This window comes from Streptomyces sp. NPDC001568 (genome assembly GCF_042893755.1).
In the GTDB taxonomy this organism is placed as follows: domain Bacteria; phylum Actinomycetota; class Actinomycetes; order Streptomycetales; family Streptomycetaceae; genus Streptomyces.
In genome coordinates, this window is sequence record NZ_JBIAVF010000003.1 from 55323 (window position 1) to 111949 (window position 56627).

The 56627-nt window shown below is 70.8% G+C and carries 49 protein-coding genes, 1 tRNA gene and 2 pseudogenes; 16 read left to right on the forward strand and 36 right to left on the reverse strand.

The annotated features are described in order from the left end of the window. Nucleotides 1-121: 121 nt before the first annotated feature. The 4 genes from kynU to ACFY0I_RS06060 form a co-directional block, all read right to left on the reverse strand. Nucleotides 122-1432 (reverse strand): kynureninase, encoded by a 1311-nt coding sequence (kynU, locus tag ACFY0I_RS06045; protein WP_388890836.1) that lies wholly within the window; start codon nt 1430-1432, stop codon nt 122-124. Continuing rightward, nucleotides 1425-2273: a tryptophan 2,3-dioxygenase family protein gene (locus ACFY0I_RS06050; RefSeq protein ID WP_388890839.1), complete on the reverse strand. Its 849-nt coding sequence runs from the start codon at nt 2271-2273 to the stop codon at nt 1425-1427. The genes kynU and ACFY0I_RS06050 overlap by 8 nt, the downstream gene beginning before the upstream one ends. A gap of 127 nt (nt 2274-2400) precedes the next feature. Then, the gene (locus ACFY0I_RS06055) at nt 2401-2814 is read right to left on the reverse strand and encodes a DUF3151 domain-containing protein (RefSeq protein WP_281208154.1); all 414 of its coding nucleotides are present in this window, start codon (nt 2812-2814) and stop codon (nt 2401-2403) included. 4 nt (nt 2815-2818) lie between these two features. Beyond that, nucleotides 2819-3991 (reverse strand): CE1758 family FMN-dependent luciferase-like monooxygenase, encoded by a 1173-nt coding sequence (locus ACFY0I_RS06060; RefSeq protein ID WP_388891787.1) that lies wholly within the window; start codon nt 3989-3991, stop codon nt 2819-2821. Nucleotides 3992-4324: 333 nt separating this feature from the next. Between ACFY0I_RS06060 and ACFY0I_RS06065 the strand changes: the two genes are divergently transcribed. Further along, nucleotides 4325-5683 (forward strand): IS701 family transposase, encoded by a 1359-nt coding sequence (locus ACFY0I_RS06065; RefSeq protein ID WP_388890841.1) that lies wholly within the window; start codon nt 4325-4327, stop codon nt 5681-5683. A 65-nt stretch (nt 5684-5748) separates the two neighbouring features. On the opposite strand, the gene ACFY0I_RS06070 is transcribed toward ACFY0I_RS06065, so the two are convergent. The 9 genes from ACFY0I_RS06070 to ACFY0I_RS06110 form a co-directional block, all read right to left on the reverse strand. Further along, nucleotides 5749-7680: a helix-turn-helix domain-containing protein gene (locus tag ACFY0I_RS06070; protein ID WP_388890843.1), complete on the reverse strand. Its 1932-nt coding sequence runs from the start codon at nt 7678-7680 to the stop codon at nt 5749-5751. 109 nt (nt 7681-7789) lie between these two features. After that, complete coding sequence (locus ACFY0I_RS06075) at nt 7790-8515, reverse strand: BTAD domain-containing putative transcriptional regulator (RefSeq protein ID WP_388890846.1); 726 nt, start codon at nt 8513-8515, stop codon at nt 7790-7792. Nucleotides 8516-8618: 103 nt separating this feature from the next. Then, the gene (locus ACFY0I_RS06080) at nt 8619-9329 is read right to left on the reverse strand and encodes a ScbR family autoregulator-binding transcription factor (protein ID WP_388890848.1); all 711 of its coding nucleotides are present in this window, start codon (nt 9327-9329) and stop codon (nt 8619-8621) included. Between the two features lie 344 nt (nt 9330-9673). After that, nucleotides 9674-10696: a class II fructose-bisphosphate aldolase gene (fbaA, locus tag ACFY0I_RS06085; RefSeq protein ID WP_388890850.1), complete on the reverse strand. Its 1023-nt coding sequence runs from the start codon at nt 10694-10696 to the stop codon at nt 9674-9676. A gap of 270 nt (nt 10697-10966) precedes the next feature. After that, complete coding sequence (gene pyrE, locus ACFY0I_RS06090; RefSeq protein ID WP_388890852.1) at nt 10967-11506, reverse strand: orotate phosphoribosyltransferase; 540 nt, start codon at nt 11504-11506, stop codon at nt 10967-10969. Between the two features lie 112 nt (nt 11507-11618). Beyond that, nucleotides 11619-12407 carry an aldose 1-epimerase gene (locus ACFY0I_RS06095; protein WP_388890855.1) on the reverse strand — a complete coding sequence of 263 codons (789 nt, stop codon included), beginning with the start codon at nt 12405-12407 and terminating at the stop codon, nt 11619-11621. Between the two features lie 19 nt (nt 12408-12426). Beyond that, entirely contained in the window at nt 12427-13320 is an 894-nt protein-coding gene (locus ACFY0I_RS06100; RefSeq protein ID WP_388890857.1) for an SRPBCC family protein, read from the reverse strand. 58 nt (nt 13321-13378) lie between these two features. Beyond that, nucleotides 13379-15019 carry a polyamine aminopropyltransferase gene (locus tag ACFY0I_RS06105; RefSeq protein ID WP_388890860.1) on the reverse strand — a complete coding sequence of 547 codons (1641 nt, stop codon included), beginning with the start codon at nt 15017-15019 and terminating at the stop codon, nt 13379-13381. Between the two features lie 126 nt (nt 15020-15145). Next, on the reverse strand, nt 15146-15664 hold the full coding sequence (locus tag ACFY0I_RS06110; protein WP_281208144.1) for a DUF2617 family protein: 519 nt from the start codon (nt 15662-15664) through the stop codon (nt 15146-15148). 808 nt (nt 15665-16472) lie between these two features. Here ACFY0I_RS06110 and ACFY0I_RS06115 point away from each other — a divergent pair. Then, nucleotides 16473-17657, forward strand: coding sequence for a pyridoxal phosphate-dependent aminotransferase (locus ACFY0I_RS06115; protein WP_388891789.1), 1185 nt, complete (start codon nt 16473-16475; stop codon nt 17655-17657). A 101-nt stretch (nt 17658-17758) separates the two neighbouring features. Here the strand turns inward: ACFY0I_RS06115 and ACFY0I_RS06120 are convergent, their stop codons facing one another. Both ACFY0I_RS06120 and clpB read right to left on the reverse strand, forming a co-directional pair. After that, nucleotides 17759-18304, reverse strand: a complete 546-nt coding sequence (locus ACFY0I_RS06120) for a YbjN domain-containing protein (RefSeq protein ID WP_388890863.1) — start codon at nt 18302-18304, stop codon at nt 17759-17761. 123 nt (nt 18305-18427) lie between these two features. Further along, nucleotides 18428-21028, reverse strand: coding sequence for an ATP-dependent chaperone ClpB (clpB, locus tag ACFY0I_RS06125; RefSeq protein ID WP_388890865.1), 2601 nt, complete (start codon nt 21026-21028; stop codon nt 18428-18430). A 145-nt stretch (nt 21029-21173) separates the two neighbouring features. Here clpB and ACFY0I_RS06130 point away from each other — a divergent pair, with 145 nt between their 5' ends. Continuing rightward, nucleotides 21174-21578 (forward strand): pyridoxamine 5'-phosphate oxidase family protein, encoded by a 405-nt coding sequence (locus ACFY0I_RS06130; protein ID WP_388890868.1) that lies wholly within the window; start codon nt 21174-21176, stop codon nt 21576-21578. 194 nt (nt 21579-21772) lie between these two features. Here the strand turns inward: ACFY0I_RS06130 and ACFY0I_RS06135 are convergent, their stop codons facing one another. Then, on the reverse strand, nt 21773-22087 hold the full coding sequence (locus tag ACFY0I_RS06135; protein ID WP_388890870.1) for a (2Fe-2S)-binding protein: 315 nt from the start codon (nt 22085-22087) through the stop codon (nt 21773-21775). Further along, nucleotides 22087-22404, reverse strand: coding sequence for a hypothetical protein (locus tag ACFY0I_RS06140; RefSeq protein ID WP_388890873.1), 318 nt, complete (start codon nt 22402-22404; stop codon nt 22087-22089). The genes ACFY0I_RS06135 and ACFY0I_RS06140 overlap by 1 nt, the downstream gene beginning before the upstream one ends. 102 nt (nt 22405-22506) lie before the next feature. Here ACFY0I_RS06140 and ACFY0I_RS06145 point away from each other — a divergent pair, with 102 nt between their 5' ends. Further along, on the forward strand, nt 22507-23541 hold the full coding sequence (locus ACFY0I_RS06145; RefSeq protein ID WP_281208136.1) for a helix-turn-helix transcriptional regulator: 1035 nt from the start codon (nt 22507-22509) through the stop codon (nt 23539-23541). 134 nt (nt 23542-23675) lie between these two features. Here ACFY0I_RS06145 and ACFY0I_RS06150 read toward each other — a convergent pair whose 3' ends face one another. Genes ACFY0I_RS06150 through dnaK form a run of 4 tightly spaced genes read right to left on the reverse strand, consistent with a single transcriptional unit; the run spans nt 23676 to nt 27869 of the window. Continuing rightward, nucleotides 23676-24128, reverse strand: coding sequence for a heat shock protein transcriptional repressor HspR (locus tag ACFY0I_RS06150; RefSeq protein ID WP_388890876.1), 453 nt, complete (start codon nt 24126-24128; stop codon nt 23676-23678). A gap of 1 nt (nt 24129) precedes the next feature. Further along, entirely contained in the window at nt 24130-25314 is a 1185-nt protein-coding gene (gene dnaJ, locus ACFY0I_RS06155; RefSeq protein WP_388890879.1) for a molecular chaperone DnaJ, read from the reverse strand. Between the two features lie 39 nt (nt 25315-25353). Continuing rightward, entirely contained in the window at nt 25354-26019 is a 666-nt protein-coding gene (grpE, locus tag ACFY0I_RS06160; RefSeq protein ID WP_388890882.1) for a nucleotide exchange factor GrpE, read from the reverse strand. Further along, nucleotides 26019-27869, reverse strand: coding sequence for a molecular chaperone DnaK (gene dnaK, locus ACFY0I_RS06165; RefSeq protein ID WP_388890885.1), 1851 nt, complete (start codon nt 27867-27869; stop codon nt 26019-26021). Before dnaK ends, grpE begins: the two co-directional genes overlap by 1 nt. Nucleotides 27870-28064: 195 nt before the next feature. Between dnaK and ACFY0I_RS06170 the strand changes: the two genes are divergently transcribed. Both ACFY0I_RS06170 and ACFY0I_RS06175 read left to right on the forward strand, forming a co-directional pair. After that, nucleotides 28065-28598: a sugar transferase gene (locus ACFY0I_RS06170; RefSeq protein ID WP_388890887.1), complete on the forward strand. Its 534-nt coding sequence runs from the start codon at nt 28065-28067 to the stop codon at nt 28596-28598. A gap of 110 nt (nt 28599-28708) precedes the next feature. Then, nucleotides 28709-30931 (forward strand): annotated as a pseudogene (locus ACFY0I_RS06175) ((Fe-S)-binding protein); the annotation flags it as partial. A 773-nt stretch (nt 30932-31704) separates the two neighbouring features. Here the strand turns inward: ACFY0I_RS06175 and ACFY0I_RS06180 are convergent. Continuing rightward, nucleotides 31705-32763, reverse strand: coding sequence for a hypothetical protein (locus ACFY0I_RS06180; protein ID WP_388890890.1), 1059 nt, complete (start codon nt 32761-32763; stop codon nt 31705-31707). Nucleotides 32764-32996: 233 nt separating this feature from the next. On the opposite strand from ACFY0I_RS06180, the gene ACFY0I_RS06185 reads away from it, so the two are divergent. Then, nucleotides 32997-33920 carry a Yip1 family protein gene (locus tag ACFY0I_RS06185; RefSeq protein WP_388890892.1) on the forward strand — a complete coding sequence of 308 codons (924 nt, stop codon included), beginning with the start codon at nt 32997-32999 and terminating at the stop codon, nt 33918-33920. A 96-nt stretch (nt 33921-34016) separates the two neighbouring features. On the opposite strand, the gene ACFY0I_RS06190 is transcribed toward ACFY0I_RS06185, so the two are convergent. Both ACFY0I_RS06190 and dcd read right to left on the reverse strand, forming a co-directional pair. Continuing rightward, a complete protein-coding gene (locus ACFY0I_RS06190) occupies nt 34017-34517 on the reverse strand; it encodes a phosphoribosyltransferase (protein ID WP_266935795.1) in 501 nt (166 codons plus the stop codon). Further along, on the reverse strand, nt 34514-35101 hold the full coding sequence (gene dcd / locus ACFY0I_RS06195; protein WP_362875311.1) for a dCTP deaminase: 588 nt from the start codon (nt 35099-35101) through the stop codon (nt 34514-34516). The genes ACFY0I_RS06190 and dcd overlap by 4 nt, the downstream gene beginning before the upstream one ends. A 505-nt stretch (nt 35102-35606) precedes the next feature. Between dcd and ACFY0I_RS06200 the strand changes: the two genes are divergently transcribed. The 4 genes from ACFY0I_RS06200 to ACFY0I_RS06215 all read left to right on the forward strand — a co-directional run bounded on the left by ACFY0I_RS06200 (nt 35607) and on the right by ACFY0I_RS06215 (nt 38475). Next, nucleotides 35607-35680, forward strand: a tRNA-Gly gene (locus ACFY0I_RS06200). Nucleotides 35681-36130: 450 nt separating this feature from the next. Then, nucleotides 36131-36433, forward strand: a complete 303-nt coding sequence (locus ACFY0I_RS06205; protein ID WP_388890896.1) for a hypothetical protein — start codon at nt 36131-36133, stop codon at nt 36431-36433. Between the two features lie 203 nt (nt 36434-36636). After that, on the forward strand, nt 36637-37134 hold the full coding sequence (locus ACFY0I_RS06210; RefSeq protein WP_376009221.1) for a restriction endonuclease: 498 nt from the start codon (nt 36637-36639) through the stop codon (nt 37132-37134). Nucleotides 37135-37569: 435 nt separating this feature from the next. Beyond that, the gene (locus tag ACFY0I_RS06215) at nt 37570-38475 is read left to right on the forward strand and encodes a hypothetical protein (protein ID WP_388890899.1); all 906 of its coding nucleotides are present in this window, start codon (nt 37570-37572) and stop codon (nt 38473-38475) included. Nucleotides 38476-38784: 309 nt separating this feature from the next. Here the strand turns inward: ACFY0I_RS06215 and ACFY0I_RS06220 are convergent, their stop codons facing one another. From ACFY0I_RS06220 to ACFY0I_RS06270, 11 genes and pseudogenes are all read right to left on the reverse strand, one after another. Continuing rightward, the gene (locus tag ACFY0I_RS06220; RefSeq protein ID WP_388890902.1) at nt 38785-39828 is read right to left on the reverse strand and encodes a hypothetical protein; all 1044 of its coding nucleotides are present in this window, start codon (nt 39826-39828) and stop codon (nt 38785-38787) included. A 76-nt stretch (nt 39829-39904) separates the two neighbouring features. After that, complete coding sequence (locus ACFY0I_RS06225; protein ID WP_384663756.1) at nt 39905-40177, reverse strand: DNA-binding protein; 273 nt, start codon at nt 40175-40177, stop codon at nt 39905-39907. Beyond that, nucleotides 40174-40896: a hypothetical protein gene (locus ACFY0I_RS06230; RefSeq protein ID WP_350914222.1), complete on the reverse strand. Its 723-nt coding sequence runs from the start codon at nt 40894-40896 to the stop codon at nt 40174-40176. The genes ACFY0I_RS06225 and ACFY0I_RS06230 overlap by 4 nt, the downstream gene beginning before the upstream one ends. A gap of 14 nt (nt 40897-40910) precedes the next feature. Then, on the reverse strand, nt 40911-42935 hold the full coding sequence (locus ACFY0I_RS06235) for a hypothetical protein (protein WP_388890906.1): 2025 nt from the start codon (nt 42933-42935) through the stop codon (nt 40911-40913). Next, complete coding sequence (locus ACFY0I_RS06240) at nt 42922-43167, reverse strand: S-type pyocin domain-containing protein (protein ID WP_388890909.1); 246 nt, start codon at nt 43165-43167, stop codon at nt 42922-42924. Before ACFY0I_RS06240 ends, ACFY0I_RS06235 begins: the two co-directional genes overlap by 14 nt. Nucleotides 43168-43396: 229 nt before the next feature. Further along, nucleotides 43397-44281 (reverse strand): hypothetical protein, encoded by an 885-nt coding sequence (locus ACFY0I_RS06245; protein ID WP_384649022.1) that lies wholly within the window; start codon nt 44279-44281, stop codon nt 43397-43399. Further along, complete coding sequence (locus ACFY0I_RS06250; protein ID WP_388890912.1) at nt 44278-46278, reverse strand: hypothetical protein; 2001 nt, start codon at nt 46276-46278, stop codon at nt 44278-44280. Before ACFY0I_RS06250 ends, ACFY0I_RS06245 begins: the two co-directional genes overlap by 4 nt. Nucleotides 46279-46406: 128 nt before the next feature. After that, on the reverse strand, nt 46407-47372 hold the full coding sequence (locus ACFY0I_RS06255) for a hypothetical protein (protein WP_388890914.1): 966 nt from the start codon (nt 47370-47372) through the stop codon (nt 46407-46409). 146 nt (nt 47373-47518) lie between these two features. Next, the gene (locus ACFY0I_RS06260) at nt 47519-48187 is read right to left on the reverse strand and encodes a Crp/Fnr family transcriptional regulator (protein ID WP_388890917.1); all 669 of its coding nucleotides are present in this window, start codon (nt 48185-48187) and stop codon (nt 47519-47521) included. Nucleotides 48188-48278: 91 nt separating this feature from the next. Then, nucleotides 48279-49788 (reverse strand): annotated as a pseudogene (locus ACFY0I_RS06265) (MFS transporter). 478 nt (nt 49789-50266) lie between these two features. Further along, a complete protein-coding gene (locus ACFY0I_RS06270) occupies nt 50267-51268 on the reverse strand; it encodes a hypothetical protein (protein WP_388890920.1) in 1002 nt (333 codons plus the stop codon). Nucleotides 51269-51931: 663 nt separating this feature from the next. Between ACFY0I_RS06270 and ACFY0I_RS06275 the strand changes: the two genes are divergently transcribed. From ACFY0I_RS06275 to ACFY0I_RS06290, 4 genes are all read left to right on the forward strand, one after another. Continuing rightward, the gene (locus tag ACFY0I_RS06275) at nt 51932-52135 is read left to right on the forward strand and encodes a cold-shock protein (RefSeq protein WP_388890922.1); all 204 of its coding nucleotides are present in this window, start codon (nt 51932-51934) and stop codon (nt 52133-52135) included. Between the two features lie 317 nt (nt 52136-52452). After that, nucleotides 52453-53913 carry a DEAD/DEAH box helicase gene (locus ACFY0I_RS06280; protein ID WP_388890924.1) on the forward strand — a complete coding sequence of 487 codons (1461 nt, stop codon included), beginning with the start codon at nt 52453-52455 and terminating at the stop codon, nt 53911-53913. Between the two features lie 45 nt (nt 53914-53958). Next, complete coding sequence (locus tag ACFY0I_RS06285; protein WP_388890927.1) at nt 53959-54363, forward strand: hypothetical protein; 405 nt, start codon at nt 53959-53961, stop codon at nt 54361-54363. A 53-nt stretch (nt 54364-54416) separates the two neighbouring features. Next, nucleotides 54417-54728: an SCO5918 family protein gene (locus ACFY0I_RS06290; RefSeq protein WP_388890930.1), complete on the forward strand. Its 312-nt coding sequence runs from the start codon at nt 54417-54419 to the stop codon at nt 54726-54728. Between the two features lie 113 nt (nt 54729-54841). Here ACFY0I_RS06290 and ACFY0I_RS06295 read toward each other — a convergent pair whose 3' ends face one another. After that, nucleotides 54842-55201 carry a hypothetical protein gene (locus ACFY0I_RS06295; RefSeq protein ID WP_388890933.1) on the reverse strand — a complete coding sequence of 120 codons (360 nt, stop codon included), beginning with the start codon at nt 55199-55201 and terminating at the stop codon, nt 54842-54844. Nucleotides 55202-56136: 935 nt separating this feature from the next. Between ACFY0I_RS06295 and ACFY0I_RS06300 the strand changes: the two genes are divergently transcribed. After that, complete coding sequence (locus ACFY0I_RS06300; protein WP_388890935.1) at nt 56137-56481, forward strand: MerR family transcriptional regulator; 345 nt, start codon at nt 56137-56139, stop codon at nt 56479-56481. Nucleotides 56482-56627 lie beyond the last annotated feature (146 nt).

Here is a 56627-nt window from a genome sequence, read left to right on the forward strand (position 1 = left end):
TGCGGGCTGGGGGGTACGGTGGCGGGCGCCCCCCCCCCGCGGGGGGGCGGGGGCCCGCGGGGGGGGGGGGGGGGGGGCGGGGCCCCCCCCCCCCCGACTGCTGTGACGTTTCGCTACCGCGTCACCCGAAAACGTGACCCAGTGCGGGGCCGAGCGTGTGGCCCAGGGTCCGCGCCGCCCGCTCGGCGTCGGCGAAGCCGACGTAGAGCGGGGTGAAGCCGAAGCGCAGGACGTCGGGGGTCCGGAAGTCCCCGACGACGCCCCGCGCGATGAGCTCCGCCATGACCCCGCGGGCGTTCTCCGTGCGCAGCGAGACCTGGCTGCCGCGCTCCGCGTGCCCGGCCGGGGTGACCGACTCGACGCGGCCCTCGGGGACGTACGCGGCGACGCATTCGAGGAAGAAGTCGCCCAGCGCGAGGGACTTGGCGCGGACGTCGTCGACGTCCACGCCCTCCCAGACGTCGAGGGCCGCTTCCAGCGCGAGCATCGACAGGATGTCCGGCGTGCCGACCCGCGCGCGGGTCGCGCCCGGGGCGGGCTCGTAGGCCGGGGTCATCGCGAAGGGGTCCGCGTGCCCGTTCCAGCCGGGCAGCGGGGAGTCGAAGGACTCCTGGTGGCGTGCGGCCACGTAGATGTAGGCCGGGGCGCCGGGCCCTCCGTTGAGGTACTTGTACGTGCAGCCGACCGCGAGGTCGACGGCGTGCGCGTCGAGGTCGACGGGCAGGGCGCCCGCCGAGTGGCACAGGTCCCAGACGACCAGCGCGCCCGCCGCGTGCGCGGCCGCGGTGAGGGCGGGCAGGTCGTGGAGCCGGCCGGTGCGGTAGTCGACGTGGTTGAGCAGCACCAGCGCGGTGTCGGAGGTCATCTCCGAGGCGGCCTCGGCGGGGTCCACGGCGACGACTTCGAGGCCGGTCATCCGCGCGGCGGAAGCGGCGATGTAGCCGTCCGTCGGGAAGGTCGCGGCGTCGACGAGCATCCGGGTCCGGCCGGGCGCGGCCAGTCGGGCGGCGCCGACGAGCGCCTTGAAGAGGTTGACGCTGGTGGAGTCGCCGACGGTGACCTGTCCGGGGCCGGCGCCGATCAGCGGGGCGATGCGGTCGCCAATCCGCTCCGGGGCGGTCCACCAGCCGCTCTCGTCCCAGGAGCGGATGAGGAGCTCGCCCCACTGGCGGCGTACGACGTCGCTCACGGCGTCGGGGACGCCGGCCGGGAGGGCGCCGAGGGAGTTGCCGTCGAGGTAGACGACGCCGTCGGGGAGGGCGAACCGCTCGCGGAGCTTGCCGAGCCCGTCGGCGGCGTCGAGTGCCGCGGCGCGGGCCCGGAGCCCGGCCTCGGCCGGGTGCGGCGCCGGGGCGGCGTCGACGTCGACGTGGGAGTCCGAGGCGGAGTCGGTCCCGCGCACCCCGCCGGATATCGGTCGCGTGTCAGACATGGCTGCGCGCCGTCCAGAGCTCGGGGAACACGTTCTTCGTCGCGCGCTTCTCCAGCCAGGCCACCCCGGCCGAGCCGCCCGTGCCCGTCTTCGCGCCCATCGCGCGCCGGGTCGCCACCAGGTGGTCGTTGCGCCAGCGCCAGACCAGCTCGGCGACGTCCGTCAGCACCTCGCCGAGGCGGTGCAGGTCGCCGTGCTCGCCGGCGGGCTCGGCGTACAGGGCCGTCCAGACGGCCTCGACCTCGGGCGACGGCTCGTAGCGCGCCGTCAGGTCCCGGTCCAGGACCTGCTGCGGGACCGGCAGGCCGCGGCGGGCGAGCAGGCGCAGGGTCTCGTCGTAGAGGCCGGGTTCGTGGAGGGCCTTCTCCAGTTCGCCGTGGACGCGCGGCGCGCCGCGGTGCGGGACCAGCATCGACGCGGACTTGTCGCCGAGCAGGAACTCCATCCGCCGGTACATCGCGGACTGGAAACCGGAGCCCTCGCCGAGGGCGGACCGGTACGAGTTGAACTGGCCCGGGGTGAGCTGGGCGAGGGGGCGCCAGGAGGCGTTGAGGGCCTCCAGCTCGCGGAGGGATCGTTTCAGCGCGTCCATCGCGACGGGGATGTCGTCCTCGCGCAGGGCGCGGGCCGCGGTCTCCCACTCGTGGACGATGACCGTGAACCACAGCTCCATGACCTGGGTCGTGACCAGGAAGACCATCTCGCCGGGGTCGTCCGAGCGGAGGTGCTGGAGGTGGGTGAGGACGTCCGCCTGGACGTAGTCCTCGTAGGGGGTCGTGCCGGCGAAGTCGAGGTTCGGGGTGTCCGAACCGGCTCCGGAGGCATCAAGGGCGTGCGACATTTCTGTCTCCTCGACACGTGCTTCCGGGTAGCGGTCCGCTCCTTCCGTGAGGTAAGTGGAGCCCCGGTCCCCTGCCTCGCATCATAAACAGGGGATCCGGAACCCCTCTAGGGCACTCGGCGCGCAGTTATGCGAGCGTGTCCGCGGCGGTCTCCGAGGAATCCCGCAGGAAGGTCGAGCAGCGCTCGTACTCCTCCTTCTCGCCGATCGCGCCGGCGGCCCGGGCCAGGGCGTTCAGGGCGCGCAGGAACCCGCGGTTCGGCTCGTGCTCCCACGGCACCGGGCCGTGGCCCTTCCAGCCCGCGCGGCGCAGGGAGTCCAGCCCGCGGTGGTAGCCCGTACGGGCGTACGCGTAGGACTCGACCGTGTTTCCGGCGGCGAAGGCCCGGTCGGCGAGGGTGGCCCAGGCGAGGGAGGACGTGGGGTACGCGGCGGCCACCTCGGCCGGGTCGGTGCCGGCGGCGAGGGCCTCTCGCGGCGCGGGCTCGTCGGGCAGGTGGGTGGGGGCGGGGCCCCCGAGCAGGTTCTGGTGAATCGACATGGGATCAGTGTGGCCGATGGCCCGCCGCGACGGGCCGGCCGTGCCCGACCGGCGGCGCCCCGGGGCCCGCCATCGCCATCGCCCGCGTACCCGTGCCCGTACCGGTGCCCGCGCCTCCAGCGACCGCGGGGTGGCGCGGCCCCGGCAGCCAGGTCGGGGGCCGGACCGAGGCCAGCTCCCGGCGCAGGACCGGGACGATCCGTTCCCCCAGCAGGTCGATCTGCTCCAGCACCGTCTCCCGCGGCAGCCCGGCGTGGTCCACGAGGAAGAGCTGGCGCTGGTAGTCCCCGTACGCCTCCCGGAAGGTGAGGATCTTCTCGATGACCTCGTCCGGGCTCCCGACCGCCAGCGGGGTCCGCGCCGCGCACTCCTCCAGGGACTCCCGGGCACCACGCGCGGGCGAGCCGTCGAAGTACGGGCGGAACTCGCGCACCGCGTCCTGCGACCGGGCCCGTACGAAGACCTGCCCGCCGAGGCCGACGACGGCCTGCTCGGCGGCGCCGTGCCCGTGCTCGGCGTACCGGGCGCGGTACAGCTCCACCAGCCGCGCGTAGTGCCCGACGGGGGCGCGGAGGTTGTCGACGAAGAACCCGTCCCCGTAGGACGCGGCCTGCTCCGCGCCCTCCGGCGAGCGCACCGACGCGTGCCACACGAAGGGCGGTACGCCGTCCAGCGGGCGGGGAACGGAGGTGAAGCCGTCGAGGCGGGCGCGGGAACGGCCCCTCCAGTCGATGTCCTCCTCCCGCCACAGCCGGTGCAGCAGGGCGTAGTTCTCGCGGGCGAGCGCGACGCCCTGGCGGAGGTCCTGGCCGAACCACGGGTAGACGTTGGGGACGTTGCCGCGCCCCAGCGTCAGGTCCACGCGGCCGTCCGCCAGGTGCTGGAGCAGCGCGAACTCCTCCGCGATGCGGACGGGGTCGTTGGTGGTGACGAGCGTGGTGGCGGTGGAGAGGAGCAGCCGCTCGGTGCGGGCGGCGACGTACGCGAGCAGCGTCGGCGGCGAGGACGGCACGTGGGGCGGGTTGTGGTGCTCGCCGGTGGCGAAGACGTCGAGGCCGGCCTGCTCGGCCCGGACGGCGATGGTCGTCATCGTCTTGATCCGCTCGTGCTCGGTGGGCGTGCGGCCGGTGAGCGGGTCGGGCGCGACATCGCCGATGGAGTACACGCCGAACTGCACCACCCCGCCGCCCACCCTCCCCGTGATCGCGCCGCGCACGCGCTCGCGCCGCCGCCGCCGGGCGCGGGTGCGGTGCCGGGGGGCAGGCCCCGGCACCGCGGTGCGTGGGGCCGGACCAGGACCCCTCGTACAGGACCGTGCCGGATGCTCCGGCGAGCCACCACGTCCGTTCCGGCAGTCCGTCAAGTCGTGCGGCGAGGAGGAGCGGGTGGTGGGGCCCCCACCACGTTCCGGTCAAGTGCGGTGCCCGGCGCACCTCCCCGCGCACGGGGTCCGCGACGGACGGTGGGGGTGCAGTCAATGCACGCTAGGGGGCATGTCGTGAAAGCGATCATGAGTAGGACCGCCGTGGCGCCGGGAACCGGCCCGGCCACGGTGACGGGCCGGACCACGGGAACGGGAACGGGGACAGGAACGGGGACAGGAACGGGAACGGGAACGGGAACGAGGACAGGAACAGGCACGACGACGGGCACGACAACGCGAACGGGCACGGCCACCGCCGCCACCAGCACCAGCACCAGCACCAGCACCAGCACCACCCTGATCCCCGTACGCCGGGACCCCGTCCACGAGGCGGCCGAGGACCTCTGTTCCGTCGTCCTGGCCTCGCTGCGCCGCAAGGACCAGCGGGAGAAGGGACGGCAGTACGTCCGGGGGCTGCTCGCCCTGCGGGGCCGCAAGTCGATGCGCGGCATCGCCGGGCAGGTCGGGGGCCCTGCCGCGGAACAGAGCATGCACCACTTCATCTCCAGTTCCACCTGGGACTGGGAGCCCCTGCGCGCCTCCCTCTCGGGCTTTCTGGAGGCGACGACCCCGCTGACCGCTTGGGTGGCCCAGCCGATGGCCATCCCGAAGGGCGGCGACCGTTCGGTGGGCGCGGCGCACCGGTTCGACCCCCACCAGGGGCAGATGTTTCGCGGGCAGCAGGCCTTCGGCACCTGGTTCGCGTCGGCCGGCCTGGTGACGCCGGTCGGCTGGCGGATGTTCCTGCCCGACGCCGAGGGACCACAGGGCGCCCTCGACGAGCACGCCGCGCAAGCCGCGTACGAGCAGTGCGCCGCGACGGCCGTCATCGAGGCGGTGCGGCGCAGCGGGAGCGGCCCCCGCCCGGTGGTGCTCGACATCCGTCAGATCGGCACCCGCTCGACGATGAACCGCTTCGCCGAGGCGGGGCTCCCGGTCATCGCGCGGGCGGCGGCGTCGACGCCGCTGCTCGTCACGGATCCGACCCTGCCGGGGTACGGGGCCGGGGTGCGCAGCGCGCGCGAGATCCTGCAGTCGGTGAAGGGGCTGTCCACCCCGGTGGAGTGGACCGATCCCGATCCGGGGCATCCGGGCGGCCGGCACCGCGGCACGCTGGCCGTCGCGGTGCGGGTGATGATGCCCGACCCGTCGCCGGCCCGACGCCGGCACCTGCTGCTGGTCGGCGAGTGGACCGATCCACGGCGCGCTCCGGCGCAGGTGTGGGTGACCGACCTCGTACGGCTCCCCGTGGGCCCGCTGCTGCGGCTGACCAAGCAGGGCCTGCGCGTGGGCTTCGCCGCCGAGCACGGTGGCCAGGAGGTGGGCCTGCGCGACTTCGCCGGGCGGGCCCTGCCCGGCTGGCACCGGCACGTCACGCTGGCGTCGGTCGCCCACGCGGCCCGCGCGCTGTCGGGGACGGGAACGGAGCACGGCCCGACGCCGTGAGGACCCTCCGGCCCCCGGCGCCCCGCCCGTCACCGACGGCCGGGGCGCCGGGAGGCCCGGGTTCGCTACTCCGGCCGGGCGCCCGCCGTGCGGCGGTCGTGCAGGACCGTACGGGCCTTGCGCAGGCGCAGGGCCATCTGGATCTCCAGCGCCCGGCCGGGCTTATGCCATTGCGGGCCGAGGAGTTCGGCGATGCGTTCCAGCCGCCGGGACACCGTGTTGGGGTGCACGTGCAGCGCCTCGGCCGCGTGCGTGGGGCTGCCGCCGGAGGCGAAGTACGCGTCGAGGGTGCCGGTGAGGCACGTCATGCGGTCGGTGTCGTACTCCAGGACGGGCCCGATCGTCGACGCGATGAAGGACTCCACGTCGTGGTCGGCGGACAGCAGCAGCCCGAGGAAGCCGAGTTCGCGCAGCGAGGCGGTGCCGCCCGCCCCGTCGAGGGCGGTCAGCGCGTCCAGACAGCGCACGGCCTCCGCGTACACCCGGGCCACCTCGCCCGGCCCCCCGGTGGGGCCGGCCGCACCGGTGGACACGGCGTGCCCGAGGAGCGGTGACAGTTCGCCCGAAGCCCGGTGCGCGGCGGCTGAGGCGTCGTCGCCCGGCAGGACGAGCACGATGCAGCCCCGGCGCACGCCCTTGAGCCCGCCCATCCGGTAGGCGTACGAGGACGCCCAGGCGACGGCCTTGCCGAGTTCCCCGCCCTCGGGCCGGGCCACGACGACGACGTGGGGCCGGTCGAGGTCGATGCCGAGCCGGCGGGTGCGCTCCAGCAGGTGCAGGTCGACGGAGTGCGGCCGTTCCAGCAGGTCGGCGAGCAGTTCGTCGTGGACGGGCCCCTCGGCGGCGGCCGTGCCCCGCTGGATCAGCATCAGCGAGGCCACCGACTGCGCGGCCAGTTGGAGCAGCCGTACGTCCTCCTCGGCGAGCGGCGCCGACGCGCTCAGCAGCAGCACCCCGAGGTCCTCGGCGCCCGCGAGGACGGGGGCGAGCCACAGCTCGCCCGGCAACCGGACGGGCCGCCGGTCGATCTGCGCCTGGAGGGCGCCCTTGGCCACCGACTCCTCGTCCAGGTCCGGCAGTTCGCCGGTGGCCGTCAACGGCCTGCCACCGGGGTCCCGTACCTGGAGCACCCCGTCGAGCGCGTCGGCGGTGGCCCGGGCGAGGGTGGCCAGGCCGGCCCCGTCCAGCACCAGCCCGGCCAGCCGGGCGTGACACTCCCACAGGTGCCGGACCCGGGTGAGGGCGGTGTTGGTGCGCGAGCCGAACGCCTCCAGCTCGGTGACCTCGTCGCGGGTCTGCTCCAGCAGCCGGGCCTTCTCGATGGCGACGGCGGCCAGGTCCGCGAGGGAGAGCAGCACGCCGATCTCGTCGGGGGTGAACTGCCGTACGGCGCGGTCGGATCCGTAGAGCGCGCCCAGCGTGGAGCTCCCGCGCCGCAGGGGGACGGCGATGATGGCGCGCAGCCCCTCCGCCTCCACGGCGGAGTCGATGCCGGGGGCGTGCACGATGGCGGGATCGGCCAGGTAGTCGGCGGTCCACACCGGCGACCGGCGGTCCTGGGCGATGCTGCCCAGCCCGTGCCCGGTGCCCAGTTCGAGCCCCACGTTCAGGGCGGTGGTCTCGCCCTCGGAGGTGCGCACGTACGCCGATCCGTCCGGGCGCGACAGCGACAGCCAGGCCATGTCGAAGCCGAGGAGCCGCCGGGCCCGACGGGTGATCAGGCGCAGCAGCCCGTCGAGGTCGTACGGGGAGGTCAGGTCGTGCGCGGTGTCCACGAGGGCGGTGAGGGCGGCCTCGCGCTGCTTGGCGCGGATCGCGTCCGCACGTACGGAACGGGCCAGCTCCACCGCCCTGGCGAGGCCGGCGAGGTGTTCCGCCCCGGCGTCGGCGCAGCGGGCGTCCTCCAGCAGGGCCTCGTACCGGCCCTCCGGGGCGTCCGCCGCGAGCAGTTCCAGTACGGCCAGCGCCCCTGGTGCCCCGCCGTCGTCCCCGCGCATCCGTCGCCCCCGTCCGACCAGCCCGTATGTCCCGCGCTCCGAACCTAGGTTCCGTGCGACGAGGGGTCAAGCAGGGCGCGGTCGACGCCCGTCGGGGCGCGACGGCGCGTCAGCACCGGACGGCGCCCGCCAGGGTCAGTCGGGGCGTCGTGCAGGCCGCACGGATCGCCTCGACGCGTTCCTCCGCGATGCGCAGCGCCTCCAGGTAGGGGCAGTCGGGGTGCGGGGCCGTCCTGCCGCCCGGGCCGGCTCGACCGCGCAGACCGGCGAGCTCCAGGCGCAGTTCGCGGTACCGGCCGAGGGCGAGTTCCGCTTCGACCCACTGGCCGAGCACGGCGAGCCGGTCGGCGTCGAGGACCTCGATGCGGGCGCCGAGCCAGGTCCCGGCGTCGATGCCGTCCAGGGCGGGGCCGGTCCACAGGGCGAGGGCGCGGCGCAACCGCAGGGCCGCCTGTTCGAAGTCGCCGCGCCCCATGGCGCGGTAGCCGGCGCCGGATTCGCGGGCGAACTCCCGGACGTCGGAGCGACCGCCACCGGTGTCGAGAAGATACCCGCCGGGCCGGGTGGAGAGCACCGACTCGGGAGTACGTACCGAACCGGCCCCGAGCGACCGCGCGAAGCGCTCGCGCAGGCGGCGTACGGCGGTGTGCAGGACAGCGCGGGCGTGCTCGGGGCGGGTGTGGACGGCCAGCTCGTCCGCGAGGACGGCGGCGGGCACGACACGGTCGGGCCAAGCGGCGAGAACCGCCAGCACGTGCCGGGACTCCGGCGTGGGGGCCGTGACGGGCACACCGTTCTCGATGACCCGCGGCTCTCCGAGTACCTCAATGTCCACAGTGTTCTCCCTGGGCAGGCGAGCAGAAAAAATAATACCCGGAAGGATCTTTCAGGGAAGGGCTATGCGGGAACCAGCAGAGGTATGCGCCCACGGGCCGCTGCTAGGCGGGGACCCGCTCCCCCGCCACCCCTGCCGGTTCCACCGTTTCCGACGGCTCCGCCGGCAGACCGCCCGGGCAACCGTGACCGCACGCGTGCACCCCCTGGGGACCGTAGAGCGCCCGCGCGCCCCGGCGGGGAGCGGTGTCCAGCCGGATCGCCACGGCGGGCACCACGATGCTGGGCATCACGTACGTGTAGAGCTCGGAGACCTGCTCCTCCAGGTCCAGGCCCAGGGTGTGCGACATGGTGTTCAGTCCCGCGAACGAGCCCACGATCATCCGCGAGGGCACCAACGGGTCGACGTTCGGCAGCAGCTCGCCGCGCCGCTTCGCCTCCTCCAGCACGCGGACGTGCTGGTCGATCCAGGCGTAGTAGGGGGCCGCCTTGTCGAGGTTGCGGCCCGCCGCCTGGTCCAGGGTGAGCCGCGCGCTCGCGCGCATCAACACCTCGTGCCGCAGCCGGTGGGAGAACACCATGCCCACGTCCAGGAACTCCTGGGCCTTGTACTCCTGCGGAAGGACCGTCGGCCGCTGCTCGTTCTGCGCGTCGATGACGGCCTGGGCCAGGCCTTCCTTGGAGTCGAAGTGGAAGTACAGCGCGCCCTTGGTGACCCGGGCGATGTTGACGATGTCCGACAACTTGGCCGCGTCGTAGCCCTGCTCGTCGAAGACCACGGCCGCCGCCTCCAGGATCGCCTGACGCGTGCGCACCGCCCGATCCTGCTTCACCTGGGGTCGCTCTGTCCTCATATGTCGTGTCGCCTCTCCTGCCCCGATGGATTTACATAACCACGGGTACGTTTCTCTGAGTAGATTTCACACCATCACGGGGCCGCCGTCCACCGCCGTAGCGACCTCGCGGCCCCCGGGCCCGCAGGAAGGCTCCCCCGCGCCCCCGCGGCCCGCCCCGACCGCACGCACGCCGGCCCGCCCGAGGACCACGCACGCACGCACTCAGGCACGACCGCACGACCGCACGACCGCACGACCGCACGCGAAAGGGTCCGCCGGTCCGAGACGGACCGGCGGACCCCTTCAGGTCTCAGGTGCTGCTACTACTTCAGCTTCGTACCGGTGGAGCGCAGGTCGGCGCAGGCCGCGGTGACGCGCTTGGCCATACCGGCCTCGGCCAGCTTGCCCCAGGTGCGCGGGTCGTAGGTCGACTTGGTGCCGACCTCGCCGTCGACCTTCAGCACACCGTCGTAGTTGCGGAACATGTGGTCGGCGACCGGCCGGGTGAACGCGTACTGGGTGTCGGTGTCGAGGTTCATCTTCACGACGCCGTTCTCCAGCGCGGTGGCGATCTCCTCGGCCGTGGAGCCCGAACCGCCGTGGAAGACGAAGTCGAACGGCGAGGGCTTGCCGTACTTCTCGCCGACACCGGCCTGGAGGTCCTTGAGGAGCTCGGGGTGCAGGACGACGTTGCCCGGCTTGTAGACGCCGTGCACGTTGCCGAAGGACGCGGCCAGCAGGTAGCGGCCCTTCTCGCCCAGACCCAGGGCCTCGGCGGTGCGCAGCGCGTCATCGACGGTGGTGTACAGCTCGTCGTTGATCTCGTGGCTGACGCCGTCCTCCTCGCCGCCGGTCGGGGTGATCTCGACCTCAAGGATGATCTTCGCGGCGGCGGCCTTGGCGAGCAGCTCCTGGCCGATGGCCAGGTTGTCGGCCAGGGTCTCGGCGGAGCCGTCCCACATGTGCGACTGGAAGAGCGGGTTGAGGCCGCGGGCCACGCGCTCGGCGGAGACCTCCAGGAGCGGACGTACGTAGCCGTCCAGCTTGTCCTTCGGGCAGTGGTCGGTGTGCAGCGCCACCGTGATGTCGTACTTGGCGGCGACGACGTGCGCGAACTCCGCCAGGGCGACGGCGCCCGTGACCATGTCCTTGTTGTACTGGCCACCCAGGAACTCCGCACCACCGGTGGAGATCTGGATGATGCCGTCGCTCTCGGCCTCCGCGAAGCCGCGCAGGGCAGCGTGCAGGGTCTGGGTCGAGGTGACATTGATGGCCGGGTAGGCGAACTTGCCTGCCTTCGCCCGGTCGAGCATCTCGTTGTAGACCTCGGGGGTTGCGATGGGCATCTGTCCGCTCCTTGGATGTGCGGGGAGTGTGCTTATTGCGGGCCCTGACCTGGGGGCGACGTCATCGTCGCGCCTATCTTTCCAGACTCGGCGCGACACTCCACCCCTCCGGTCACCCCGGGAGGGGTGAGCCTGACGCGGTGTTTCACGTGAAACACCGCGTCATTTCACAAAACAGCAGGTCAGGACCGGAACCGGGACTTCCGAGGACCTTCGTCACCAGTTGTTCCGAGCCGGTCCCGACCACGATGCGAGATGCCCGGGGGCGGCTCAGCCGAGGCCGAGGTCCCCGAGGCGGTAACCGGTGAGGTAGGCCAGGCCCGCCTCGGCGATGGCGTCCGCGGCACCGCGATCCACGATGGTGGCGACGGCGACGACCTCACCGCCGGCCTCGCGGACGGCCTCGACGGCGGTCAGCGGGGACCCGCCGGTGGTCGAGGTGTCCTCGACCACCAGGCAGCGCCGGCCCTTGACGTCGGTGCCCTCGATGCGACGCTGCATGCCGTGGGCCTTCTGCGCCTTGCGGACGACGAAGGCGTCCAGGCGCTGTCCGCGCGCGGCGGAGGCGTGCAACATCGAGGTCGCCACCGGGTCGGCGCCCAGGGTCAGACCGCCGACGCAGTCGAAGTCGAGCTCGGCGGTGAGGTCGAGCATGACCTGCCCGACCAGCGGGGCCGCCTGGCCGTCGAGGGTGATCCGGCGGAGGTCGATGTAGTAGTCGGCCTCCTTGCCGGAGGAGAGGGTCACCTTGCCGTGCACGACGGCCTTGTCCTTGATCTGCTGCAGAAGCGCATCGCGTACGTCAGTCATGCCCCGAGCTTAATTGCGCCCCGGGCGCCCCCCGCACGACCGGCCCGCACCGGCCCGCGACCGGCCCCCGCGACCGGCCCGCGACCGCCCCGCACGCCGCGGCCCGTACGGGCTATGCCAGGCGCCGCCACGTCCAGGTGCTGGACACCTCCAGCGGGTCGACGGGCGTGACCAGGTGCGGAAGCGTGTTCAGCCCGTTCGGCGGGCCGGACTGGGGCTCGACGCAGACGGCCTCGGGCTGCTCGTCGTAGACGACCACCCATTCGGCCCGACTGGCGACCTTGAGCTCCAGCTGCCCGGGCCAGGTCAGGGTGACGTCCACGCCGTGGGGCATGCCGAAGCAGTCGTCCCAGGGACCGGGGAGGGGGTCGATGCGGCGGCCGGTGGGGAGGTGGTCCTCGCCGCGCTCCTCCTGCCAGGCCGGGTCGAAGGCGATCTGCGCCTCGGGGCCGCCGGCGGTCAGGGTCCGGTTGAACCAGGGGTGCCAGCCGGCCTGCGCCGGGAAGGAGTTCTCGTAGGTCTCCACGCCCAGGGTCAGGGTCAGGGCGTCCTCGGACAGCTCGAAGATCTGGGTCACCCGGCCGGCGTACGGCCAGGGGTCGACGAGGTCGAAGGCGAACGCGGCGCGGGTGTCGGACACCCCGGCCGGACGCCAGGAGGTGTCACGGCCGAGGCCGTGGATGGCGTGCGGCGGGTGGTTCAGGGGCAGCTGGTGGACGGTCGCGCCGTCCCGGAACCGTCCGTCCGCGGTGCGCCCGCACCAGGGGACCATCGGGAAGGCGCCGAAGTGCGGCCCCTGCCGCAGGAGCTCCGTCCCGTCGACGCGCAGACTGCTGATCCGGCAGCCGTTCTCCTGATCGATGGTGATGTCGGCGCCGCCGGCGCTCAGTTGCGTGCTCATACGGCGACCCTACGGCGAGTCAGCGACGACGGCGCAACGCCCTTCCGACCACGACGGCCGAGGCGATGGCGAGGGCGGCGGCCGGGGCGACCCAGCGCAGGCCGCCGGCCGCGGCGACGGTGGAGGGCGCCGGGACCGGGGCGTACCGGCCGCGCGGCGGCGCGTGGTCCACCTCCTCGGCACTCCGGCCGATCATCGTGCGACGGGCGTGGGCGGCTTCGGCCGGCGGGCGGGCGGCCGCGGCGGAGCCGGTCGCCTCGGCGAAGTCGCCCTCCAGGAAGGGGTCGACGGACGGCGCCGGCACCTCGGAGTCGAACAGCGAGGCGCTGACCGCGTCGGCCGGCCCGGCGTCGGAGGCGTCACCCGCGCCCCCGGCCCCCGCGGCGTCGGCGGCCTCCTCCGCCTCGGCGACGGGATCGTGCGGGTCGACGTCGGGGGCCGCGTCGCCCGCCGCGGCGCCCACCCCGACGGCCTCGGCCTCGGCGACGGCCTCCGCCGCCAGGTTCGCGCCCGCCCGGTCCAGCAGGCGCCGGCCGGCGACCGCGGTGGCTTCCGGTGCGAAGGCGGCGGCCCGCCCGTCGGCGGTGGCCCCGCCGGTGAACTCCAGGCGGGTCCCGCCCCCGTCCGGGACCAGCGTCAGCCCGAGCGAGAGGGTGACGGTGCCGTGGCCCCGTACCTCGGTGCCCGCACCCTCGACGGTGAACCGGTCCGGTCCGCCCTCGGCGACGATCAGGGCGCCCCGGTAGGTCACGGTGTGCCCGCCGACCCGCACCTTGAGCCGCCCGGCCGTCGGCCCGGCGGCGGCGTCGGCGTCCTGCTGGAGCCCGGGCACGCAGCGCGCCACGCGGGCCGGATCGCGCAGCACGGCACGGAGGTCTTCCGCGGGGACCGGAACGAACACCTGATGCTCCATGCGGCCGAGCCTACCGAGGAGAGCCGCCGGTGCACACGGACACGACAGTCGCCGCAGCTCAGGAGTAGCGCGGGGAGGGCAGCGTGGAGGGCGGCAGGCCGTGGATCCGGGTCCGGGCGGCGTCCCGGGCCGCGTCCTGCAGGGCACGCGTGGACACCGCGCGCAGCGCTGGCGTGTCCCGGTCGACCCGCAGCTCGGGCGTCCGTTCGCGGGAGGCGAGGACGAAGCCCCAGTCCTGCGGCGGCGCCCCGCTGCCGCCGAGCGTCCGGTCGGGTCCGGCGGCGAACCCGGAGAGCCGGCCGCCGGTGCTGTAGGGGGTGGTGTGCAGTCCGGCGGCGCGCAGGGTGGTGTCGACGGTCCAGTACGTACGGGCCCGGGCGGTGAGGGCCCCCGCGTGGACGGAGATCCGCCCGCCGGGGTTCAGGGCCCGCGCGGCGAGCCCGTAGAACTCCTGCGAGTACAGCTTCGTGCTCGGGGTGATGCCGGGGTCGGGCAGGTCGGAGACGATGACGTCGAACCGGTCCCGGGCGGCGGGACCCCGCAGCCAGCGGAAGGCGTCCTGCGTGACGACACCGAGGCGGGGGTCCTCGAAGGCCCGCTCGTTGAGCGCGGAGAGCATCGGGTCGGTGCGGGCCAGCCGGACGACCCCGGGGTCGAGCTCGACGACGGTGACGGAGGCGACGTCCGGGTAGCGCAGCACCTCGCGGGCGGCCAGCCCGTCGCCGCCGCCGAGGACCAGGACGCGGGCGTGCGGGCCGGTCATCGCGGGGTGGACCAGGGCTTCGTGATAGCGGTACTCGTCGTAGCCGCTGACCCGCAGCCGGCCGTCGAGGTACAGGTCGAGGGAGCGCGGGGATCCGCCGGCCGGGCCCGTCAGCACCAGTTCCTGCACCTCGGTCCGGACGGCGACCCGGACCTCGCCGCCGTAGACGGCGCGGCGGGCGAGCCGTTCGAAGTCGTCGGCGAGCAGGGTCGCGGAGCCGAGCGCGGCGAGGACGACCGCGTTGGTGGCGATCAGCAGCCAGCGGCAGCGGGGGCTGAGGTCCCGGCGGAACAACCACAGGACGAGCCCGCCGCCGGCGAGGGCGTTGACGGTGCCGGTGAGCATGACGCCGTTGAGCTGGCCGAGCATCGGCAGCAGCAGGAACGGGAAGGCGAGTCCGCCGACGAGGGCGCCCACGTAGTCGGCGGCGAACAGGTCGGCGACCGCTCCGCCCGCGTCCTGCCGGCGGATCCGCTGGATCAGCACCATCAGCAGCGGGATCTCCGCGCCGATGAGGACGCCGATGGCGAAGGAGAAGCCGACGAGCGCGGTCCGGGATTCGCCCAGCCAGGCGAAACTCGCGTACAGGGCCATGGCGGAGAACCCGCCGAGCAGGGCGAGCGCGGCCTCGATGGCCGCGAAGCCGAGGGCGGGCCGGCCGCGCAGCCGTTTCGCGAGGAGGGAGCCGACGCCCATGGCGAAGACCATGACGGACAGCACCACGGAGGCCTGGGTGACCGAGTCACCGATCAGGTAGGAGCCGAGGGCGAGCAGCTCCAGTTCGTACACGAGCCCGCAGGCGGCGCAGACGAAGACGGTGGCCAGGACGAGGAGACGGCCGGTCCGTGGCTGTACGGGCAGGGCGGCCGGGGCGCTCTGCGCTCCCCGGGGCTCCGGCGCCGGGAGCACCCCGCGGGGGGCGGATCGGTCGATCATGAAGCGAACCGTACGTTACCGCCCACCCACACCCTGTCACCCACATGGGTGTAAGTACCGCCTCAATCCCGCCAGTTGGCGTAACCACGGCCCGATCCGCGCCCCAATCCGCCCCCGGAGCACGCCCTAGACGGGCGCGCCCATGCGCACGCCCACCCGGGTGCGCGTGGCGACGAGCTGCCCTTCCTGGGGATAGGCGTGCCAGGTCCGCCACCGGACCTGGCCCTCGTAGCGCTGGGCCAGCATGGCGGTGAAGGCGTGGGGGCTGCCGGGGAAGGTGCCGGCCAGCCCGTTCGGGTGATCGGCGACGAGGGCGAGCAGCTCCTGGGCGCGGCCCGCGAAGGAGCCCCGCGAGAGGTTCTCGACGCGTGCGGCGAACTCGTACTCCCAGTCGCCGACGCGCTTGGCCACGCCGAGCGGAAGCGGCGTACTGCTCCCGGGCATGCAGGCGACGGTCTCCGAACAGAGCACCTCCCCCTCCTCCAGGAGCACCTGGTGAGAGGCCCCGAGCAGGCGGAGTTCCACTTTCGCGTCCGCGAGCTGGAGGTTCAGTACGGCCAGGGCGGGCAGCCGGTCCCGCCCCAGGGCCCAGGCGAGATCGGCGGCACGCGTGTCGGTATAGGTGGTCTGGAGGGTCGTGAGCATGAGTCGGCTCCGCAAACGCGCGAGGGAGATGGGCCGGAGCCCGCCAGCGGTAGTCAACGGGTGGGGGGACACCGGCACGGTCCACAGGAAGTCCAGGGAGGTCCGAGGACCGGTCTACACAACCGAGGGAATCATGAATGGCACGGCACTCACAGCGGTTTTACCCAACTTGACGGGGTTTACATCCCCCCGGGGGCTACTCAGTTCACGTGTTCACCAGCATGCCGCCCGTACGCCGTAACGCCGGGCCGAACAAGTAGACGCCCGAGGGAAGTTGTCCCCCACGGGCGCCCGCTTCAACACTCGTCGGCGGGCCTTCCCGAAGGATCAGCTGGAGCCGCAGCCGCCCCCGCCACCGCAGGAGGACGACGATCCGCCACACGAGGACGACGACGAGGAGGACGACCCGCACGAGGACGTCGAGGTCCCGCAGGAGGGACCCGAGTCGGACGAGGACCCGCCGCACGAGGAAACCACGCCCGTGCCGCCGGAGGCGGCCCACCAGCTGTCGGACCGGTTGCCGGCCGACCGGCCGTACGAGGAGGACCGCGAGGACGACCGCACGGAGCGCCGGCGGTACGCCGATGCCCGCTTCGCCTTCGAGACCATGATCCCCACGACGGCACAGACCGCCACCACGAACACCACCACCAGGACAAAGACCAGGACCACGGTCCTCGCCTCCTCTCGGAAGCCCGGTTCCCCGGGGTGCGGGATCCCCTCGTCCCGCGTGACGGGGGGATGCCCCCCGGCCGATCACGCCAAAGCACACTTGAGCAACTCCAGAGCTTCCCCGCAGGATGGCGCCATGACCGCATCCGCGAGCAGCAGCAGCCGCCCCTTCCTCAACCGGCGCCTGGCGTCCTTCGGCACCACGATCTTCGCGGAGATGTCGGCGCTGGCCGCCCGCACCGGGTCGATCAACCTGGGCCAGGGCTTCCCCGACACCGACGGCCCCGCCGAGATCGCCGAGGCGGCGGTACGGGCCGTCCGCGACGGCCGGGGCAACCAGTACCCGCCCGGCCCGGGCGTCCCGGAGCTCCGTACGGCCGTCGCGGAGCACCAGCGGCGCTTCTACGGGACGGCGTACGACCCGGACACCGAGGTGCTGGTCACGGCGGGTGCCACGGAAGCCATCGCGGCGTCCCTCCTGGCCCTCCTGGAGCCGGGTGACGAGGTCATCGCGCTCGAACCGTTCTACGATTCGTACGCGGCCTGCATCGCGATGGCCGGGGCGGTCCGCGTCCCGCTCACCCTGCGCGCCCCGCACTTCCGCCCCGACCTCGACGCCCTGCGGGACGCGATCACCCCGCGCACCCGGCTGCTCCTGCTGAACACCCCGCACAACCCGACGGGCACGGTCCTCACCCGCGAGGAGCTGACCGTGATCGCGGAGCTCGCCGTGGAGCGGGACCTCCTCGTCGTCACCGACGAGGTCTACGAGCACCTGGTCTTCGAGGGCTCGCACATCCCCCTGGCCTCGCTGCCCGGCATGCGCGAGCGCACGGTGACGATCTCCTCCGCCGGCAAGACGTTCTCCTTCACCGGCTGGAAGGTCGGCTGGCTCACCGCCCCGCCGGCCCTGGTCTCGGCGGTGCGGTCGGCGAAGCAGTTCCTGACGTACGTCTCGTCGGGGCCGTTCCAGTACGCGATCGCGGAGGCCCTGGCCCTGCCGGACTCGTACTACGACACCTTCCGCGCGGACCTCGCGGCCAAGCGCGACCTCCTCGCGGACGGCCTGGCGGCGGCCGGCTTCGAGGTCTTCCGCCCGCAGGGCACGTACTTCATCACCACGGACGTCTCCCCGCTGGGCGAGAAGGACGGCCTGGCCTTCTGCCGCGCCCTGCCGGACCGCTGCGGCGTGGTCGCCATCCCGAACCAGGTCTTCTACGACGACACCGCGGCGGGCGCCACCCAGGTCCGCTGGGCCTTCTGCAAGAAGGCGGAGGTCCTCCAGGAGGCCGTGCACCGCCTGGGCCGGCTGACGGGCTGACGCCGGCGCGGGCGGCGGCGGACGGGGCCGGGCGCGCGACCGGCCACGCACCGGGTCGTGGGTGACCTGGTGCGTGGCCGGGGTGGTTCGGCGTCGGACGACTAGTTGTCGTCGCCCTCGTCCTTCTTCTCGTCGCCCTCGGCGGAGTCGACTTCCTTCTCCAGGCCGAGCTGCTCGATGAGCCACTTGTCGAACTCGATGGAGGCGCGGACCCAGCTGACCGTGGAGGACACGAAGTGCTCCAGGTTCACGCCGGTGCCGATCAGCATCTGCGCCTCACCGATCAGGCGGACCGAGCCGTCGTCGTGGGTGTGGCTGTAGACCTTCGGCCACAGGGTGCGGCGGTTCCAGTCGTCGATGGACTCCAGCAGCTGCGGCTTGTCCTCGATCGCGTGGGGGCGGTCGTAGAAGGTCCGCACGGAGAAGACCTGCTGCTCGTCCTCGCCGCGGAACATGAAGTACGTGCGGAAGTCCTCCCACGGCGCCGCGAGGTCACCCTCGTCGTCGACGACGTACTTGAGCTCCATCTGCTCCAGGAGCTGCTTGACCAGGTCCTGGTCGGGGACGACGGGGCCCGCCGGTCCAGTGGCCTGCGGATCGGGCTGCTGCCCTCCGAAGTTCGGAATCGAGGCCGGGTCGATGCTCACCGTGTACTTCCCTTCGTGCGGATACCGCCATCCTCCACCATCGCGCCCACCCCGTGTCCACCCCTGCACCCGCGATCCGCTCCGGGCGGACAGGAGTAGGACCGGGGTAAGCGCCTGCGCCCCTTACAGGGCCCGTCCGACCAGCAGGTCTTCCCCGGCGACGTCGACGCGTACGGTGTCCCCCTCCCGGACCTCGCCGGACAGGATCTCCTTGGCCAGCCGGTCCCCGATCGCGGTCTGGATCAGGCGGCGCAGCGGCCTGGCGCCGTACGCGGGGTCGTTGCCCTTGTCCGCGAGCCAGGCCAGGGCCTGCGGCGTGATGTCGAGGGTCAGGCGGCGGTCGGCGAGCCGCTGGGCGAGGCGGCCGATCTGGAGCTCGGCGATGTGGGCCAGCTCGTCCCTGCCGAGGGCGGAGAAGACCACCAGGTCGTCGAGCCGGTTCAGGAACTCCGGCTTGAAGGAGGCGCGGACCACGTCCAGGACGCGGGCCTTCTTGTCCTCCGCCGAGGTCGCCGGGTCCGTCAGGAACTGGCTGCCCAGGTTCGAGGTGAGGATCAAGATGGTGTTGCGGAAGTCCACGGTGCGGCCCTGGCCGTCCGTGAGGCGGCCGTCGTCCAGCACCTGGAGCAGGACGTCGAACACCTCCGGGTGCGCCTTCTCGACCTCGTCGAGCAGGACGACGCTGTACGGGCGGCGGCGGACGGCCTCGGTGAGCTGGCCGCCCTCCTCGTAGCCGACGTAGCCGGGCGGGGCGCCGACGAGGCGGGCCACGCTGTGCTTCTCGCCGTACTCCGACATGTCGATGCGGATCATGGCCCGCTCGTCGTCGAAGAGGAAGTCGGCGAGGGCCTTGGCCAACTCCGTCTTGCCGACGCCGGTCGGGCCGAGGAAGAGGAACGAGCCGGTCGGGCGGTCCGGGTCGGCGATGCCGGCGCGGGTGCGGCGCACGGCGTCGGAGACGGCCCGTACGGCCTCCTGCTGGCCGATCAGGCGGCGGCCCAGCTCGTCCTCCATGCGGAGCAGCTTCTGGGTCTCGCCCTCCAGCAGCCGCCCGGCGGGGATGCCGGTCCAGGCGCCGACCACGTCGGCGATGTCGTCCGGGCCGACCTCGTCCTTGACCATGCTGTCCTTGGCGGCGTCGCCGCCCTTGGACGCGGCCTCCTCCTCGGTGGCCTCGGCCAGCTCGCGCTCCAGCGCGGGGATCTCCCCGTAGAGCAGCTGGGAGGCGGAGTCGAAGTCCCCGTCGCGCTGGGCGCGCTCGGCCTGGCCGCGCAGGTCGTCCAGGCGTTCCTTGAGTTCGCCGACCCGGTTGAGGGACTGCTTCTCCTTCTCCCAGCGGGCGGTGAGGCCCCGCAGGTCCTCCTCCTTGTCGGCCAGGTCCTTGCGCAGCCGCTCCAGGCGTTCGCGGGAGGCGGCGTCGGACTCGTTCTTCAGCGCCAGCTCCTCCATGCGGAGCCGGTCCACGGAGCGCTGGAGCTCGTCGATCTCGACGGGCGAGGAGTCGATCTCCATGCGGAGCCGGGACGCGGCCTCGTCGACGAGGTCGATGGCCTTGTCGGGGAGGAAGCGGGAGGTGATGTACCGGTCGGAGAGGGTGGCCGCGGCGACGAGGGCGCTGTCGTTGATGACGACCTTGTGGTGGGCCTCGTAGCGACCCTTGAGCCCGCGCAGGATCGCGATGGTGTCCTCGACGCTGGGCTCGGCGACCAGCACCTGCTGGAAGCGGCGCTCCAGCGCCGGGTCCTTCTCGATGCGCTCGCGGTACTCGTCCAGCGTGGTCGCGCCGACCATGCGCAGTTCGCCGCGGGCCAGCATCGGCTTGAGCATGTTGCCCGCGTCCATGGCGGAGTCGCCGCCGGCGCCCGCGCCGACGACGGTGTGCAGCTCGTCGATGAAGGTGATGATCTGACCGTCGCTCGACTTGATCTCCGCGAGCACGGTCTTGAGGCGCTCCTCGAACTCGCCGCGGTACTTGGCGCCGGCGACCATCGCGCCCAGGTCGAGGGAGACCAGGCGCTTGTTCTTCAGGGATTCGGGGACGTCGCCCTTGACGATGCGCTGGGCGAGGCCCTCGACGACGGCGGTCTTGCCGACGCCGGGCTCGCCGATGAGCACCGGGTTGTTCTTCGTACGGCGCGACAGGACCTGGACGACGCGCCGGATCTCGTGGTCGCGGCCGATGACCGGGTCGAGCTTGCCCTCGCGGGCCGCGGCCGTGAAGTCCGTACCGAACTTCTCCAAGGCCTTGTACTGACCCTCGGGGTCGGGGCTGGTCACCCGCCGTCCTCCTCGTGCGTTCTCGAAGGCGGACAGCAGCTTCTTCGCGGTCGCGCCCTGGGCGGAAAGGACCTCACCGGCCGGTCCGCCCTTGGCGGCGACGGCGATGAGGAGGTGTTCGGTGGAGAGGTACTCGTCCCCGAGCCGGCCGGCCTCGGCGTCGGCCTCGGCGAGTACGGCGAGCAGGTCGCGGCTGGGCTGCGGGGGCGCGACCGTGGAGCCCGTGACGCTGGGCAGGGCGGCGAGCAGGCGGTCCGCACCCGCGCGGACCGCGGCCTGGTCGGCCTCGGTCGCGGCGAGCAGGTCGGTGACGTTCTCGTTGTCCTCGCCGGCGAGCAGCGCCAGCAGCAGGTGGGCGGGGGTCAGGTCGGCGTGGCCGTCCTTGACGGCCCTGCTGGTGGCTGCGTTCAGGGCGGCACGGCTCTTGTTGGTCAGCTCTGCGTCCACGTGCGGCTTCTCCTCTCCGACGGGAATGACGGTGCGTGGTCCGGGGCGTGACCCGGTACGTGACTCTGACAGATTCAGCGTCTGCAAAGTTGAGTCTATTCCACTCAAGGCTGAGCGCGGCACGCTTCGCACGTACTCTCGGCCCATGTCCCATGACGTACTCAACCCGACGTCCGAGTACCTCGCCTTCTGGCGGGAGCGGCACGTCTGCACCCTGACCACCCCCCGCCCCGACGGGACGCCGCACGTGGTGCCGGTGGGCGTGACGTACGACCCGGCGGCGGGGCTGGCCCGGGTGATCAGCAACCGGCACAGCAAGAAGGTGCGCAACATCCTGGCGTCGCCCGACGGGGCCGCGAGGGTGGCGGTGTGCCAGATGGAGGGGCGGCGCTGGGCCACCCTGGAGGGCCGGGCGGTGATCCGCGCCGACGAGGCGTCGGTGGCCGACGCCGTGGCGCGCTACGCGGAGCGCTACGGGAGGACGCCCTCACCCAACCCCGACCGGGTCGTCATGGAGATCACCCTCGACCGGGCCATGGGCCGTGCCTGAGCCGGGCCCCGGGCGGGCCCGGCATCACGAAGGGCCGGGCCCGGGCCACGAGGACGAACTTCCACGGGGCGAACTGATTGTCCGGTTCAACCACTGGACGCGGACATCACAACGGCGCCATCGTGGTCAGGTCCACGATGGCGCCGTTGTGTGGGGGAAGCGCCTGGGCGATCTGCAACGACGGGGGGATCGCGTCAGGCACTGCGGGGGGTGGCGGCGGTGATGTCGGGTTCGAAGAGCTGGTGGTCGCGCTGATCGAGATTGACGAAGACCATGCCGTACCGAACTTCGCAGCGAACGGGCTGCGGTGCGCCCCGGGGGCGGCGCAGGCAGCGGTAGGCACGGACGTCCTCGTCCTCCTCGCGCACGACGACGATCGGCTGGCCGAACAGGGTGACCATCAACGAATCGCCGGAGTGGGGAATGGCGGTGGCGAGATCGATGAACTGCCATCCGGACCGGTAGGCGGAGGCCATCTCGCGGCGGAAGTCGCGGTCGTCGGGGGTCATCAGAGCGCCTTCACGGGCGCGATGTTCCAGCCGCTGTCCGGCTCTCCGGCGGGCCGGGTGTTCCAGCCGCTGTCGGGTTCGCCGGCGGGTGTGTCGTTCCAGCCGCTGTCGGGTTCACCTGCGGGAGCGGCGTTCCAGCCGCTGTCGGCCGGCGCGACGTTCCAACCGCTGTCCGACTTACCCTTCGGCACGATATTCCAGCCGCTGTCACTGGCCAGTGCGTTCCCCGCATCGCCATTGACGGCGCTGACTGCCCCAAATACCGCAACAGCGGAGAAAACAACGGCAAGCGCCGAGCGAAGCATTCTCTTGTACATGGTCGGCTTCGTCCTCACTTGATGGAATCCTCTCCCCCGCACGTCAGACCATGGCTCATTCAGGCACGTTACGGCCACAGGGACGATGCATCATGTTCTTGCATGTTCAGGACCCTGGGGGGTGGAGATTTGCCCATAAACGACACAAACCCGACACATCCCCACCCCGTCACATCCATGTGCGACGAGGGGGCTCGACTTTACGCGGCGGCTCTGAGCACCGGCCGGGTACCTCGTAGCGAGGTGGAAAACATCCCCTGCCTGCTCGAATTCGCTCTGCTGCGCCCCGACCCGGATGACGCGAACCAGCTCCGCGCGGTTCCCCCGGCGGTCGCCCTCGCCCAGCGCCTGCATCCTCTCGAACGGGAGATCCAGGACCGTCGGCGCAGCGCGATCGACCTCACCGATGCATTCGAGCCGTTCCTCACCATCAGTGCGCAGAACCCCGCCAACACGCACGCCATCACCGTGCTGGAGGGCTTCGACCAGATCAACGCCGCCCTCGACCTGGCGACGGCCGAGTGCCACACGGAGATGCTGACGGTCCAGCCCGGCGGTGCCCGGCCGTCCTACGCCCTCACCGAGGCCCTGGAACGGGACGCCCCGCTCATCGACCGCGGCGTCAGCATCCGGACCCTCTACCAGCACACCGCCCGGCACAGCCAGGGCACGCTCGCCTACGTGGACCGCATCTCCACGGGCAAGGTCGAGATCCGCACCCTCGAGGAACTCATCGAGCGGCTGATCGTGTTCGACCGCACCGTGGCGTTCATCCCCGTCAGCGACGACCGTCGGGTCGCACTGGAGCTGCGCCACCCCGGGTTGGTCGACTACCTCATCAAGGTCTTCGAGCAGTTGTGGCGGCGCGCCGTGCCGCTCAGCCAGGAAGTTACATACACCCACCGGCCCGACGGCATCTCGGGCGTGCAGCGCTCCATCGCCCAGCTGCTGGTCGAGGGGCACGTGGACGAGGCCATCGCCCGGCGCCTGGGGATGAACGTACGGACCTGCCGCGCGCACATCGCCAAGTTGGCCACCGCCCTGGGCAGCGGCAGCCGCGCCCAGCTGGGCTTCCTCATCGCCCGGTCGGGCATCCTGCGCGACTCGGCGGGACCGCCGCCGCTGCCGGAGCCCTGAGCGGCCCGGGGAGGGGCTCCCGGCCCGAGAGGGGCCGACGGGCCCGGCATATGCCCCGCAGTGCGCGGAAGGCCCCTCCCGGAGCGTTCCGGGAGGGGCCCTCCGCGCACTGCGGGCCGGGCGGCGCCCGGTGGTCAGTCCAGGGGGCGCTTGGGGCCGGGCCGCCAGACGACCAGGGCACTGCCCGGCTGCGGAGCCTGGTACGGGACCAGGTCGCGCCGGTACGAGGCGTGCACCTGGGCCTCGCGGGCCTGGAGGGCGGCGGCCGCCCCGTCCACGGCCGAGGACAGTTCGGCGACGCGCTGCTGGAGCGCGGCCACCTGGTTCTCCAGTTCGATGATCCGCTTGATCCCGGCGAGATTGATGCCCTCGTCCTGGGACAGCGCCTGCACGGTGCGCAGGAGCTCGATGTCCCGGGCCGAGTAGCGCCGGCCGCGGCCGGCCGTACGGTCCGGGGAGACCAGGCCGAGACGGTCGTACTGGCGGAGGGTCTGCGGATGCAGGCCCGAGAGCTGGGCGGCCACCGAGATCACGTAGACCGGGGTGTCGTCGGTCAGCTGGTAATGGATCCTGCGGCGGCCGTCCATCTCATGCTCCCTTCACCGACTCGAACAGCGCGGCGCGCGGGTCCTCGGGATCCGTCGCGTCGCGATACATCTCCAGGGCCTCGCGGGCCTTGTCGGACAGCTCCGTCGGGACCGTGACCTCCACCGTGACGAGGAGGTCGCCACGGGTGCCGTCCTTGCGGACCGCGCCCTTGCCGCGAGCCCGCATCGTACGACCGCCGGGCGTGCCCGGGGGGAGTTTCAGGGTGACCGCCGGACCGTTCAGGGTCGGCACCTTGATCTCGGCACCGAGGGCGGCCTCCGCGAAGGTCACCGGGACGGTCACCGTGAGGTTGTCGTCCTTGCGGCCGAACACCGGGTGCCCGTCGACGTGGACCACCACGTAGAGGTCGCCCGCCGGACCGCCGCGCTCGCCCGGGGCGCCCTTGCCGCGCAGCCGGATCCGCTGGCCGTCGAAGACGCCCGCCGGGATCCGGACCTGCATGGTCCGCGAACTGCGGGCGCGCCCGCTGCCCTTGCAGACGTCGCAGGGGGTCTCCGCGATGAGGCCGCGGCCCTTGCAGTCCGCGCAGGGGTCGGTCAGCGAGAACCCGCCGCCGCTGCCCCGCGAGACCTGGCCGGTGCCAACGCACGTCGGGCACACCCGGGGGGTGCCGTTCTTGTCGCCGGTTCCGGAACACGCCTTGCAGGGCGACTGCGAGGACATCCGCAGCGGAACGGTCGCGCCGTCCACGGCCTCCGTGAAGGAGAGCGTGACCTCGGACTCGATGTCCTGGCCGCGGCGCGGCTGGGTACGGGTGCCCGGACCCGGGCCGGTGCCGCGGTTGAACAGGCCGCCGAAGACGTCGCCCAGGCCGCCGCCGAAGCCGCCGCCCGGACCGCCCTGTGGCTGCTGACCTCCGAAGAGGTCACCGAGGTCGAAGTTGAACGAGCCGCCGGCGCCGCCGGGACCGGGGCGGAAGCCACCGTTCCCGAACAGCGCGCGGGCCTCGTCGTACTCCTTGCGCTTCTTGGCGTCGCCGAGGATGTCGTTCGCCTCGGAAATCTCCTTGAAGCGCTCCTCGGCCGAGGCGTCGCCCTTGTTGGCGTCCGGGTGGAACTCGCGTGCGAGCTTCCGGTACGCCTTCTTGATCTCGGCCTCGGTCGCGTCCTTCGGGACACCGAGGACCTTGTAGTAGTCCTTCTCGACGAAGTCCTTCGTGCTCATCCCCGGTGGCCCTCCTCTCGGTTCCCTACATGGTGGACGTCAGCCCTTGTCGGGGGCATCCGTGTCCTTGTCGGACGGCGTGTCGCCGTCTGCGGACTCGGACTTGCCCGCTGCCGCGCCCGGCTGGGGCTCGGCCACCGCGACCCGCGCGGGGCGGATCGTCCGCTCGCCGATCCGGTAGCCCGGCTGCAGGATCGCCACGCAGGTGTCCTCGGTGACATCCGGCGCGTACGAGTGCATCAGGGCCTCGTGGATCGTCGGGTCGAAGGGCTCGCCCTCCTTGCCGAACTGCTGCAGCCCCATCTTGGCGGCGGCACTCTCCAGCGATTCGGACACCGACTTGAAGCCGCCGACCAGTTCGCCATGCTCCCGTGCCCGGCCGATGTCGTCCAGGGTCGGGAGGAGCTCCGTCAGGAGGGACGCGACCGCGATCTCCTTGACGGCGATCCGGTCCCGCTCCACGCGACGGCGGTAGTTCTGGTACTCGGCCTGGAGCCGCTGGAGGTCCGCGGTGCGCTCGGAGAGCGCCGTACGGGCCTGGTCCAGCTGCGCCAGCAGGGCCACGTCAGCCGCTGCGGATTCCCCGGCCGGGGCCGCGGCCTCCTCCTCGGAGGAAGCTGCGGCCTTCGACTCGGCGGCGTCGTCGGGCGTGCCGTCGGCGGGGACTTCGGGCTTCTCGTCGAATCCCGGGGTCTCCTCCGGCATCAGGCAGCGCCACCCTTCGGCTTCTCGTCGTCGACGATCTCGGCGTCGACGACGTCGTCGTCGGCCTTGGCCTGGCCGGCGTCACCTGCGGCGGCGCCACCGGCGGCCTGGGAGGCCTGGGCGTCGGCGTAGATGGCCTGGCCGAGCTTCTGGCTGACGGCGCCGAGCTTCTCGGTCGCCGTGCGGATCTCGGCGGCGTCCTCACCCTTGAGCTTGTCCTTCAGCTCGGTGACGGCCGTCTCGACCTCGGTCTTGACGTCGGCCGGGACCTTCTCCGCGTTGTCCGCGAGGAACTTCTCCGTCTGGTAGACGAGCTGCTCGCCCTGGTTGCGGGACTCGGCCGCCTCCTTGCGACGGGAGTCCTCGTCCGCGTACTGCTCCGCCTCCTGGCGCATGCGGTCGACCTCGTCCTTGGCGAGCGAGGAGCCGCCGGTGACGGTCATCTTCTGCTCCTTGCCCGTGCCGAGGTCCTTGGCCGTGACGTGCATGATGCCGTTCGCGTCGATGTCGAAGGAGACCTCGATCTGCGGGATGCCACGGGGCGCCGGCGGCAGGCCGGTCAGCTCGAACATGCCGAGCTTCTTGTTGTACGCCGCGATCTCGCGCTCGCCCTGGTAGACCTGGATCTGCACCGACGGCTGGTTGTCCTCGGCCGTCGTGAAGATCTCGGACCGCTTGGTCGGGATCGTGGTGTTGCGCTCGATGAGCTTGGTCATGATGCCGCCCTTGGTTTCGATACCGAGGGACAGCGGGGTCACGTCGAGGAGCAGGACGTCCTTGACCTCACCCTTGAGGACACCGGCCTGGAGGGTCGCGCCGAGGGCGACGACCTCGTCCGGGTTGACGCCCTTGTTCGCGTCCTGACCGCCGGTGAGCTCCTTGACGAGCTCGGCGACGGCCGGCATGCGGGTGGAGCCGCCGACCAGGACCACGTGGTCGATCTCGGACAGCTGGATGCCGGCGTCCTTGATGACGTTGTGGAACGGGTTCTTGCAGCGGTCCAGGAGGTCCGCGGTGAGCTGCTGGAACTGGGCGCGCGTGAGCTTCTCGTCCAGGTGCAGCGGGCCCTCGGCGGAAGCCGTGATGTAGGGCAGGTTGATCGAGGTCTCCGTGGAGGAGGACAGCTCGATCTTCGCCTTCTCGGCGGCCTCGCGCAGACGCTGGAGCGCCATCTTGTCCTTGGACAGGTCGACGCCGTGACCGTTGGCGAACTGCTTCACCAGGTAGTCGACGACGCGCTGGTCCCAGTCGTCACCACCGAGGTGGTTGTCACCGTTGGTGGCCTTCACCTCGACGACGCCGTCACCGATCTCCAGGAGCGACACGTCGAAGGTGCCGCCACCGAGGTCGAAGACGAGAATGGTCTGGTCGTCCTTGTCGAGGCCGTAGGCCAAGGCGGCGGCGGTCGGCTCGTTGACGATGCGCAGGACGTTCAGACCCGCGATCTCACCGGCCTCCTTCGTCGCCTGACGCTCGGAGTCGTTGAAGTAGGCCGGGACGGTGATGACCGCGTCCGTGACCTTCTCACCCAGGTAGGCCTCGGCGTCGCGCTTCAGCTTCTGCAGGATGAAGGCGCTCATCTGCTGCGGGTTGAAGTCCTTGCCATCCAGGTTGATCTTCCAGTCAGTGCCCATGTGGCGCTTGACGGAGCGGATGGTCCGGTCCACGTTCGTGACCGCCTGGCGCTTGGCCACCTCGCCGACGAGGACCTCGCCGTTCTTGGCGAAGGCGACGACGGACGGCGTGGTCCTGGCGCCCTCGGCGTTGGTGATGACGGTGGGCTCGCCGCCTTCGAGAACGCTGACGACGGAGTTAGTGGTGCCCAGGTCGATGCCGACCGCACGTGCCATTTTGATTCCTCCAGCTGACTTGAGTGGAACAGGCTCAAGAATGCCCCACCTTCGTCCGCCCGTCAACAGAGCTGAGCCGAGGGGGCTCAACCTTTAGGCCTTCCTTACGCGCAACCCAGCGGACTCAGGGCCGTGCGGGGGACCGCCGCCGCGCGGCGCGCCGGGCGCGCGCGGACCGTCCGGCACCGTGCTGGCATGCCTCTGCAGCTCACGCTCCCGGCCCGGTGGACCCTGCCCGCCGGGCCGCCCGCCAAGCGGGTGCTCGACCTCGCAGGCGCGACGGCACTGCTGACCCTGACCGCCGTCCCGCTCCTGCTGACCGCCGCCCTGCTGTACGCGGCCGGCCGCGCGGGCGTCCTCGTACGCACTCCGGCCGTCGGCCTCGGCGGCCGACCGTTCCACACCTGGCGGCTGCGCGCCGAGGGCGCCGGGCCGATCGGCGCGGCGGTCCGGCGGTGCGCGCTGGACGGACTGCCGCAGCTGCTCAACGTGGTGCGGGGCGAGATGTCACTGGTCGGACCGCGTCCGCAATCCGATACGGACCGACCGGAGCGACTCCTGGTACGCCCGGGTATGACCGGATTGTGGCAGGTCAGCGCGCGCTCCGACCTCCCCTGGGAGGAGATGGCCCTGCTCGACCGGCACTATGTGGAGAGCCATTGGCTGGGGATGGATCTCGCGATCCTCGCGCAGACCCCTCGGGCGGCCTACCGACAGAGGCATGCCTGAGCGACACAGATCACCGCACGCTCACCTACATTGCGGCGCGGGGAATGGGTAACCTCAAGCCTTGACTCAATAAGTTACCGCTTAGTAAGTCCCGCCCGAGGAGCCCTCCCATGCAACTCGCCGCGATCATCGTGTCGCTGGTTCTGACCGTGGTCGGCGTCGCGCTGCTCGCCCGAGCCGTGGCGCAGATCTACCGCTTCGTGAAGCTCGGCCAGCCCGTGCCGGCGGGCAGCCGCACGGACCGCCCGAAGGATCGAACGCTCACCCTGGTCAGGGAGTTCCTCGGCCACAGCCGGATGAACCGCTGGGGCATCGTCGGCTTCGCGCACTGGTTCGTCGCGATCGGCTTCCTGACGCTGCCGCCGACCCTCGCCCAGGCGTACGGCCAGCTCTTCCAGGCCGACTGGACGCTGCCGATCATCGGCGGCTTCCTGCCGTTCGAGATGTACATCGAGTTCATCGGTCTGATGACCGTCGTCGGCATCCTCGTCCTGATCGCGATCCGACTGCTCAGCCTGCCCTCGCGGGCCGGTCGCAAGTCGCGCTTCGCCGGCTCGAAGGCCTGGCAGGCGTACTTCGTCGAGTACATCATCCTCACGATCGGCCTCGCGATCCTCGCGCTGCGCGGCCTCGAGGGCGCGATCCACCACGTGGACTCGTACGACCCGGCGTACTTCGTCTCGTACCCGCTCGTGCTGGCCTTCAAGGGGCTCTCGCTCGGCACGCTGCAGAACGCCATCTACTTCACCGCGATGATCAAGATCGGCACCTCGCTGATCTGGATGATCGTCGTCTCGCTCAACACCAACATGGGTGTCGCCTGGCACCGCTTCCTCGGCTTCCCGAACATCTGGTTCAAGCGGAACGCCGACGGGGCCGTCGCGCTGGGCGCGCTCCAGCCGATGACCAGCGGTGGCAAGGAGATCGACTTCGAGGACCCGGGCGAGGACGACTCCTTCGGCGTCTCCCAGGTCGAGCAGTTCTCCTGGAAGGGCATCCTCGACTTCTCCACCTGCACCGAGTGCGGCCGCTGCCAGTCGCAGTGCCCCGCCTGGAACACCGGCAAGCCGCTCTCCCCGAAGCTCCTGATCATGTCGCTGCGCGACCACGCGCACGCCAAGGCCCCGTACCTGCTCGCGGGCGGCGGCAAGGACATGGAGGGCAACGAGAAGGCCACGGCCGAGCAGCTCGCCGGCGTGCCGGCCGCCGCCCTCGCGGAGGCCGAGCGTCCGCTGATCGGCACCGCCGAGGAGAACGGCGTCATCGACCCGGACGTGCTGTGGTCCTGCACGACCTGCGGTGCGTGCGTCGAGCAGTGCCCCGTGGACATCGAGCACATCGACCACATCGTCGACATGCGCCGCTACCAGGTGATGATCGAGAGCGCGTTCCCGTCGGAGGCGGGCACGATGCTCAAGAACCTGGAGAAGAAGGGCAACCCCTGGGGTCTCGCCAAGAAGCAGCGCGTCGAGTGGACGAAGGAGGTCGACTTCGAGGTCCCGATCATCGGGAAGGACGCGGAGGACCTCTCCGAGTTCGACTACCTGTACTGGGTCGGCTGCGCGGGCGCTCTGGAGGACCGGGCGAAGAAGACCACGAAGGCCTTCGCGGAGCTCCTGAACATCGCGGGCGTCAAGTTCGCGATCATGGGCGGCGACGAGAAGTGCACCGGTGACTCGCCCCGCCGCCTGGGCAACGAGCCGCTGTTCCAGCAGCTCGGCCAGGAGAACGTCGCGATGCTGAACATGGCGTTCGGCGAGGACGACGACGACCCGTCGACGAAGAAGCCGAAGTCGGCGAAGCGGATCGTCTCGACCTGCCCGCACTGCTTCAACACCATCGCGAACGAGTACCCGCAGCTCGGCGGCGAGTACGAGGTCATCCACCACACGCAGCTGCTCCAGCACCTGATCGACGAGGGCCGGCTCATCCCGGTGACCCCGGTCGACGGCCTGGTCACGTACCACGACCCCTGCTACCTGGGCCGCCACAACAAGGTCTACACGCCGCCGCGCGAGATCATGTCGTCGGTGCCGGGCCTGCGGCAGCAGGAGATGCACCGCCACAAGGAGCGGGGCTTCTGCTGCGGCGCCGGTGGCGCGCGCATGTGGATGGAGGAGCGGATCGGCAAGCGCATCAACAACGAGCGCGTCGACGAGGCCCTGTCCCTGAACCCGGACATCGTCTCCACCGCCTGCCCGTTCTGCCTCGTGATGCTGACCGACTCGGTCAACGGCAAGAAGAACGACGGCCAGGCCAAGGAATCCGTCCAGGTCGTCGACGTGGCACAGCTGCTGCTGGAGTCGGTGAAGGCCCCGGAGCCGACGGCGGAGGAACTCGCCGAGGCGCTGGCCGCGCGGGAGGCGGAGGAGGCGGCTGCGGCTGCGGCTGCGGCTGCTGAGAAGGCCGAGACGGAGGCGAAGGCTGCTGCGGAGGCGAAGGCCGAGGCGGAGGCGGAGGCGGAGGCGGAAGCTGCGGCGAAGGCTGCGGCGGAGGCGGAAGCTGCGGCGACGACCGGAGCCGCTGCCGAGCCGGAAGCTGCGGCGGAGTCCGCTGCGGCGGCCGAGCCCGAAACCGCGGCGGCTCCCGCCGGCGAGGCGAAGGCCGAGGCCGTGCCGGAGACCGGGGCCGTGCCGGAGACCGGGGCCGACGCCGTGGGCGGGACGAAGGCGAACGTCGCGCCCGCCGCAGAACCGGAAGCCACGGACAAGGTCGAGGCCGAGGCCGAGGCCAAGGCCGCCGACAAGGACACGGCCGTGACCGCGCCCGTGGCCGTGACCGTGGACGCCAAGGACGAGGCCGAGCCCGCCACGAAGGTGGAGGCACCGGCGAAGGCCGAGGCCACCGCCGAGGCGGAAGCCAGGACCGAAGCCAAGGCCGAGGACGAGGCGGAGGCCACGACCACGGACGAGGCCAAGCGCGCCGACCAGGCGGAAGCCAAGGCCGAGGACGACGCCAAGGGCGACGAGGTCATGGGCGAGGCGGGGACCAAGGGCGGCAAGTAGGCCCCGGCGCGACGGCGCAGGACACATGAGAGCGGCCGGCCCCATCAAGGGGCCGGCCGCTCTCATGTGTCGTCGTGCGGGGCGGGGTGGGACGCGACGGGTCAGCCGCGGCCGCGGCGCAGCATGGCGAAGCCGAGGCCGGCCGCGCCCACCGCGGCCATGCCGCCGCCGGCGGCCACCAGCGCCGGGGTGTCGCCCTTGTGGGCGACTCCCTCCGCGCCGGCCTGCACGCCGCCCTTGGGCGCGATCCGCTCGGAGGGCGTCGTCCCGGCGGGCGTCGTCCCGGCCGGCTTCACCGGCGGCGCCGTGGTCGGCGTCGGGGCCGGGGCGGTGGACGGCTTCGCCTTCTCCACCGTGTACGTCTCGATCAACTTGCCGGTGGTGAAGTCGTAGACCCAGCTGTTGCCGCCGCTCCGACCGTCGATGGCGACGAACTTGAGCCGCTTGCCGTCCTGGACCAGCTTGTACGTCCAGCCGTCGTGCAGCGCGGTCGGGTGCTTGAGGTCGATCGTGCCCAACGGGCGCCCGTGCGGCGTGAAGAGCTCCACGCGCTTGCCCTGGGGGCCGTACGCGTGGCCGTGGCCGTCGACGAGCTTCGCGATCCGCCCGTCGGGCAGGGTGACGCGGACCCGGGTCTCGTTCTTGACGTCCGGCTTCGGCTTCACGACCGGCTTCTGGACCGGCTTCTGGACCGGCTTGCCGCCCTCGACCCACGAGGTCACCCGGCCGTTGCCGTACAGGGTGACGTGGAGGCCGTTGTGCGTGGCGTTCGTCGACTGGCCGTTCGCGCCGACCAGGGTGCCCACCTTCCGGTCACCGGCGAATATGTCGGCCTCGAAGCGGTCGTCTCCGACCCGGTAGACCTTCGCGACGGAACCGTCGGCCAGCTTCACCGTGGTGACGTAGCCGCGCGTCTGGACCGGCGGCGTCGTCGGCTTCGCGACGGGCGGGGTGACCGGCGTGGTGACGGGCGGCGCGGTCGGCGGGACGGTCGGCGGCGCCGTCGGGTCCACGGCCGGCTGCTCGATCCCGGGCAGCACCTCGGGCCCCGGACCCGTCGAGGAGTCCGCGAAGGCGGATCCGACGGGCACCGCCAGCACGGCGGCGGCTCCCGTGAGGACGGCGGCGGTACGAAGGGTGCTGCGGCGGGTGCTGCGCATGGTGCGGGCTCTTTCCTGCTCGTTCGTGACTCCGTGGCGACGACACCGACGAAGCTACGGGCCCGATACGTAGGCATTCCGTCGGGAATGTAACGAACCCCCGCAGACTTGCGCGCAGCCGGGTAAAACACCCACCCGGGCGTCCCCTAGGGGATGTCACAGCTCAGCCGCAAAGGCCACGTGTTCGGGCGGCCCGGCCACCGAGGGCCCGCCGAGCAGGTACTTTCGATCACGTGGCTGGATTCAGGATCGGACGCGGCCGGGACAACAACCGCACCCCGCAACAACCCCCGCAACCCCCGCGGCAGCAGCCGTACGGTCAGCAGCAGCAGCGCCAAGCGCCGCAGGCACCGTACGGTCAGCAGCCCTACCCTCCCGCCGGTCCACCCCCGCAGCAGCACTGGCCCCAACAGGGCGGCGCCGGGGGTCATCACGGCGAACCGGAGTACTTCGACCCGTACGGCCAGCAGCAGCAGCCGCAGGCCCCGTACGCGGCTCCGCACGAGCCCTCGTACGCGAACAACCCGGGACACACCCAGGCCTTCGTGTACGGCGAGGACCCGTACAGCCAGAGCCCGACCTACCAGGCGGGTTCGGCGCCGGCCGGGCCCGTGGGGCCCCGGCTGCACTGGAAGGAGCTCCTGCGCGGCATCGTGATGCGGCCGGGCCCGACCTTCTTCCAGATGCGTGACTACGCCGTCTGGGGCCCGGCGCTGGTCGTCACCTTCCTCTACGGAATGCTCGCGGTCTTCGGCTTCGACAAGGCCCGCGAGGACGCCATCAAGGCGACCCTCACGCAGGCGATCCCGATCGTCCTCACCACCGGGCTGGCCTTCGTCATCTGCGGCCTCATCCTGGGCGCGGTCACCCACACGCTGGCCCGCCAGCTGGGCGGCGACGGGGCCTGGCAGCCGACGGTCGGCCTGTCGATGCTGGTGATGACGATCACGGACGCACCGCGCCTGCTGGTCGCGGTGTTCCTGGGCGGCGACAACATGTTCGTCCAAGTGCTGGGGTGGGTCACCTGGCTCGCGGCCGGCGCGCTCTTCACCTCGCTGATCAGCAAGTCGCACGACCTGCCGTGGCAGAAGGCGCTCGGCGCCTCCGCCATCCAACTGGTCGCCCTGCTGTCGATCATCAAGCTGGGCACGCTCTGACCCGCTGACCCGCACGCATGACGAGGGGCCCGCCGCGCTGGTCGCGCGGCGGGCCCCTCGTCGTACGTCACTTCGTCACGTCACCGCGCACGCCTCTCAGGCGTCGAGGACCTGGCCCTCGCGCTTGACCACGGGCGGCTCGACCGACCAGGGGAAGTTGATCCACTCGTCGGTCTTCTTCCACACGTACTCGCACTTCACGAGGGAGTGGGACTTCTCGTAGATCACGGCCGACCGGACCTCGGCGACGTGGCCGAGGCAGAAGTCGTGGACCAGCTTGAGCGTCTTGCCGGTGTCGGCGACGTCGTCGGCGATCAGGACCTTCTTGTCCGTGAAGTCGATCGCCTCGGGCACGGGCGCCAGCATGACCGGCATCTCCAGCGTGGTGCCGACGCCGGTGTAGAACTCCACGTTCACGAGGTGGATGTTCTTGCAGTCGAGCGCGTACGCCAGACCACCCGCGACGAAGACCCCGCCGCGGGCGATGCTCAGGATGATGTCGGGCTCGTAGCCGTCGTCGGCGATGGTCTGCGCGAGCTCGCGCACGGCGCGTCCGAACCCCTCGTAGTCGAGGTTCTCGCGTACTCCGTCAGTCATGCGTCGTGCCTCACCTGGGTGCGGTGGAAGTTCTGGAAGGAGCGCGAAGCGGTCGGACCGCGCTGCCCCTGGTAACGGGACCCGTACCGCTCACTGCCGTACGGGAACTCCGCCGGCGAGCTGAGACGGAACAGGCACAGCTGCCCGATCTTCATGCCCGGCCACAGCTTGATCGGCAGGGTGGCGAGGTTCGACAGCTCGAGGGTGACGTGACCCGAGAACCCGGGGTCGATGAACCCGGCGGTCGAATGCGTCACCAGGCCCAGCCGGCCGAGGCTCGACTTCCCCTCCAACCGCGAGGCGATGTCCTCGGGCAGCGAGATGACCTCGTACGTCGACGCGAGCACGAACTCGCCCGGGTGGAGGATGAACGCCTCGTCCCCCTCCGGCTCGACCATGCGGGTCAGGTCGGGCTGCTCGACGGCGGGGTCGATGTGGGCGTAACGGTGGTTCTCGAAGACCCGGAAGAACCGGTCGAGACGCACATCGATGCTGGAGGGCTGCACCATCGACTCGTCGAAGGGGTCAATGCGAACCCGTCCGCTGTCGATCTCGGCCCGGATGTCTTTGTCGGAGAGAAGCACGTCCCGAGGATACGCAGAGCGCCCGGGCCACCCCCAATCGAGAGTGGACCCGCGCGCCCCGCCCGAGCTCCCGGCCCGGACTCCCCGGCCGGCGCTCGGCGCGTCAGCGCTTGGCGCCGCCCACGGGCACGGCATGCCTCAGCCGCGCGCACCGCGGGCACCTCAGCAGCCGCCCGGGCCCGATCCGGCCGGCACCGAGGTGCTGGAGCGGAAACGAGGCGGTACTGAAAACGTGCCCTTCGGCACAGCGGACGACGGTGTGCTCCATCGAGTCCCTTTCCCCAACGAGCCGTACTGCGATGAATCGCCACATTAGGGGATGTTCGGGACTCGCTCCAGCCGCCACTCCAGCCGCCGCACTCCACCCCAGGCTACGCCCCAACTCCCGCACCCACGCGCCTGGATGTCCTCACCGGCGCAACACCGCCCACGCGGGCGAATTCACCGCGGGTCGATCATGAGGTACAGTGTGCAACGGTACGGATCCAGGCAACTGGTCCATATTGCGGATGTAGTTTAATGGTAGAACATGAGCTTCCCAAGCTTATAGCGCGGGTTCGATTCCCGTCATCCGCTCCACAGCAAAGCCCCAGGTCAGCGACCTGGGGCTTGTTTGTTATCTAGACCCCTTAGGCCCTTCCGTGCCTTCCGCGTGCCCCAACTCGCAGGAATGCCCTGCTCCGGGGGCCTTTCGCGCACCACCTGCACCACTCGGACGCGGAACCGCCTCGGATCGCGAGACACATTTCATGTGACCCGCGCCACACAAGCGTCCAGATTCGCCCGTTCGCAACCCTGAAGGCAGCCCTCAACCACGCCGCCCGCACGGCCGAGTTGGCGACCGCGCAACGCTCCCCCTACACCTCCGAATGTCGCCGAAGGTACTGCCCGCCGAAGCGCAGGCAGGCTCGCCCCGACTCGGCAGATGATCACGAGTGGTGACAAGCAGGTGACGCATTGTCAGTGGCGAGTGCTTTCATGGATCCGGTGCGCAGGGAGGCGCATCGCGACTGGTGGGGGGATACAGCTGTGCCCTGGATCAATGACTACTTCCGAGCAGACGGCACTCGGGTCAAAGGCCACGTCCGGCTACCTGCCGGGGCCCGGCGGGAGACCGCGACGCTCGGCCTGATCGTCGCCGGAGTGATCGTCTTCGGGAACGGAACAACCTCCACGGGGGCCGGAACAGGCTCGGGTCAGGAGTTACCCAGGCCGCAGTCGACGGTGGTCTACCCGATCAAGTGGCCGGCCTGGGAGAACCAGCAGGTGCCGCTGCCGCAGCCGACGGTCTCGTATCCGATTGTCTTCCCCAGCGCAGGGAGCGACCGGTGACTCGCCGTCCCGCTCGACGTCGACCAAACCGAGGCAGTCGGCCACGTAGGCAGCAGGGTTCCGACTTCCAGTTCTTCTTAGTGCTCGGCCTGGTCGGTGTTTGGGCATCCGGCTTCCTCTTGGCGGTGCAGGCCTGGTTGGCCGATCACCTCTGGGTCCTCGCACTCCCGGTCGCAGCTCTAGCGAGCGCGATTGCCGTGGGGATGTACCTGCAGAAGGAGCGTGCCCGTAGGGAGGCCGCTCGAGCCCAGGGGCTCCGGTATGTAGTGGAGCACTTGGACGGCCTTCACTACACCCAGTTTGAATACGCCGTGCGAGACCTGCTGCGCCGGGACGGGTGTCAGGACGCGCAGCAGGTTGGCAGGGGTGGCGACAAGGGGGCAGACGTGAAGGCCACCGACCCCCAAGGCAGGCGCTGGGTCATCCAGTGCAAGCACCGGAAGGACGGCTGGTCCGGATCCGCGGTTGGTGCACCCGACCTCTACGTCCTGAACGGCACCGGCCGCCAGGTGCACAACGGTGACGTGCTGGTCATGCTCACCAACGGCCGCTTCTCCCGGCCCGCCCTCGACTTCGCCAAGTCCCAGCGCCTCCACCTCGTCGACCGCCACCTCCTCGCCCAATGGGCCAGCGGCTCGCGGCCCCTGTGGGAACTCCTCCGCGCCGTCCCACCACCACGGAAGCCGAGTTCGCTCGCGTGATGCGCCCGAACCACCACGCGGGAGGCTCCGGCCCATGCCCGAGGTAGGCCAGACAGCTCCCTGCAACACCGCCTCAGCCAGTCCGGCACGGCAAGGTGCGCAGCGCGTCGTCACGGTCGTTCGAACGTTCCTTGGCGAACGGAACCGGCGGCTCAGACGCTGGCGTGCCCTGAGTGCCCCCGAGAGAGGACCACGACCTTGACCGTGCCGACTGTAACCGCGGCCCCACAGACGCTTCCGTTACCGCCGGCAACCGCAACCCGGCCCGGTTACCGTGACCGCGTTCGTGCCCGCTACACCGCAGCCGCCCAAGAACGCATCGACAGAGGACGGAACGCTGCCACCGAGCTTGGGTGCAGCGATTCCGTGCCGTGGGATGACATTCAGGCGGTCTACATCCGGCCACTCCGTTCGCCCTGGAAGTCATTTACGACCGTGATCGGCAGCATCGTGAGTGGGGCGATCGTGGCAGCGGTCGTTATCGGATACGTGGGGATCGTGCTGGTGGCTGCCCTGCTGTACTTCGGCAAGGAGAATCGGGCCGAGGCCGCGAAGACCACCCCCACAGCGCAGGAGGCTGCAGCGGTTGCGGCCACGGACGATGGATTCACGCGCGAGGAGAAGAAGCAGCTCGAGTTCTTCGGCGTTGGTGTTGTGTGTGTGGTCTTCGTGGCTGCGAGCCTGCGCGGCTCCAGAGACCGCTGGGACATGATGTCGAAGGGGTACGTCAGAGAAGGCGAAGAGGTCGTGACGGAAGCACTCGAAGTGTTGCCTGCACTTGCCGCCGTCGTGGGAGCTCCGGCCGGGAGGCAGCGATCCGAGGCCCTTGCCTCCGCCCACGAAAAGACCTCCGCACTCATGACGGCTGTGACGGACAGCTCCAAGTCGGCGGCCGGAATCCCCGGGTACGCAGGGGACCGGAGCCGTCTCAAGGAGCATGGTCAGAAGGTCCGGACGGCGTTCGCGGACAAGCTTGACGGCCTGGTCGAAGACCGGGAGGCTACGGCACGTGCCCTCGGTGCGATGGCGTTGAGCGTAGCCGTGCGGCAGGCCCAGTCTGCGTACGGAGCATTGCTGGACGCAGAAGCACTGCCAGCAGAGCCGGGACCGGAGGTGCCGGACCTCCGCGGGGTACGGAAGGTCTTCGTCGGCGCCGGCCTTGCTGCACTTGGGGTGTTTATGACCGGGACCCTGGGTGGAGCGGATCTCATGGCCGCCATCCCCCTCGCCCTCGCAGTCTTCGGACTCGGCTCATTTCTCGGAGCTCTGTTTACCGGAAAGCTCCACGCGATCGGCCAGGCTTACGCGGCCTTCAGGCAGCACGGCAGCGGAGCCCCATAGCCACGAGCCCGCCCCAAAGCACGCAGCCGCCCCCAGAGCCACCTGGCGAATGCCGTCTGTCGGAACGCGAGTCACAGAGGCCCGACTGGGCGGGGGAGGCGGAGACCAGGGTCTCCGCCTCCCCCGTTGCGGCTCAAGGTGCCGAAGACCGTTACCCAGGGTCGACAGGGCGAGCGAACCCACCACCTGCCGCATGGTGTTGAGCAGGAGGGGGGAAGCGCACCCGACCCTTTCGGTTCGACGTCGGACAGCGCCGTGATGGTTGGCGAGTTCGACAACTCCAGGGGCCCCGCCGCGGCGGGGCACTATTCAGGAGCGGCGCAACTCCACTGCCTTGGACTGCAGTTCCTTCATCATGGCGATGCTGTGGAGCATTTTCCGGAAGGCCGACGTGATCCTGCGTACAGGGCGGCGCATGAGGCGACTGGCGGCACCGATCATGTTGATCATGGCCATGCCCTCCTGGACAGAAGCCGATTCGATCTCGGCGCCCCAGTCCGTCAGGGCGATTTGCTCCAGCACTCCCTCCGCGTCCTCCGACCATTCGGCGCGAGGAGTGGTGGCCAGCCAGTCCAGGAACACCTGGAAGCCGGTGCAGGAGGTGCGCATGCGTTCGGCAAAGCGGTCCGCCGCAGCCTCCAGTTCTCCGGTCGGTCCCTCGATGGCCTTGGCCAGGCGGTTCACCACGGCCATCATCTTGTTCGCCGTGGCCCCGGAGTGGTTGACCCGGGTCATTTCCTCCCCGAGGAGCATCATGAGCTCAGCGAGGTCCGACATGGCCGCTTCCACGTCGGCCATGTCGTCGGCGAGCGCCTCCATCTGGGCCTCGGCCTCCACGATCAGATCGAACAGGCCCGGGAGGTTGTCGTCGGGGCCGCTTTCCGCTCCGGTCGCGGAGCCCGTCTCGATCGCGCCGTCCTCTGTCCGCACCGGGTCCGCCGCCAGCACATCCAGCAGTTGCTTCCGGGCAGTCGCTGTGCCGTCCGGATGGGACAGGAAGGCCAGGCGGAGCACCGTCCGGGGGGAGGGACGGCACTCGGCGTCCTGGGTGACGTGGACGGTGCGCCGGCCGAGGGCGTGGCGCGCGCCGAGGGCAAAGGCCAGGTCCGGGTCGGAACCGCCGAGGTCCGCGACGACGACGTCCGCCTCAGTGAGCAGGTGCAGCAGCTGGTCCAGGGGCAGGCCGGCCTCGGCGAGGCTGCCCGCCCTCAACAGGGTGAGGCCGAGCTGTTCGCACACCGGGCGCACGATCTCCTCGTGGAGGACGGCGGACCGGTGCCGCTCCTCCGGGAGCCAGGGGGTGGCGGAGTAGGCGGTGGTCGCGGTCCCGTCGATGACGAGGCAGGTGGGCATGGTGGTTTCCTTTCGGTGGCGGTCCGGGAGTGGGGCCCTGCCGGCGGCCTCGACCGCCGGCAGGGCGGGAGAGGAATCAGTCGAAGAGCGTGAGTGCCACGCCGTCGGCGACCTCGTCGGCGAAGACGGGACGCTCCTCGATGCCCAGCGCGGCCAGCAGCTCCACGGTCCGCACCCGGTGGCGGCGGCCGACGGACACCGTGGGACAGGGGAACTCGTCTCGGGCGACCAACCGGTAGGCGGTGCCCATGCATATACCGAACGCCCGGGCCGCCGTGCGCAGGTCGACGCTCACCGGCAGGTCGAAGATCTCGCGGAAGGTGAGGGGTGTGTCGTGGCAGCCGCTCATCCCTCCCTCCCGACCCGGCGCAGAGAGAGGGCGGCGACCTGGCGGCCCCGTCCGGAGTACCCGACGCTCGTGGCCGTACCGGCCACGCCCCATGCACTGGCGAGAGCGCCGATCCGTACGCCTTCGACACGGTGCGCGGGTACGGAGATCCGCAGGCTCGCGGAGAGCCCCGAACGGCGCGGGGCCGGGTCGTAGTCCGCCCGCCAGACGTCGTCCCTGCCCGCGCCGGGGGGAGTACCGCCCGCGCGTTCCACGTCCTCCACCGCGTTCTCGCGGTGCGTGTCGCGCCAGACCTCCCAGGCGCGGGAGCAGGCCGACCGCAGCACCGCACTCCCGGGTTCCGGGTCCCGCGGGTCCAGCTTCGCCAGTTCTTCGAGGTAGCAGGTGACGAGCTCCGCCTCGACGTCCTCGCGGTCGGCACGGCGGGACCGGGTGATCCGGGATGCGTTGCCGCGCAGCCCCGGGAGCCCCAGCCACACCACCGCCTCCCGCCAGTCGGGCCCTCCGGTCCGGAAGCGCTCCGCGACTTGGTGCCACAGGGAAGCCCGTGCCAGGGAGCACGCGGTGCGGTCGTAGAGCAATACACGGGCCCGGTCCAGGGAAAGGGGTACGCCCGCCGGTTCTGTGCCGTCGAACAAACGCAGCGGGGGCGTCGGTTCGTTTCCGGCGCACCGGCGCTCGACGGTGGTGAGGATGCCGGGGCGAGAGAAGAAAGTCATGGGTCGCCTCCTGTTCAACCGGCCTGCAAGGCCGGGGTGTTGTCTCGCCAGGTCTTCAGCGCGCGGGCGGCGGGTGCCTTGCCGGGCATCGCGTCCGGGCCTCTTTCCACGGCCAGGAGCCAGCGGAGGACGCCGGGCTCCCGAGCGGTCACCAGCCCGTCGAGGAGCCGGGCGACCGCCCGGGACCGGCCCTTGGCGCCGACCGCCCCGGCGCACCAGGTGAGCAGGGCATCTCCCATGCCGGAGAAGGCGACCGACTCGTTCAGGGAGTGTCCGACGAGGTGGACGGCGACCGCCGCCGAGCCGGCGCGGGCCAGAGCCCGTCCGCTCCACCACAGGGAGTCGGTGCGGGCCATGACGGGAAAGGCACAGGCGGTCAGCAGGCCGGCCGTGCCGTCGGTCCGCGCCCAGTCCCGCATCCGGTGCAGGACGGTCACCCTGGTGGTGTGGTCGCCTCTTTCGAAGCGTCGTACGAGTGCCCCCTTGGCAGCCTCGAAGACGGAGAGGTCGTCCGGCCCGGCGCCCAGGGTCTCGACGAGCTGTTCCAGCAGTCGCAACGCCTGCTCGTCCCCGAGCCCCTCGGGCTCCTGGCAGGCGTACGCCACAGCGTGCTTCAAGGAGGCTTCGGGCGTGACGCTCCACAGGTCCAGCAGGTCGGCCGCCGTCTGTGCCACCTCCCGGTCCCGGAAACGTGTCGCCAGGCATCGCCCAGCCACCCGCGGGGCGGGGAAGACCGGAGTGGAGGCCAGCGCGGGCAGCAGTTCCAGGGACTTGCCGCTCGTGGCCTCCGCCAGAGCGGCGACGGCCCGGCCGGCCCGCTCGATCTGGTCCTCCTCCGGGCCGGGGTCGGCGAGCCAGGCGTGTACCACCGGCACGAGGTCCGCACGGTCCCGGCACAGGCCGTCCCACACGGCCCCGCTCACGGCGGGCCAGAAGAAGGACACCCTGTCGGTGGCCTCGTCATCGGCGCGGCTCACACGATGGGCTCCGAGGATCCGCAGGACTTCGGCTGGCGACCTCGTCGGAGGCTCCTCGCCCGGATGACCGTAGGAGCCGGGACCCCGCATCCTGTCCGGGCCCGCCAGCCGCAGCAGTTCTCGCGCCCGTTCCATCATCACGGCACGGTGCAGTCCTCCGTAGACGCCGAGGGAGAGCAGACAGGCCAGGAGGGCGGGATCGCGCTGGGCCCGGGCCAGGATCTCGGGACCCTCGGCGCCGGCCAGGATGCGCATGAGCTCCCCCGGGGCCGGGCCGCCCGCCGCCCCCAGGCGCCGCAGGGTGGCCGCGGCCTGTGCGGCGTGGCGTGGCGGCAGGCCGTCGGGCAACAGCTCGTCGAGATCGCCGGGTTCCAGGGCACGCAGCAACCGGGCGTGTACTGCCTCGTCGGGGCAGCCGTCCGCGAGGTGGGTGGTGAAGACCTTCCGGGGATCCGGCGGCCGGTGGCGCAGGACCGGCACGCCGAGCTGGTCCTCCAGTGCGCCCACCAGGCCGGGGGCCTCCACCAGGACGATGACGAGGCGGGCGCCCGCCTCGGTCAGGAGCCCTTCGAGGCGGGCCAGGTCCCACGCCCGGAGCGCGAAGGGATCCGCGAGCTCCGTCACCAGGTATCCGTCCACTCCCTGGGCGCGCGGCGACCACCGGGAGAGGTTGGCCGTTCCGTCGACCTGGACAAGCACGGGGGCCTCGTGGCCGTGCGCGAGCAGGTTGAGCGCGTGTGTCTCCCGCCCCGTCCCGGCCTCGCCGACGAGCACCACGATGCCGGATTCGCGCACCGCGAGGGCTTCCTCGAAGCCGGGCGGCGCCACGAAGCACCGCCGCGCCGCCTGCACGTGTTTCGTCCGTACGGGGCCTTGCCGCATCGGCCCCGGAACCGCGCCGCCCTCCACCGAAGGTGCGAGCCGCTGGTGCTGGCCGCCGGTCAGCAATCCGGTGTTGATGACGCCGTTGGGGGCCCAGATCGCCGGCCCCCGGCCCGCCACAGCCATCGCGAACTCGGCGAAGTCGGGCTCGGTCTCGCCGGGGAGATCAGCTGTCGCCATCGGTTCCTCCGCCGGTGTGGCCGGAGAATTCGACGGTGGTGACGTGCTGACCGCCGTGGACGGTGCCGGTGTTGATGATGCCGCGCTCGGCGTTCAGCACCGTCGCGGGGGAGGTCGCCGCCCGGGAAGCGGCGCCCGGGGCCGCCTCGGGCTCGGGTGCCGGGCCTGCGGCTTCCCGTCGCCGGCGGAACGCGAGGACATTGTCCGGGGTCTGAAGTTCTTCTGCTCGCATGTCGCCCTTTCCTTCCGTGGACGCCCGGGAATCGTGCGGACGTCCTCCTTTCGACACGTCGAGATTCCCGCGGATTCATCCCCGGAGCTGCTCCGGAGGACCAGGAATCAAGTAACCCCAGTCACACACGGAAAGGGTTTACGGAACGGCATGAACAAGAAGAGCGGGTGCGTCACCGAAAGCGACACACCCGCCCATAAATTCGATATTCGAATACATCTCCACAGAGTCAGATGTACTCGCGAGGAACCGGCCTCCCGAGCGCCCCGATCCGGTCACGCAGCAGGCCGGAGAGCTCCTTGCGTTCCTGTTCGGTCAACGTGCCCAGCAGGGAGGCCAGCTCCTCCTGCCAGTCGGAACGCGGCGGAGTCAGCAGATCCTGGTGGTCGACCGCCCAGTCCAGCACCTGCCGCACCTCTTCGGGGTGACGAAGCAGCCATAGTGCCGCCAGCGACACCGGTCCGGCATGGAGTGCCTGGAGACAGAACTCGTACTCGCCCCGACGGCTGGCCGTCCAGGAGTAACGGACCCCGTCGCTTTCCCGCCGGCCGAGAAGCAGTTCCTCATCATTCTCCCGGAGTCGCACGTCGAACACCCGGTAGCTCAGACCGTGCTCCTCCAGGCGCTGCGGCAGGCCCAGATGCTGCATGATCTCCGGCGCCCCCAGCCCGTTGTCGGAGGCGGCCTGGGCCTCCGACAAGTAACGGAGGACAGAGGCGAGATGGGTCCGTACCAGGTGCCAGCCGTGCAGACTTCTTGCACGGACGACGCGTACGGGGTCGTGGACCCACCAGGAGACCCAGAGATCGACCGACTCTGTGCCGTAGACCGTGGGGAGGCCGACCGCCCGCGTGTCCACGTGCTCCGTCGTGTCCACCCGGAAGACGTCGCTGTACTTTCCGTTCAGGTGGGGAGCGGGGGCCTCGTCCACCAGGGGCGGATAGGCGCCGGAACCCTCCGGGTTCCCTCGCCGGCCGAGGAAGGAGTACTCCCCCGCCTCGTCCCTGAGCACCAGTGCCCAGTCCTTCGGCGCGGACCAGCGATGGCCGAGGATCTCCCGCCAGGGCGCCCTGTCCAGCCGGTGAAAGAGACGGTCGGTGGTGTCGTCGTTCATGCTGTCTCCCTGTGCGCGCCGGTCCGCCACCGATGGAGTGCGTCGCGGGCGGTGACGAGGCCGGGCCAGCCGTTCGCGCCCGCCTGGTCCATTTCTACGAACAATCGGAATTCACCGGAGCGCATGGACTGGGCCATGGCCGCGAACAGGTTCTCGACGGCCCGGAACTGTTCGTCGTCCCACTGGCCCGACTCCGCCCAGCGCAGCAACGTCCAGCACGTCGTTTCGAAGGAACTTTCCGTGTTCAGGGCGCGGCCCGTGAGGTCGGCCAGCGCCTGCCCCTGCGGCGTCCACAGGGCGAGGTTCCTCATGAACCACTGGGGAGACCAGAGCATCCGGCTGAAGAGCGAGAGCACCTGCTCCTGGTCGTACTCCTCGTCGTCCAGCCACTTCCGGAGCAAGTCGAATACCTTCGTCTCGTTGCCGGCCTGGAACAGCCGCAGGATCGCCGCTTCCACCGCCACCTTCACCTGGTACTCCTCTCCCTCCCGGACCTGTGCCGCGTGGAAGAGACTTTGAAGGAGCCGCAGGGCCAGGTCGGGGCGGGCCAGGCCGAATTCCTCGCCGCACGCGTGCGCCACCGTCGTCCTGAGACGGAAGTCGGTCGCCGTGCTCCAGCGATGCAATCGGTAACGAATCTCGGCGACGAGCACGGGGTCCTCGGCCGCGACGCCCAGCGCGTTCGCCACGACGAGCCGACTGGTCGCACGATCCGACCGGGCAAGTTCCAGAAGGTGCACCAGGGCGTTGCGCCCGCCGCCCCAGCTCGCCACCCGTCCCATGGCCCGGCCCGCCGGTTCGGCGAGCCCGCCGGACCGGGGTACGTCCCGCAACCACTCGACGAGCAGTTCTGACAACTGCCCATACTCACGCCACACATGTCTGAGAACGGCCTCGGCCTGGCGATGCCTGATGAACGCCACAGCCTCCACACTGTGCGAGTAGGCTCCCTCCGCCCGGATCTCGCGGTTCTGACGGACCGCACGCACGGCGTGCAGCAGTTCTGTCAGGGAGTGCCGGAAGACGAACTTCGGATTGGGCCGGTCCTGTTTCGCGGCCCCGTCGGCATCTGTGCCGGGCAGCACCGCCGTCAGTCGATCGCCCGCCAGCTTGGTCAACCGGTCGGCCTCGTTCCTGACGATCTGCTGGTCCAGCCCCTCGTAGACCGAAGCGGCCAGCAGGAAGGCCAGTGATTCCGGCTCGTCGCACAAGCTCTTGATGAGCTCCGGGACCTCCCGCTCGGCCCGGTAGCTCAGCCGGAGCCCCAGGTCGCCGAGAGCCTCCGGATCGCCGTCGGCCTCGACGAGGGCCGTCACCAGCTCCACCACTTCGGCGGGTACCAGCTCCGGCACCAGAAGTTCGCCCAGGTCATGACGGCTGGCAAGCGCGGATAGCAGCCGGTCCCGCTCCCACCGGTCCGGCACCACCGCCTCGAAGCGGCTGCCGAACACCAGGGAAGGTGACGGCGGGGAGCACACGGTGGGGCTGATGTGGAGGTCCCGTTCAAGGCGGTGCAGCAGGGCCGTGTCGTCGGGCAGGACGATCACCATGCACGCTTGAGCCTTCTTGAGCAGCTCCCGCACGTTTCTCAGCATGACCGGGGAAAGAGGGCGGGAGGGGAACAGGCCGTCTATGAGATAGCCCCGAGCCGATGTGTCGGTGGGCTTCCAGCGGTCCAGTTCGGTGACGCCGTCCAGTGCCCGCAGTGGCGCACCAGCCCCGCAGCTCTCCCGCAGCAGGTTGAGCGCCGTGGTACGACGGCCTGTTCCTGGTCGGCCGACCAGGAACAGGGGCCCCTGCTTCAGCTTCGCGAGGGCTGCTTCGAACCAGTCGGGGCGTGCGAAACCGAGCGCGGCGGCCTCTCTCTCCATGTCCGGGATCGGGCCCTCGCGTACTCTGCTTTCCCGTAGCCGCCCTTCCGGCCTGGAGCCGTTGCGTACGCCCTGCCCGCCGTACACGGAACCGTTGTTGATGTTCCCTCCGGGGGCGTAGATCACGGACGCCCACTCCTTGGCCCCGCCGACCAACTCGGTGATGTCGTAGTCCGCTTCGGATCGCGGAGCCCCTTCCTCGGGCAGGGGTCCGGGGCCGGGCAGCCCGGCCGCCCCCACCCTCCCGTCCCCCGTCACTTGCGCCCCTGGCGCTTGTCGCCGCGGACCTGGTCGCCCTGGAAGCGGCGGATCTTGCCGATCTTGTGGCCCTCCACGTAATCACCGGCGATCCGGTCGCCCGCCACATGGTCACCGGCCACGTGATGGTTGCTCACGCTCTGACCGCCGTGGACGGTGCCGGTGTTGATGTTGCCGCGGGGGGCGGCGATGGCATCCGTGCCGCGGGCCGTCGTGTCGTCGCCGGACAAGTCGGCGGACTGCGGGGAGGGCTCCTGCACGGGCTCCGGAGCGGCGCCCTCGACGAGGGTCCCCTCGTAGAGAGGGCCGGAGGCCTGGGGGACGTAGAGCCATGCCCGTCGGGAGAACGACTTGCCCTCGACCGTCGCGGCCACCTCCACGAAGTGGTCGGGGTGGCGCCCGGTGTACCCGCCGGCGACCGCGTCCTCGTAGCACCGCTCGGAGAGGATGGCCGCGACGTGGGTGATGTTCTCGTTGTGGGAGGTGAGCACGGCCTTGACGGGGCGCGAGTCGAGCAGCCGGTGGGTGTCGTTGCGCGCTGTGCCGTTGCCGCCGAACTCGTCCCCGGTCTCCGGCAGCGGGCCGACGTGCAGACTGACGCGGAGCCTGATCGGCACCGCCCCGTGGGAGAGGACGTTGAAGTCGGTCAGGACCTCCTGGAGGGCGAGCAGCAGGGGGTGGATGACGAAGGGCATGCGTGCCGGGTCGAACCCGAAGACATAGCCGTCCCCGGTGGTGGCCGGGAACGTACGGTCCTCCCACAGGTCTCCGAGGTCGGTCCTGTGGAGCGCGGTCTTCAGGAGTTCGGGGACGACCCGGCTGACGGCCTCGTGCTCGATCGCCGGGCGGCCCGTGAAGTCCTTCGCGTCGACGGCCAGAATGCCCCGGTAGGGAGGCAGCGGCCTGCTGTGGGTGTACGGGGCGGTGATCCGCTGGGGCAGGGCGCTGCTGAACTCGGGCATGTCACTCCTCCGTGAAGCCCGCCCGGCCGCTCTCGGGCCGGGCGGGAACGCTGTCGCGTGACGTCGAGCTTCACAGCGGGCGGGGAGCCGTTCCGTTCCGCAGGACCCGATAGGGAGTGATGAGGACCACATCCCCGACGGGGGTGTCAGCCGGCCGCGTGGCCGCCGGCCACCTTGCGCAGGCCCTCCACGCTGACAACCTCGATCCGGCGGTTTCCCACGCTCACGCAGTCGGGGCCGAGCCGCTCCAGCGCCTTGCTGACGGCTTTGCGGCCCACATCGATGTGCTGGGCCAGCTCCTCCCTGGTGAGGGAGAAGCAGTGCTTCCCTTGCTTCCCTTCACCGGCTGCCGTGACCAGGCGGAGCAGGGCCAGGGCGAGACGTTCATGAACAGCCCCCTCGCACAGCTCGGCCTGTTCGCGCATACGATTCCAGGCTAATTCAAAAATAGGGCGGGCGAGCTTGGCCTCTTGGACGAAGCGATGGAAATCCTGTGCGGGCACAATGCATGCCCTGCTTTTCCTCAGCGCCCACACATCGGCCATCCGGACACTTTCGGGCTGAAGAGCCATCTCTCCCAGGATCTCGCCCCGCCCCCGGAAACCGAGCAGTCGCTGCCGCCCGTCGGGCTCGGTCCTGACGACCTTCACCAGCCCGTCCACCAGAGCAAGCACATGCGTCCCCCGGTCCCCCTGCCGCAACAGGGCGCGGCCCGCGAGGTAGGTCTGCTCCGGATACCGCGTCAGTCGTGCCCACTCCTCGTCCGGCACCAGAGCACACAGAGGAGCTGACGGAAGGGAATCATCTTCGCTCATGCGGTCAAGCTAGAGGAGAAAAACTTCGGATAGACATGGGATTCACAATTCGGCGCGCGCGTCACAAATAGAACGGCCGAATTTTTTCTGTTTAGCCGCCCGGCATCATCCCGCCACCCCTGAGCCGTTCCATGTCGGAGGGGCGGACCTGGATGGCGAAGAGGGCGACCAGAAAGACGATCACGGCGAGGCGGCGGAGACGATGAAGCCAGCCGAGACGCCGGAGGTGAGGATCTGGTTGCCACAGGCGGGCGGGAGCCCGTCGGTGCGGGCGAAGAGGGCCTTCTCGGCCGGGCCCGCCCGGGCGAGGAAGGCCGGGATCTCCTGGTCGACCTCGTTGCGACTGGCGGTACCGAAGACGGTCACCAGGATGGAGAGGCCCAGCGAGCCGCCGACCTGCTGGGTGGCGTCGAGGAGGACGGGCCGCGCCGGACTCGGCGGGCCGCACGTCGGCGAGAGGGCCAGCGAGACGAACATCATGCCCGTACCCGCGCTGAACACCAGCATCGGGCCGAGGGTCGAGCCCGCGTAGGTGGAGTGGACGTCCGCCAGGGCCAGGCAGAGTGAGCCCAGGACCATGAAGGGCTTCGGGCCCTACTTCGGCAGGAGTTGGGAGGTAAGGCCGACCACCACTGCGATCACCGCACTGACCGGCAGGAAGGCGAGGCCCGCCTCCAGTGGGCTGAAGCCCAGCATCTGCTGCACGAAGAGCGTCAGGAAGAAGAACCTGCCGAAGATCGCCGCCGCCAGGCAGAGCATGATGCCGTACATGCCCGCCCTGTTCCGGTCGGCAGGCATGTGGAGGGGGTGATCGGCTGTCGGGAGCGGCGTTCCACCAGGACGTACGTGGCCAGCAGGACGACCGCAGCGCAGAACGAGGCGATCGTGTACGGATCGCTCCATCCCTCCTGCGCCGCGCGGATGAAGCCGTACACCAGCGCCACCATGCCGAGGGTCGACATGAGCGCGCCCGCCAGGTCGAAGTGGCCGGGGTGACGTTCCGAATTCTTGACATGGCGGAAGTTAGGGGCGGGATCATCAGGGCGATCGGCACGTTCACGAAGAGGATCCAGCGCCAGTCGAGCCATTCGAAGAGCACTCCGCCCGCCAGCAGGCCGATCGCCCCGCCGTCCGCCGACGCTCCCGCGAACACGCCGAAGGCCTGGTTGCGTTCGGGCCCCTCCTCGAAGATGGTGGTGATCAGGGGGAGCGCGGTCGGCGAGGAGATCACGCTGTCGGCGTCCTGGAGGGCGCGGACCGCTAGGAGTTGCCAGAACGCCTGCACGAACCCGCAAAGCGGCAAGGCGAGTCCGAAGAGCAGCACGCCGAAGATGAGAACCCGGCTCCTGCCGAGGATGTCGCCCGCCCGGCCGCCGAGGAGCAGCAGGCCGCCGAAGGCCAGCGTGTAGGCGTTGACCACCCAGGACAGGGCTGGTGGTGGAGAAGTCGAGGGCACTCTGGATGTGCGGAAGCGCGATGTTGACGATGGTGTTGTCGAGGACGACCATCAACTTGCAAGAGGCGATGACGAACAGGGCGATGCCCTTGCCGCCGCCCACGCCGACGGGGGTGGGGCCCACCGGCTTGAGCAGCCGGCTCATCAGTACCCATCGCCGCGACTACCGGCCCAGAGGCCGTGCCACAACGTGCCAGTAGCGGCGGTAAACAGCGGTCAGCAAGGTGTCTGACAAAACAGTCAAGGCCGGACCCTCCATGGAGGTTTCCACAGGTCAGAGGCCATCCGAGCGCCCAAGTGCCGAGTGATTCCCAAGCTTATGGCGCGGGTTCGATTCCCGTCATCCGCTCTTGCAAGAAGGCCCAGGTCATCGACCTGGGCCTTCTTCGTTGTCCGGGCCCCTCCCGGCCCGCGTGCCCTTCGCGTGCCATAACTGCCCTGATGGCGGTCCGGATTGCTCGCCGAGTCGCTGCGGGCTTCGCGGGGGAGGGCGTCCGCGCGTCGAGCGGCATGTCCTGAACAGCCTCCACCGGGAGGGCGGCACCGATGGCGCCCACCCCGACGTTGTTCCGGCGGGCCGGAGGCCGGCTCGGGGAGCGGCCGGGGCACGACCGCACCGGCACCTAGCTCGCGAGCGCCTTGAACAGGCCGCGGATCTCGTCCTCGTCCGCGATCACCGGCAGGGTGTCGAAGTAGAGCTCCCACTCGCCCTTCGGGCCGATGCGCTCGACGATCCCGAAGGGGATGTCGGTGCGCTTGGGGTCGGTGGCGTTGGGGTCGGTCATCGTGCCGTGCCACTCGATGTAGGTGGTGGTGCGGCCGAAGGCGACCTGGCCCGCCTTGAACCGGACGTCGGCGTTCTCGAACAGCCGCTGCAGGTAGGCGGTCTTGCCCCCCTGGGTGGTCAGCGACCGGTCCAGGCCGGGCCCGGCCAGCTTGGCGTTGCCGGTACGGGCGGCCAGCGCGGCGGCGTCCCCGCTGTTCCAGGCGGCGAGGCGGGCGGGGATCTCCTGGGCGTGGAACCGGTCGGGGGCCGCTCCGCGCGGGCCGGGGCCGGCCGGGTCGGCGATGCCGGCGAAGAGGGGGCGGGGCCGCTGGGACTCGGGCAGGACCTGGAACAGCTCGTAGCGGTCGTAGTAGCGGCGGGCCTGGATGGTCTTGCCGTCATCGCCGAGGACGTTGCGGGCGATCTGCGGGTAGCTGACCTTGTGGCCCTTGAGGGTGACCGTGTTCTGCTGGCCGAACATCATCACGGCGCCGTCGGCGACCACGTTCGTGCCGCGGTAGCGGAGGTCCGGCACGAGGCGGAGTGAGTTGCTGATCGAGGCGCCGATCACTTCGTGGCCGCGCTGGGGCTTGCCGCCGGCCTCCCAGAGGCTGGCCTCCTCGTCGAAGATGTCCAGGTAGGTCCGGAGGCTGGGGGCCTCGCCGAAGACGATCTGCCGCTTCATGAAGGCGCAGGCGTTCGGGGTGATCCGCCCTTCGAGCCGGTCCACCTTCTCGCGGACCTCGGCGCACTCGCCGCCCTCGGCGGTGGCGGTGGCCGGCGCGGCACCGACGGTGAGGCCTGCGAGGAGAGTGGCCGCCGCGAACACTCCGGTGCGCGTGTACCTCCGCATGTTCATGTCGTTCCCCGTTCGTGATCGCTTGATCGCTTGATCGCTTCGATGGATCAAGCTTCTTCAAGGGCGCCGGCGAAAACGATTACCTCAGGGGTAATGACGGGCAGTTGACGGTGCGGATGACGACCGACCACGGATGACAGGCACTGGCGCGGACCAGGTTCCGGCAGGTGCGTCCGGGCCGGGCCGACCCGCCGGGCGACCCGGCCCGCTCCTGGCCACCATCAGGGGAAAGTGCCCCCACCGTGCCCCCACCGTGCCCCCAGGAGCGGTCAACAGCGGTCAGAACCGGAGCGGGCAGGGGCTCCGGAAGACGCTCGGCGGGGATGATTCACACAGGTCAGCCTACGGACGCACTGTTATCGAAACGCTGCGCTCGGGGGGAATCAATATCTGTCACCGCGGTCGGAGAGTTCAATGGGCCCCGCGCGGAGAGTTTTTACCGCACCGCACTCGGCCGGGTATTTCGCCCGCAAAAACCGCCCCACCATGCTAGTGTCGATCTCGGTTGCAGTTTTGGTACCCAAAAACTTAAAGCGCTCCTGTCGGCCTTCGCGCCACAATTCGAGCGCTTCATATTTCCGGTCACTTCCGGCGGGGCATCATCGCGGCGACACGGTGTCCGCACAGTGCGGATGCCGGTCCACTGCCCCAAAGGAGATCGACATGGCATCCGGCACCGTCAAGTGGTTCAACGCGGCAAAGGGTTTCGGCTTCATCGAGCAGGAGGGCGGCGGGGACGACGTCTTCGCCCACTTCTCGAACATCGCCGCCCAAGGATTCCGCGAGCTGCAAGAGGGCCAGAAGGTCACCTTCGACATCGCGCAGGGCCAGAAGGGCCAGACGGCCGAGAACATCGTTCCCGCCTGACGCTGACGCACATTCCGTAGCTGGGGCCCGCATCCCTCGGGGTGCGGGCCCCAGCTGCACACATTTCCCGCAGTGATGTCGCCTGCGGGACTCGGCATTCGGGGTCGTACCCACCGGGTCTGCGCCCGCTCGGTTTGTTTTGATTCGCGTCCACATGACGCCCCCCATCTCATCGCCTGCGCCTGAACCCGCCCCGCACGGAATCCCTGCGGGCCGGAGACGCTTCGGCATTCCATTCGGCCCGTTCTCGTGATTCCCTGCGCTGCGCTTTCGCTGCGGGAATTCCTTGATACGCGCCACATCAAGGAAGGTTCTGAATGAACCGCACCCGTACGAACAACCGCTCCGTCCCGTCGACCCCGGGTCGTTCCGGAGGTCCGAGCCGTACCGCAGGTCCGAGCCGTTCCGGTGGCTACGGTCGTCGGCCCGCCGCGGTTCAGGGCGAGTTCGCCCTGCCGAGGACGATGACCCCCGCGCTGCCCGCCGTGGAGGCGTTCGCCGATCTCGACGTGCCGGCCGAGCTGCTGGCCGCCCTCGGCGCGCAGGGCGTGGCCGTGCCCTTCCCGATCCAGGGCGCCACCCTGCCGAACACCCTCGCCGGCCGTGACGTGCTCGGCCGCGGGCGCACCGGCTCCGGCAAGACGCTCGCCTTCGGTCTCGCGCTGCTGGCCCGTACCGCCGGCCTGCGCGCCGAGCCGCACCAGCCGCTCGCGCTGGTCCTCGTACCGACCCGCGAACTCGCCCAGCAGGTCACCGACGCCCTCACGCCGTACGCCCGCGCCGTGAAGCTGCGCCTGACCACGGTCGTCGGCGGCATGCCGATCGGCCGGCAGGCCGGAGCGCTGCGCGCGGGCGCGGAGGTCGTCGTGGCCACGCCCGGCCGGTTGCAGGACCTCATCGACCGGGGCGACTGCCGTCTGGACCAGGTAGCGATCACCGTCCTCGACGAGGCCGACCAGATGGCCGACATGGGCTTCATGCCGCAGGTCACCGCCCTCCTGGACCAGGTGCGTCCCGAGGGGCAGCGGATGCTGTTCTCCGCCACCCTCGACCGCAACGTCGACCTGTTGGTCCGCCGCTACCTGACCGATCCGGTCGTGCACTCGGTGGACCCCTCGGCCGGTGCGGTGACGACGATGGAACACCACGTGTTGCACGTCCACGGCGCCGACAAGCACCGGACGACGACGGAGATCGCGGCGCGCGAGGGCCGGGTGATCATGTTCCTGGACACCAAGCACGCCGTCGACCGGCTGACCCAGGAGCTGCTGAACAGCGGTGTCCGCGCCGCCGCGCTGCACGGAGGGAAGTCGCAGCCGCAGCGCACCCGTACCCTCGCCCGGTTCAAGACCGGCCACGTGAGCGTGCTGGTCGCGACGAACGTGGCGGCGCGCGGCATCCACGTCGACCACCTGGACCTCGTCGTGAACGTCGACCCGCCGACCGACCCCAAGGACTATCTCCACCGCGGCGGTCGCACCGCCCGCGCCGGCGAGTCCGGCAGCGTCGTCACCCTCGTCACCCCCCACCAGCGCCGCGACATGACGCGCCTCATGCAGGCCGCCGGCATCACCCCGCAGACCACCCAGGTCCGCTCCGGGGAAGAGGCACTGAACCGGATCACCGGCGCCCAGGCACCCTCCGGCATCCCCGTCACCATCACCGCGCCGGTCTCCGAGCGGCCCGAGCGCGGCGCGTCCTCCCGTGGTCGGCGCAGGCCCGCTTCGGCGGGCCGGCGGGCGGGCGTGCGGCGGTCCGCCTTCGATGCGGCGGCCTGAACACAGGTGATCCGGAAACTGACCCATCTCTGCAGGAGGCACGTTTTGACGCTGGTCCGGATGCAGCCCCGTTCCGCGCACGCCGACCTCACGCCCCGGACGGCGGACGACGCGGTGGAAGCGGCCGGCCCGCAGGTCTGCGACGACATGACGGTCGAGGTGGCCCTGGCCGTCCTGGCCGGCGCCCGCTCCGACCACCTGCTGGTCTGCGACGAGGACGGCCTGTGCACCGGGCTGATCACCCGGGACCGGCTCACCGCCGTCCGCGACGGCGCCGCGTACACCGACCGGGTCCGGCTGCGCGACGTCCTCGGCGAGCGCGTTCCGGTCACCCCGCCCGTGACCACGACGGCCGGGGCCGAACCCGCGGTGCGCCACCACGGGCTCACCGCCCTGCCCGGCGTCGATGACCAGGGCGGCGCGCCGGGCGACCTCGCCCTCGCCCGCTGAACCAACCACCTGACCGTGGTCGGACCGTTCCCCTCTTCACTCTGTGAGGCACCATGCGCTGCGTCATCGCCCGTTTCCCGTTCGACCTGACCAAGAGCGGTGTCCTGGAGTCGATGAGGGGCGTCAAGCCCGAGCAGGTCGTCGGCGAGTCCGTGATCATCGGCCGCCGCACCTACCCGGTCAAGCAGGTCGGTCAGGTCATCACCCGCCAGGACCGACGTGACTTCAGCGCCGGTGAGGTACTCCGGGCCATGACCCAGCTGGGGTTCACCTGCCGCGTGCTGCCCCGGGCCGCCGTCCCCACGCGCGTCCTCAGCCCGCTCCAGCAGGCTTCCGACATGCTCGGTGTCCCGGCGATCGTCTGACGGACAAGGCCGGCGCGGGCCGACACCCGGTGAGGAGGGCCCGACCGGCACGCGCCGGTCGGGCCCTCCCGCGTATCCGGGGGCTCCTCGCGCGAGGGCGGGTCAGTGGTTGGTCAGTGGTTGGAGTAGCTGAAGTCGCCCATGGTCCAGGCGCTGATGTCCGCGATCGAGACGCGGTACATCCCACCCGTCTCCGGGATCCCCACCGTGCCCTGGAGGATGCGGGCCACGTGGAAGTGCAGATGGGTGGGTGGCCCCTCCTGGGGTGTCGTGGCGGTGAAGATGGCGGCGAAATCGCCCAGGTGGGCGGAATCGGTCAGGACCTCCGACACCCGCTGCCTCCACACGGCTTCGGGTGCGAGTCGACCGGTGATGACAGCGCCACCGGTGACCACGGTCAGGGACATCTGATTGCTCTGCCCGGACTCCACCAAGGTGGCAACGTCCACGAGCAGCTCGTCAGGCTTCGACATGAGAGCCCATTTTATGCGCCGGTCGTCCTGTCGGTGCGGCCCGATCGGATCCACCCCCGGTACCGCCGTACGGATCAGGGGTGCGCGGGCGCCGCGCGCCCGGGCCGGAGGAGTATCCGTGCTCCTCCCGGGCCGCTGACCTGCGACGACGACTGGTCTACACATCCTGGGCCGACCGGAAAAACCTACCTCCCTCATAGAGGCCCAAAAATCTATGCCGGCCGGAGTAGACATTGAGTGGTGACGTGGCTATGGTTTCTCTCGTAGCCCAGAGAGACAGAAGGGCCCGGCAGAGACGAACTGCCGGGAGCAGTACCGCAGTTGCAGTCCGCATCACGGTGCGGTGGTGGAGTTCCGGAGCCAGGGTTGTTGCAGGAAGGCGACGGGGCTGACGACCGGACCGGGTGGCCCGCATTGATGAGGGGCCGCCGTGAGCAGTACCCAGCAGTGGCAGTACCCAGCAGTGAGGGCAGTGAGCAGCACCTCGGTGAAGGCGTCGGCTGCGGACGCGCGCACCGGGAGGTTCGGCAGTGGGGTTCCAAGCCAGAGCAGACGCAGGACGGGCAACGGGGCCGGCTGCCGAAGAGTGGCGCCGACACGGGCCGCTGAGCAATTCGCGGTAGGAGCAGTAAGCGGTACCGGCAGTCGCGGTACACGTGCGAAAAGTAGTTGATCACCGAGGGAAGAACGGAGGAGCCGAGCACCATCAGGATCGCCCGGGCGGATGTCGGAGCCCGGGTACCGCAGGACATCGATAGTGAGGTGGTCTCCGGTCAAGCAACCGCGATCCCCGCGTTCCCGACAGCATCTCGGTCGGGTCGACGGAAACAGGAGGCCGGCGCAGGACCAGGGCCGGCAGATGGTGTAGTAGTTCCTTCGGGGCCCTGGTGCCAATGGCACCAGGGCCCCTCCACGCGTTCCATGAAAGAGGTTCAGTGACAGCAGACGCTTCGTTCGGCCGTCTCGACGACGACGATTACCCCGCTTACACCATGGGCCGGGCCGCGGACATGCTCGGCACCACCCAGGGCTTCCTCCGCGCCATCGGAGAGGCCCGCCTGATCACCCCGCTCCGCTCCGAGGGCGGCCACCGCCGCTACTCCCGCTACCAGCTGCGCATCGCGGCGCGCGCCCGCGAACTCGTCGACCAGGGCACCCCCATCGAGGCGGCCTGCCGGATCGTCATCCTCGAGGACCAGCTCGAAGAGGCGCAGCGCATCAACGCCGAATACCGCCGCGCCGCCGCATCGTCCGACCCGTCGGCCTCGCCCTCGGCCTGAGGTGGGGGTGCCCGCCGATGTCGGCGGGCCGCGCCCCGGGGTTCGCGGCAGCGTCCGGCTTCCGTCGTCACCATCGGGCCGTGGTCGCGCGCGACGGGTCGGCCCCGACCGGGCGTACCGGGGTCGGCCGTGACGAGCTCCCGATC

Excerpts from the sequence above, each read along its gene's own strand:
- kynU (WP_388890836.1), bottom strand. The coding sequence starts at position 1,432 with ATGTCTGACACGCGACCGATATCCGGCGGGGTGCGCGGGACCGACTCC.
- ACFY0I_RS06050 (WP_388890839.1), bottom strand. The coding sequence starts at position 2,273 with ATGTCGCACGCCCTTGATGCCTCCGGAGCCGGTTCGGACACCCCGAAC.
- ACFY0I_RS06055 (WP_281208154.1), bottom strand. The coding sequence starts at position 2,814 with ATGTCGATTCACCAGAACCTGCTCGGGGGCCCCGCCCCCACCCACCTG.
- ACFY0I_RS06065 (WP_388890841.1), top strand. The coding sequence starts at position 4,325 with ATGAGTAGGACCGCCGTGGCGCCGGGAACCGGCCCGGCCACGGTGACG.
- ACFY0I_RS06070 (WP_388890843.1), bottom strand. The coding sequence starts at position 7,680 with ATGCGCGGGGACGACGGCGGGGCACCAGGGGCGCTGGCCGTACTGGAA.
- fbaA (WP_388890850.1), bottom strand. The coding sequence starts at position 10,696 with ATGCCCATCGCAACCCCCGAGGTCTACAACGAGATGCTCGACCGGGCG.
- pyrE (WP_388890852.1), bottom strand. The coding sequence starts at position 11,506 with ATGACTGACGTACGCGATGCGCTTCTGCAGCAGATCAAGGACAAGGCC.
- ACFY0I_RS06095 (WP_388890855.1), bottom strand. The coding sequence starts at position 12,407 with ATGAGCACGCAACTGAGCGCCGGCGGCGCCGACATCACCATCGATCAG.
- ACFY0I_RS06100 (WP_388890857.1), bottom strand. The coding sequence starts at position 13,320 with ATGGAGCATCAGGTGTTCGTTCCGGTCCCCGCGGAAGACCTCCGTGCC.
- ACFY0I_RS06105 (WP_388890860.1), bottom strand. The coding sequence starts at position 15,019 with ATGATCGACCGATCCGCCCCCCGCGGGGTGCTCCCGGCGCCGGAGCCC.
- ACFY0I_RS06110 (WP_281208144.1), bottom strand. The coding sequence starts at position 15,664 with ATGCTCACGACCCTCCAGACCACCTATACCGACACGCGTGCCGCCGAT.
- ACFY0I_RS06115 (WP_388891789.1), top strand. The coding sequence starts at position 16,473 with ATGACCGCATCCGCGAGCAGCAGCAGCCGCCCCTTCCTCAACCGGCGC.
- ACFY0I_RS06130 (WP_388890868.1), top strand. The coding sequence starts at position 21,174 with ATGTCCCATGACGTACTCAACCCGACGTCCGAGTACCTCGCCTTCTGG.
- ACFY0I_RS06135 (WP_388890870.1), bottom strand. The coding sequence starts at position 22,087 with ATGACCCCCGACGACCGCGACTTCCGCCGCGAGATGGCCTCCGCCTAC.
- ACFY0I_RS06140 (WP_388890873.1), bottom strand. The coding sequence starts at position 22,404 with ATGTACAAGAGAATGCTTCGCTCGGCGCTTGCCGTTGTTTTCTCCGCT.
- ACFY0I_RS06145 (WP_281208136.1), top strand. The coding sequence starts at position 22,507 with ATGTTCAGGACCCTGGGGGGTGGAGATTTGCCCATAAACGACACAAAC.
- ACFY0I_RS06150 (WP_388890876.1), bottom strand. The coding sequence starts at position 24,128 with ATGGACGGCCGCCGCAGGATCCATTACCAGCTGACCGACGACACCCCG.
- dnaJ (WP_388890879.1), bottom strand. The coding sequence starts at position 25,314 with ATGAGCACGAAGGACTTCGTCGAGAAGGACTACTACAAGGTCCTCGGT.
- grpE (WP_388890882.1), bottom strand. The coding sequence starts at position 26,019 with ATGCCGGAGGAGACCCCGGGATTCGACGAGAAGCCCGAAGTCCCCGCC.
- dnaK (WP_388890885.1), bottom strand. The coding sequence starts at position 27,869 with ATGGCACGTGCGGTCGGCATCGACCTGGGCACCACTAACTCCGTCGTC.
- ACFY0I_RS06170 (WP_388890887.1), top strand. The coding sequence starts at position 28,065 with ATGCCTCTGCAGCTCACGCTCCCGGCCCGGTGGACCCTGCCCGCCGGG.
- ACFY0I_RS06180 (WP_388890890.1), bottom strand. The coding sequence starts at position 32,763 with ATGCGCAGCACCCGCCGCAGCACCCTTCGTACCGCCGCCGTCCTCACG.
- ACFY0I_RS06190 (WP_266935795.1), bottom strand. The coding sequence starts at position 34,517 with ATGACTGACGGAGTACGCGAGAACCTCGACTACGAGGGGTTCGGACGC.
- ACFY0I_RS06210 (WP_376009221.1), top strand. The coding sequence starts at position 36,637 with ATGTACCTGCAGAAGGAGCGTGCCCGTAGGGAGGCCGCTCGAGCCCAG.
- ACFY0I_RS06220 (WP_388890902.1), bottom strand. The coding sequence starts at position 39,828 with ATGCCCACCTGCCTCGTCATCGACGGGACCGCGACCACCGCCTACTCC.
- ACFY0I_RS06225 (WP_384663756.1), bottom strand. The coding sequence starts at position 40,177 with ATGAGCGGCTGCCACGACACACCCCTCACCTTCCGCGAGATCTTCGAC.
- ACFY0I_RS06230 (WP_350914222.1), bottom strand. The coding sequence starts at position 40,896 with ATGACTTTCTTCTCTCGCCCCGGCATCCTCACCACCGTCGAGCGCCGG.
- ACFY0I_RS06235 (WP_388890906.1), bottom strand. The coding sequence starts at position 42,935 with ATGGCGACAGCTGATCTCCCCGGCGAGACCGAGCCCGACTTCGCCGAG.
- ACFY0I_RS06240 (WP_388890909.1), bottom strand. The coding sequence starts at position 43,167 with ATGCGAGCAGAAGAACTTCAGACCCCGGACAATGTCCTCGCGTTCCGC.
- ACFY0I_RS06245 (WP_384649022.1), bottom strand. The coding sequence starts at position 44,281 with ATGAACGACGACACCACCGACCGTCTCTTTCACCGGCTGGACAGGGCG.
- ACFY0I_RS06255 (WP_388890914.1), bottom strand. The coding sequence starts at position 47,372 with ATGCCCGAGTTCAGCAGCGCCCTGCCCCAGCGGATCACCGCCCCGTAC.
- ACFY0I_RS06260 (WP_388890917.1), bottom strand. The coding sequence starts at position 48,187 with ATGAGCGAAGATGATTCCCTTCCGTCAGCTCCTCTGTGTGCTCTGGTG.
- ACFY0I_RS06270 (WP_388890920.1), bottom strand. The coding sequence starts at position 51,268 with ATGAACATGCGGAGGTACACGCGCACCGGAGTGTTCGCGGCGGCCACT.
- ACFY0I_RS06275 (WP_388890922.1), top strand. The coding sequence starts at position 51,932 with ATGGCATCCGGCACCGTCAAGTGGTTCAACGCGGCAAAGGGTTTCGGC.
- ACFY0I_RS06280 (WP_388890924.1), top strand. The coding sequence starts at position 52,453 with ATGAACCGCACCCGTACGAACAACCGCTCCGTCCCGTCGACCCCGGGT.
- ACFY0I_RS06290 (WP_388890930.1), top strand. The coding sequence starts at position 54,417 with ATGCGCTGCGTCATCGCCCGTTTCCCGTTCGACCTGACCAAGAGCGGT.
- ACFY0I_RS06295 (WP_388890933.1), bottom strand. The coding sequence starts at position 55,201 with ATGTCGAAGCCTGACGAGCTGCTCGTGGACGTTGCCACCTTGGTGGAG.